Consider the following 57671-nt stretch of genomic DNA (forward strand, 5'->3'; position numbering starts at 1 on the left):
GTTGTTGTGAATTATATCATCGTAAAATGATGTCGGCTCTACGTACCCACTCGGACACTGATGACTAAAATCAATATTAATAACCCTGTATTAGATATTTTTAAATAATAAAATAATAATTAATGAACAATTGTTATTTTATTATAAAATATGATAACCTGCTCGTTTGATAAACTGTAATTATTCTATTTAGTTAATATGCAAAATATTTTTAAGACATTACGTTCAAACAGTTATTCTGTTCAATGTGAATTATGTAGTATAAGCTCTCTTTGTCTCCCCGCGTTACTTAACAATAATTTAGATAATGTATTAGAGCGTAAAATGTCTTATGCCAAAGATGAAATTATGGTTAAAGCAAACACACCATTTACTAAATTTTATATTATTCATTCTGGTGCATTAAAGACTTTTGTTACAACGCCTGATAATCATCAGCAAATTAATGGATTTTATTTACCTGGCGACATTGTTGGTTTAGATTCAATTTCAACAAAATTATATAACAACAATATCCAAGCGCTTTGCAATACACTTGTTTGCCAGCTTAATTATGATGAATTGATGTCGCTGGTTGATCACCAAAAAGATATTAGAGAAATGGTACTTAATTTACTAAGTTCTGATATTTATAATTATCAAAAATTAGTACTTTGTTATTCTCAGAAAAAAGCCGATGAGCGATTAGCAACCTTTATATATTCACTTTATCAACGTTACAAACAAAGAGGTCATTCTTCATTAAATATTAAACTTATGATGAGCCGAGCCGATATTTCTAATTATTTGGGCTTAACAGTTGAAACCGTTAGTAGAAATTTATCAAAGCTTCAAGAACAAAATATTTTATCAGTTAAAGGAAAACATATATTTATTAAAGATTTAAATGCTTTGATGGATTTAGGCAAATAAATTTATTTATGTTAAAATAATCACAATAATTTATTGTAAGGTCTTAATATATGACAAGTTTAAAGAAAACATTTATTGCAGTAACTTTGGCTCTCACCCCTATTTCTTCATTTGCTGCCCAACAGTTAACTGAACAGCAGGCTAAAGATCTGCAGTCGTTTAAAAGCATAACTATCCGAGGGGCATTTTATACTGATAATGATTATGTTTTAGCTATGTCAAAAGCGGCAGATAAAGAAGGTGCCGCTTCTTTCTTTATAACAACAACCAATATCAGCCCGTCTAATGATACTTTACGTATTGTTTACGCTAAGCTATATAAGGCAGATGCTGCTAAAGCTGAAGAAAAAGCCGAAAATTTACGTAAATTCGAAGGAGTATATGAATATCCAAAATCTAAAGCAATTCGTTTAGAACCTTTCAATATTGTACGAATTCGTGGATATTTTCCTAGTGAATATGATATAAACCAAGCAATCGCTAAAGAAGCCTCAGCAAAAGGTGCTTATGCCTATTATATCGATTCACGTAGCGAGCTTGGTAGCAATCTACAAATTGCTGCTTATTTGTTTAAGAAAGATGCACCAGAACGTAAACTTCAACCTGAAGACGCAATTCCATATGATTCTGAGGCTGGCCAACTCGCTCTTGCACAAGGCGGAGATGCGGCTATGCAAGTGGAAAAACCGGGATATTATTCTCCTTCAGCTTTTAATGAAAAATTTTATGCTGATAAATTTAATAATAAAGTAAAAGTTATTCGTGAACCAGTAAATAATACAAAAACATCTACAGTAAACAGCACATCTACATCTGAGGTTACAGCAGTGACGACGGAGCCTCAACGCATAAATCGTTACACTGTAACGTTATCAGATGGGCGGAAAATTCAAGAATTAAATGATGCAACAGCGGCTAAAATGGTTGCCTTTGATACAATCAAATTTAGAGGCTACTATGTGACTGATCAGGAAATTTCTTATCAAGCAGGTAAACGCGCTATTGATGCTGGTGCCAAATATTATCATATCTCTCGAGTAGCCCATGACTCTAATGGGCCGAACATCACTGTTTTTGTTGATCTTTATCGATAACTTATACCAATAAATGGGCGCATTTCACTGCGCCCTACTTTTCTATCAAACAAAATTACTTAGCCAACTAACCACTATAATTCAGATTTTACTTTATCGATTTGTTGCTCAATACGTTTTGCGGAAATTGGATACGGAGTACCAAGTTGCTGAGCAAATAGATTCACTCTTAGCTCTTCAATCATCCAACGGATATTTATTACTTCTTCTTGCGATTTTGAATTTTCTGGCAAACTATTCACCCACGTTACATATTGCTTTTCAACCGTTTCTATGATGTTCAGCGATTGCTTATCTTTGGTAAAATTTACCATTAGTTTTTCAATTCTTTTTTCAATTGCGGATAAATAACGATTAATATCTGGTAGCCGTTTATAACCTGATTTTGCAACAAACCCTTTATAAACAAGGTGATCAAGTTGTTTTTTGATATCAGATAAAGAAAAGGCTAATGATAAATCAATGCGACCTTTTAGTTTTTTATTGATGTTATTATATAAAACCAAAATGGACTCAACCTGTTTTGCAATATCAACCACAGTTTCATTAATATTGCCTTTGGTATAATTTAACAATGACTGATAATTATCTCGATTTTGAATGATCTGATTATTTTTTTCAATCAAATAGTCAACAGCACAAGCAATGCAATCGTCAATTAAACTAAGCACCGTGCCAAAAGCATTAAAATACAAGCTTAATTTAGATTTATTCGGCAATTTTTCATGTAAATATTTAATTGGTGATGGTATGTTAAGTATAAGTAGACGTCTTAATCCTAGTTTAGTTAGTCTTTGTTGCTCATATTGATTATCGATTAATTTAATGCTTACTGAATTTTGGTTATCAATGATTGCAGGGTAAGCTTTAATAGTGTAATTTTTATGAGTTTCTTCATACACACTTGGTAACAAATCAAAAGTCCAATCAGTTAAATCATTCTGTTCAATTTGAACTGTCTTTTGGGTTGTTAACGACGATAATGCCTGTTGAATTTCGTTTTTAAGCTGTTCTTTTAGCAAAATTAGATCTTTACTTGAAGCAATTTCTTTGTTGTTATTATCAACAATGCTAAAAGTTATTTTCAAATAGTCGGGGATTTGATCTAGTTGCCAATCTTCAGTGGTAATTTTTACTCCTGTCATTTTGTGAAATTCAGTTTCTAAACTTTCTAACAAAGATTGGCCTGTCGAAATAGCTCTACGTAAAAACGCATCAGCATAGTTCGGCGCAGGGACAAGATTTCGACGCAATGATTTCGGTAATGATTTAATTAATGCAATGATTAAATCTTTTCGGAAACCAGGTACTTGCCAATCAAACCCTCTATTTTTGATCTGATTTAATAAATTAAGAGGTATCTTAATTGTGACACCGTCACGATTATGCCCTATATCGAATTGGTAACTGAGTGCTAATTTTAGATTGCCTTGGTGCCAAAAATCAGGAAAATCATTTAAATTAACTAATTCTGCCGACTGTTTGATCAACATCTTTTTCTCAACACTAAGAAAATCAGGATCAGATTTTTGTTTTTGTTTCCACCAAGTATCAAAGTGTTTAGATGAAATAACGGATTTATCAATTCGTTTATCATAAAAATCAAAAAGTTCATCATCATCGATTAAAATATTTTGTCGGCGAGACTTATGTTCAAGATCTTCAACTTCGCTGATTAATTTTTGGTTCTTTTTATAAAACTGATGACGAGTAAACCAGTCTCCCTCAACTAAAGCATGACGAATAAATAAAGAGCGACTTAACACAGGATCAATTTTACTATAATTTACTATTCGGCTAGCAACAATAGGCAAGCCAAACAAAGTCACTTTTTCATTTGCTATAGTCGTTCCCTGCTTTTTTGACCATCTCGGCTCGTTATAACTGTATTTCACCAAATGTTTAGCTATAGGCTCAATCCATTCTGCTTCAATTTTTGCTACGACCCTTCCCCATAGTCGGCTGGTTTCTACCAGTTCACTAGCAATACACCATTTTGGCTGATTTTTGAAAAGAGCCGAATTAGGAAAAATGGCAAATTTAATATTACGCGCCCCAATATACTCATGCTTTTCAAGTTCTTTCATTCCAACATGAGATAGTAAACCACTTAGTAACGATATATGTAATGAACGATAATCTGCTGTATTGCTATTAATTGGAAACGCTAATTGTTTTATCGTTTGCCTAATTTGTGTATAGACATCTTGCCACTCTCGAATACGGAGATAATTTAAAAACTCTTTTTGACATAATCGCCTAAATTGGTTACCAGATAATATATTTTGTTGCTCTTTAATATAATTCCATAAATTAATCAAAGAAATAAAATCAGAATCCTTGTCAACAAAACGACGATGTTTTTCATCTGAGGCTTGTTGCTTATCAAAAGGTCTTTCTCTTGGATCTTGAATTGACAAAGCCGCAGTAATTATCATTATTTCTTTAGTACAGCCTAATCGCTTTGCTTCAAACAACATTCTGGCCAACCTTGGATCGATAGGAAGCTGAGCTAAAGTTTTCCCTATTTCGGTTAAATGATATCGATTATGTTTGGTATCAATTGCGCCAAGTTCTTCTAATAAACGAATGCCATCACGAATATATTTTGAATCGGGTGCTTCAACAAAAGGAAACGCTGCAATATCGCCTAAACCGAGTGAAGTCATTTGCAATATAACTGAAGCTAAATTGGTGCGTAAAATTTCAGGATCGGTAAATTCGGGGCGAGATAAGAAATCGTGCTCATCATATAAACGAATACAGATACCATCTGAAGTTCGCCCACATCGGCCTTTTCGTTGGTTAGCTGATGCTTGAGATATTGGCTCAATTGGCAATCGCTGAACTTTAGTACGATAGCTATAACGACTAATTCTAGCTAAACCAGGATCGATAACATATTTTATTCCTGGTACTGTTAACGATGTTTCCGCCACATTGGTAGCAAGAACGATTCTCCTTTTTGTGTGGGGCTGAAAAATACGATTTTGTTCTGCTGTAGATAGTCTTGCATATAATGGCAGAATATCAGTATGGCGAAGATCTAATTTATTAAGCGTATCAGCAAGATCTCGTATTTCTCTTTCACCTGTTAAAAAAACTAATATATCACCTGCGCTTTCGGTTGATAGCTCATCAATTGCATCAATAATGGGTTGAAAATCATTATTTTTATCGCTATAGCTTTCATTTTCATTTAATGCTAGAGGACGATATCTTACTTCAACAGGAAAAGTACGGCCCGATACTTCAATAATCGGCGCTTGATTAAAATGTTTAGAAAAACGTTCTACATCAATAGTTGCTGATGTTATTATGACTTTCAAATCGGGACGTTTAGGTAATAGCTGTTTTAAATATCCTAAAATAAAATCAATGTTTAAGCTGCGTTCGTGCGCTTCATCAATAATAATAGTATCATATTGCAATAAAAGTCTATCTTTTTGAATTTCTGCAAGTAATATACCATCAGTCATTAATTTAATCAGAGTCGTTTCACTAACGTGATCAGAAAATCTCACTTTGAAGCCAACTAATTGTCCGATTTCTGTCTTCAACTCTTCGGCTATACGATTAGCCACAGAACGTGCAGCTAAACGCCGTGGTTGAGTATGGCCTATAAATCCTTTGACCCCTAACCCCAATTCTAAGCAGATCTTAGGTATCTGGGTGGTTTTTCCCGAGCCTGTTTCGCCAGCAATAATAACGACTTGATGATGCTTAATTGCATCATAAATTGCTTGTTTTTTTTCAACAACTGGTAAATTAGCTGGAAAATTAATTTTTTGGGGTAACAACGCTACTCTAGCTTGGTAATGTAAAATAGCACTTTGTATATTGGCATCTATATCAGCTATAGTTTGACTTTTTTGGGCTAGTTTAATAATTTTATGCTTATCTAAAAAAGTCATTGTATCAAGATCTTTTAGTTGTTTTTGCGTTAACATAGAGACCAAATATTTTATTTAAAGTAAAACTTAACTTCAATTATAGCAAATTTAACCTATTAGTAGGAGTTCAAATGAAAAAAACGTTATTGCTAATTTCACTATTTTCTTCTTCTTTGCTTATGTATGGTTGTAATGAATCAAAGAAAATACAAGATACCGATCTTATGCATCACCGTTTTGTGCTCACTAAAGCAAATGGCCAAGATATCTCTTTAGATGATCAAGCTGACATTATATTTGGTGAAAAGATGACTATAACAGGCAAAATGTGTAATCAGTTTTCTAGCCAGGTTACTTTGGATAGCGATAACATTAAAGGTTCAGGTGTTATAATGACTAAAATACTTTGTAATGATGAACAATTAAACCAATTAGACTATATCATTGAACAGTTAATAGTTAATGGCGCAAAGATCGATTTAACCAATAATCAATTAATCTTAAAAAATGAAAAAAATGAGCTGATTTACCAACTTAAAGATTTAATGTAATTCAAACATTTTATTGGCTTGATACTGTGGCTGAAATGCATCTATCTAGTGGCTATAATTAGTTTATTTTATAAGCAAAAATATGTATGATATAAAAAACTTTATTTAAAATACTGTTAAGAATATAATAAGGGTAATTTTTAAAGGATTTAACTTATTGATGAAATTATCATACTCTTCAGATATTTTAGGTGACTTTTGTAGCTGTTTAAAGCTACAAAAAGTACTTTTAGCCTATCTTACCAATGCCTTGTCATTGGTTTTTTTTTGCATAACGTTGATTTATCGAATTTTTAAATTAAAACATTAACATTAAATAAATTACTAAGTAGATACTATTATGAAAAAGACAAAAATTGTTTGTACTATCGGACCAAAATCTGAATCAAAAGAAATGTTAGCAAAACTATTAAACGCAGGAATGAATGTTATGCGTTTAAACTTTTCTCATGGTGATTATGAGGAACATGGTAACCGTATTAAAAACTTACGAGAAGTAATGCAGGAAACTGGTTTAAAAGCAGCAATTATGTTAGATACCAAAGGACCTGAGATCCGCACCATTAAATTAGAAGGCGGTAATGATGTATCACTTGTTGCAGGCCAAACTTTCACTTTTACAACCGATAAAAGTGTCATTGGAAATGCCGAACGAGTTGCAGTGACCTATGATGGCTTTGCGCATGATCTTAAGCCTGGTAATCGTGTACTTGTTGATGACGGTTTGATTGCTATGGATGTTAAAGAAATCAAAGGTAATGAAGTTATCTGTACGGTTTTAAACAATGGTGATCTTGGTGAAAATAAAGGTATTAATTTACCCGGCGTCTCAATTAAGTTACCAGCCCTTGCAGAAAAGGATAAAAACGACCTGATTTTTGGTTGCGAGCAAGGCGTTGACTTTATTGCTGCATCATTTATTCGTAAGCGTTCGGATGTCGAAGATATTCGCGCACACTTAAAAGCCCATGGTGGCGAGGATATTAAGATCATCTCAAAAATCGAAAACCAAGAAGGTTTAGATAATTTTGATGAGATTCTTGAAGCTTCCGATGGTATTATGGTGGCTCGTGGCGATCTAGGTGTGGAAATTGCTGTTGAAGAAGTTATTTTTGCTCAAAAAATGATGATCAAAAAATGTAATAAAGCATCTAAACCTGTTATTACAGCAACACAAATGCTTGATTCAATGATTAAAAACCCTCGCCCTACTCGTGCCGAAGCTGGCGATGTGGCTAATGCAATTATTGATGGTACGGATGCTGTTATGCTTTCTGGTGAAAGTGCTAAAGGTAAATACCCTTTAGAAACAGTCAATGTCATGGCAACTATCTGTAAACGTACTGATGGCACAATTCCAGCGTCATTAGAATTAACATCAAAAGAAGAAAAATTACGTATAACAGCAGCTGTTTGCTGTGGTGCTGTAGAAATCGCTGAGCGTCTAAATGCCCCACTTATTGTTGTTGCAACCCGTAGTGGTAAATCAGCTCGAGAAGTTCGCCATTATTTCCCAAAAGCTCGTATTTTAGCATTATCATCTAGCCAAAAAACAGTTAATCAGTTAGCGGTCACCAAAGGTGTAGAGCCTATTTTAATTGATTCAATCAACTCAACTGATGATTTTTATCGCTTAGGTAAAGAGATGGCAGTAAAAGTATGCGGTTTACAACAAGGTGATATTATCGTTATGGTTTCAGGCGCTTTAGTTCCAAGCGGCACCACTAATACAACTTCTGTTCATCGTATTTAAAAATTAAATTTTAATTTTATATAAAATAAAAAAGCTAGCTACCTGCTAGCTTTTTTTTTTACTTAAGCTATTCTGTACAAGATATTATTAATCGAGTTTGAAAAACTAAAATGATTGAAGAAAAAGTATATTTACCTAAAGAACTCAGTTGGTTGTCTTTTAATCAACGTGTTTTACAAGAGGCGGCAGATAAAAGTAATCCACTTATTGAACGTGTGCGTTTTTTAGGCATATACTCAAGTAACCTTGATGAATTTTATAAAGTACAGTTTGCTAACCTAAAAAAATATGTGCTTATTGAACAAGAACAAGCACATTCTTTGCCTAATGCTAAGAATTTATTGCGCCAAGTAAATCAAAAAGTTATCCAATTGGAATTACAATTTGATCAGCTCTACAATGAATTATTATTAGAAATGGCTAGAAATCAAATCTTTTTGATTAATGAACGACAACTTTCCGCCTATCAAGAAAATTGGATAAAGAATTATTATAAACAAAATCTTAGGCAGTACATAACCCCTATTTTGCTCGATAGCCATACAGAGCTTATTCAATTTTTAAAAGATGATCATGCTTATTTGGCTGTAGAAATTATTTGTGAAGATAATATCAGTTATGCATTACTGGAACTACCAACAGATAAAGTTTCTCGTTTTGTATTATTGCCATCTGAAGTGTCCACTAAAAATAAATCCATTATCTTTTTAGACAACATACTTCGATATTGCTTAACGGATATTTTTAAAATATTTTTTGATGCCAAAGAATTAAATGCTTATTCAATTAATATCAATAGGGATGCAGAATACGAATTAAACACCGAATTAGATAGTTTACTTGAGCTTATGTCTCAAGGTTTAAAACAACGTTTAACGGCACAGCCTGTACGCTTTACTTATCAAAAAGATATGCCAAAAGCATTATTTGAATTGTTAATTAATAAATTACGATTAACTGAACAAGAGGCGATGCCTGGCGGTCGCTATCCTAATTTTAAAGATCTGGTCAAGTTTCCTGATTTTGGACAGAAGAAGCTATTAAATAAAAAAATTTCAAGCCTAAGTTATAATCGATTTAAACAATTTCGTAATGCTTTTGATACAATAAAAGATCGCGATGTTTTACTTTATTATCCTTACTATTCTTTTGGGCATGTTCTTGAAATTATGCGCCAAGCCTCATTTGATCCTTCTGTTACGCATATTCGCATGAACATATATCGAGTAGCTAAAGACTCACGTTTTATTCATACTGCGATTAATGCTGCTAATAATGGTAAAAAAGTTACTGTAGTGGTTGAGTTACAGGCAAGATTTGATGAGGAAGCAAATATAAAATGGGCAAAACGGCTAATTAGTAGCGGAATTAAAGTCATCTATTCACAACCAAAACTTAAGATCCATGCCAAGTTATTTTTAATTGATCGTAAAGAAGATGATGGAATTGTTCGTTATGCTCATATTGGTTCTGGTAATTTTAATGAAAGAACGGCGGCCATTTATACCGATTTTTCACTATTAACCGCAGATCCAGCCATTACCGATGAAGTTAGAAAAGTATTTAATTTTATTGAAAACCCGTTCAAACCTGTATCATTCAACCATTTGCTTGTTTCACCGCAAAATACACGATTACGATTTTATGAGTTTATCGAACGGGAAATAAATAATGCAAAAGTGGGGAAACCCGCTGGTATCTATTTAAAGTTAAATGCAATAACAGATCAAGATATGATAGATCAACTATATCGCGCATCATGTGCTGGAGTAAAAATTAGAATGGTAGTAAGAGGAACCTGTGTATTGGTACCGCAAATTCCTAACTTAAGTGAAAATATCACGGTCACCAGTATTGTTGATCAGTTTTTGGAGCATGCTCGTGTCTATATTTTTGAAAATGATGGAAGAAAAGATACATATATTTCTTCCGCAGACTGGATGCCTCGTAATCTCGATAACCGTATTGAAGTGGGTGTAAAAATTTTCGATCCAATAATAAAATCAACTATTCATAATATTTTTGATATACAGTGCAATGATAACGTAAAAGCTCGCATTATTGATAAAGATGCCACCAACAATTATGTGCAAAGAGGCAATAAGAAAAAAACCAGAGCCCAATATGCCATTTATGATTATTTGAAACGGTTAGAATCATTTGAATAATGAATTGAGGATTTTAAAGTGGACAAATTCAATGAATATGCCGTAGTTGATCTTGGTTCAAACAGCTTTTATATGGTTATAGTCCGTATCATTGATGGCGCGATGCAAATTATTTATAAAAATAAAAAAAACATTCATCTTGCAACGGGGCTTAATGCTAATAACCAGCTCAATGAATCAAGCATTATACGAGGAGTGCAGTGCCTTGAATTATTTGCTGAACGATTAAAAGGATTTCCAGCTGAACATGTTCGTGTTATAGCGACGCATACTTTGCGTGTTGCCCAAAATAAGCATCAATTTTTGATGGCTGCAGCCAAAGTATTTCCTTTTCCTATTGAAATTATTTCAGGTCAAGAAGAGGCTCGCCTTATTTATTTAGGTGCCATGACGACAGAATCAACATCGTCAACTGATACCAAATTTGTAGTAGATATCGGTGGTGGATCGACTGAAATAGCAATAGGAAAAGGAAATGATTTAAAACCATTGCTTGTAGCTAGCCGTCCCATGGGGTGTGTAACTTATGCTAAGCAATTCTTTCATGATCAAAAAATCGATTTTGATTCATTTCAACGAGCAAGGCTTGCCGCCGAACAACAAATTGAAAGTATGATTCATATTATTAAAAAGCAGAAAATCACTGTAGCATTTGGATCATCTGGAACGATTAAAGCTATTTATCGTATTTTATTAGACATTGGTGTCTGTGATGGAATTATTACGCCTAAAAGGCTAGATGATTTAATTCGTTATATTTTGGAATTTAAATCTTGCCAAGATATTAACTACCCTTCACTTTCTAATGAAAGAAAAAGCATATTTGTTAGTGGGCTGGCAATATTTTGTGGTATTTTTTATGCCCTAGGCTTAGAGGCTTTACGCTTTAGTCCGTGTGCATTACGTGAAGGCGTGCTTTATGAACTCATTGATGGTCCTAATTTCCGAGATATTAGACAAAATACGGCTCAATTACTTTCCGATCATTACAACGTTGATCAGCGCCATGCAAAACAAGTGGTTAAAACTGCAAAATTTTTATTTTCTCAATGGCAACAACAAACACAAATCGTTATTCCACCTAGCTTAGAATCTATATTGTATTGGGCTGCGCAGTTGCATGAAGTTGGGTTAAAAATCAACTTTACCTCGATTCATAAACATTCGAGTTATATTTTAAAGAATAGTAATTTGCCGGGGTTTAATGAAGAACAACAATTACTTTTAGCAACGCTTGTTCGTTATCATCGAAAATCAATTAATATTGATGAAATCCCTTATTTCAGCTTGTTTGAATACAAGCATATAATATCAGCCATGCAAATGCTTAGATTATCTATTCTAATAAATAATCAGCGAAATACCGATCTAAATCTTGATGCATTTAAATTAAAATTATCAAAAAATAGACCCACCCAGATAACGTTAGAAGTTAATCAAGATTTTGTCGAAAAGAATAAATTAATCTTATTGGATTTAGAGCAAGAACAAAAATATTGGAAACCGATTGATGATTGGCAATTATCAATTAAAATTTGTCGCTATAAAATTAACTCAGTATAAAAATACCGCCAGTCAATGTGGCGGTATATAATCTTTAGTGTATATAATTAGTTATTAGCTAAGACCGATTATTTTCCACCATAAAATACCCACAGTAAATAAGATAGCCAAATTTATAATGCTACAAATAAACCCGACTTTCCACCAAGTTTTTACAGGAACAAAACCTTCAGCAAATAATAGCGGATTTCTTGCATTGGCAAATTGTGTAATTGAACCAAAATAGTTAGTACAAATAACTAAAGCAAAAATTGCAATAAATGTGGGTACGCCAAGAGCAATAGCTATCGATAAGAAAACTGGAAATAAAGCGGCGATATGCGCATTACCACTGGCAAAAAGATAGTGCAAATAAACATACGCAACACATAAAACAATCAGCACTAATAACCAGCTACTTTCACCTAAATAACCTTGCACTGCACTACCTATTGTATCACCTAACCATTTTGTCACACCAAGTTTATTGACTTGCCCTGCTATCATTAATAATGCCGCAAACCAAATTAATGTATCCCAAGCTGCTTTTTCACTTTTGATGTCATCCCAACTTAATACACCCGTTAAAAGCAAAATAGTCAAACCAATAAAGGCAGTTGTTGTTGAATCAATATTGAAGTTTTTACCAAAAATCCAAAGTGCTAATAATAGAATAACTGTTCCACCCATAATGATTTCTTTAACGGCGATAGATCCCATTTTTTTCAATTCTTCAGCAGCTAATTTAGGTGCTTCTGGTGTCTTTTTTAGCTCTGGGTTAGTTAAAAAGTAGATAACTAAAGGAATAATAATAAATGAAACTAAGCATGGAACAATAGCTACAATAAACCATTGTCCCCAGCCTAATGTGATATCTAGTGATTTTGTCACTAACTTAGCAGCTAATAAATTTCCAGTAAACGCCGTTAAGAACATTGCCGAGGTAATGTCATTGATATGGCTAATAGTTAACATTAAAAATGTACCAATACGGTTTCTTGATTCATCCTTAGGGCTAGAATTAAAATTGATAGCTAATGCTTCAGCTATTGGGTAAATAACCCCACCAGCACGTGCAGTTGTACTTGGAATCGCTGGCGCTAAGGCCATATCAGTGACAGCTAAACCATAGGCAAGTCCCAATGTATTTTTACCTAAGATCTTCACAAGATAATAGGCAATACGTTTACTTAAACCTGTTTTAATAAAGCCGCGAGCAATCATAAAAGCAATAACAATTAACCAAATTAACCCACTATTTAATTCGCTTAATGATACCTCTATAGCGTTTTTAGCACTTTCGGCTCCCGTTGGTCTCAATACTGCAAATACCGTAATGGCTAATAAGCCGATTGCACCAATTGGCATAATTTCAGCAACAATACACGCAATTGTTGCAATAAAGATAATGCTTGTTTGCCAACCTTCTTGACTGATGCCTTGAGGAGGAGATATAAACAACCAAAGTATTGCTGAAATTGCCGCAATAATTATAAATGGTAGCCATTTTACTGGCGGTTTTTTTACTACGTTCATAGTATTTCCCTTTTTAATTTAAATATAATTTTATTACACCGATGTAAATTCTTTCTTTTTTAAATCTCACAAATCCACCCAGAAAAAACTTCAATAAAATCAATGGTTTTTCTGACTGTTTTTTATTAAAACTAAGCTGTTATTAAATTAAAACAGTAAAAACAAAGATCTAATATAATCGTTATTTTTATCATTTTTTGATGCTAAGCCTGTTGATTAATCGGTGATTATTTTGTACTGAGTGTCAATTAGTTGAAAAACAAAATTATCTGGGTTTATTAATGCTATTGTTTTATTTTTTAACAAAAATATAGCTGATAAGTTTTGATGCTTTTGTAAATATTTTCTGCTGTTATCAAGTCCCCATCCATAAAATACCGTTGAGTAAATATCACCTTCTAATGAAGAGTTGGATATTACTGTCACACTGTCTAGTTCATTATCTAATGGATAGCCTGTCTTGGGATCTAATATGTGATGATAGAGATGATTGTTTTGTATAAAAAAACGTTCATAAATCCCCGATGTTACAACAGACTTATTTTTAACTTTAATAACTCCTGATAACTTATCATCAGTTGCAAATGGTTTTTTTAGCCCCACATGCCAATAGCTGTTTTCATTGGTTAAAGGGCTACCTAAAGTTAATACGTTACCACCTAAATTAATAATACCTTGATAAACTTGATATTTATGTAAAATTAATTTGGCAACATCGGCAATATACCCCTTAGCAATTGCGCCTAAATCAATTTCCATGCCGAATTTTTTCAAAAAAACAGAACGATTATTTGTATCTAGCTCAATATTATTAGGATCTGTTAACAATAATCGCTGTTTAATCAATTTTGCTGGTGGAACTTGTTGCCCGTTGAAACCAATTTTCCAAAGTTTAACTAAAGGACCAATGGCAAAATTAAAGCAACTATTGAAATGCAAACTGACTTTTTGTGCTTGTTCAATCAAAGAAAATACCGAGCGACTCACAGTAACAGGGTGACTGCCCGCAGCTAAATTGATTGACATGACTTCTGATATTAACCTATTTACAGTCAACTTATCTTCAAGCAATTTAATGCTGTCAAAAACGGCCCGTGCAACGGTGTCATTAGGCTCTATAAGCGTTAATGACACCGTTGTTCCCATTAAAGTTTGAGTATATTTATAACTCGACCTTAACATACTAAATAAGCCCCAAATTGCTACAACTCAATTAACTTTTTATATAATAGGCAGCTTTTTTACCTGCTTGCATACCGAAAATAATGATATCTGCAACCGCATTACCGCCTATTCGGTTTGCTCCATGTATTCCCCCCACAACTTCGCCTGCAGCAAAAACACCTTGAATGACATTTTTATTAGCATCTAAAACTTGTGTTTGAGTATTGATAGTCACACCGCCCATAGTATGGTGAACACCAGGAGCAATTTTTATTGCATAAAAAGGTGCTTTTTCTATAGGATGACGTATGCCCGTTGTTCGGCCAAAGTCCTGATCGTGCTTAGTAATGGCAAACTGATTATAGCGCGCTACTGTGTTAGCTAATGTGCGACTATCAATTGATAACTCTTGTGCTAATTCTTCAAGAGTATTTGCTTGAGTGACCAGCTGATTTGAGACATATTCTTCCACCGCTTTATTTTCATCACGAACTTGTTGATCAAATAAGATATAAGCATAATGTTCAGGTAAATGAATAATTTCTGCTGATACTTTATCTCGGGTATCAAGCTCATTAACAAATCGTTGGCCTTTTTGCGATACGAGTATCGCCCCACCACCTCGAATAGATTCAGAAATCAAGTAAGAAGATGTTTGTTCTACTGTTGGATGAATTTGGATTTCACCCATATCAACAGTTCCAGCCCCAAGTTTTTCCAATATCATAATGCCAGAACCCGTTGCACCTTTATGATTGGTGGTAACAAAACCTTTAAGATCAGGGCGATATTTTTCAACCATGGCAGTATTAGCACTAAATCCACCTGTTGCGATAATAACGGCCTTAGTTTTTATCACGCGAGTTGAGCCATCTTCTTCAGAAATTTTAACGCCAATGACTTTATTGTTCTCAGTGACAATTTCAGTAACCGCAGTATCTAACATAACTTCAATACCACGCTTATTGATATTTTTAACTAGACCACTAATTAAAAAACCACCAACTGCCGCCCCGCTTTCTGGGCGATGGGTTCGATCAATGCTCATTCCCCCTGTGGTTGTAATACCACTTAATTCAATATCATTATTATCTAACCAATCGATAGCCTCTGGTGCATTTTCAACAAAGTATCGTAATAAGTCAGGATTATTTTTATTTTTTCCACCTGCCATAGTTTCTTTATAAAAAAGCTCTTTACTATCGACAATGCCTTTGAGTTTTTGGAATTTAGTTTCCGCAGCATTCATACCTGCCGAAGCTTTATTAGTATTACCACCAATCACCGGCATTTGCTCAACAATAACAACCTTTGCGCCATAATCATGTGCTTGAATAGCTGAGGCAAGCCCCGCGCCACCACTACCAACAACGACAACATCAAAAGAAAGATCATCAGGATCCCCCCCTTCGGCAATAATTGCGTCTTTGTTAGATTTTGCCATTGCTTTAGTTACAGCTTTCTTAAATGCTTCACATTGTGTTGTTGCTCCAGAGATAGCATCAACATGTGGACTATTTGAATCAATAATTCTATGTTTAATTTCAGTAAAATTATTTAAAACTTCACTATCAAAATTTTGCGCATTAACTAATTGTATATCTTTTATAAAATCCTTACCTAACTCAACGTTAATTAAAAATTCATAAGATTCATCATTAACTTTCTCTTGATACTGACCTGGTTTGAACTTTTTCACATTAAGGTTAGCATCACGAATCAAACTTTCAACAAGGGAAAAATGCCATAAAGGCTCAGGAATATTAAGCTCTTCCCGTTTATCACTATTGATAAATAGTTCTAACTTTTCCCCTTTTTTAATGCGACTAACCCAATCAGGATAAGCAATACAAGCACGACCGACAGCAACTAAATCATAGCCATTTTTAAAAGCTGCATCGATATCACTTTGATTAACAACATTACCGACCCCCACAACAGGAATTTTAGCTAATTGCTCAGATCGCATTGCAACATATTTATTGATTAGTGGTGTTGTATCTTCGGTATCAACGATCGAAGGTCTTAAAATCGACCCCATTGAGAAATGAACATAATCAAGCCCTTTTGCAGCCAGTTTTTCAAGCAAATACATGGTATCATCAAAACGAATACCAGGGACTTCTAGCTCTTCGGGGGAAAACCGATATCCAACAATAAACTCAGGAGTTGCATATTGTTGAATCATATTATGTGTGATATCTAAAATCGCAAGCGGGAATCGAGTACGATTATCACGACTCCCCCCCCATTTATCATTACGTTGATTTGAATTAGGTGAGTAGAATTGTTGAATTAAATAAGTATTTGCGCCATGAATTTCTACACCATCAAAACCAGCCTGAATAACACGACGCACAGCTTGACCAAACTTGTCAATCATTTCATCTACTTCTTCAGCCGTTAATTCAACGGGAGTTGGAGCATTCGGGCGTGGAGCAGCAATGGCACTCGGGCCTACTGGTGATTGGCCGCCAATTAACTTTGGCTCAACCATTCGTCCACCATGATAAACTTGAATAATAGCTTTAGAACCTTGCTCTTTGATAACTTTAGCTATTTTTGCTAATCCCTCAATTTTATCATCACTATCTAAGCCAATTGCGCCAGGAAAAGCTAATCCTTTATTATCAACAAAGCCACATTCGACTATCACTGTGCCAATATCACCAGCTCTTACCCGATAGTATTCAATCAAGTCATGCGTAACAGAACCATCATAAAAACCTGAGCAGGTTGTCATTGGCGCCATCATGATGCGATTTTTTAATTCTACCCCATTTGGTAACGTTAACGACTTAAATGTAAGTTGATTTGTCATTTGATATACCTAATTATTTTATTTGAATTCATTTATTGGCAATTATGATAGCATCCCAAACAACAATTCTCTATGTGAATTCAGTCTATCAATACATTAAGTATCAATTTTTCGACAGTATTTTTTACATATTTATTAATGAATTAGGCATGCATCGTTTTTAGAATCGACAAAATTACTTCGTTTTCATATTAAAAATCATTAAATTTAATATATCCAAGCAGAAAAAATCTAAAAAAAAACACTGTAACTATTTCATTTAGTTACACATTTTCTATTATTTTTATGTTGAACTTTAATTTTGTTTAGATAGAATGTCTTGAAACTAACACAAAGAGAATATCGTATATGTTTATAACACCGATTGAGCTTTTAACATTGAAACCCACCTTTAATTCTCTTTCTGCCCTATTTTTTAATCCTCCTTCATGGAGGATTTTTTTTGTTGCAAAAATCTTTTCTTTTTATTCTCGTTATAAATTCAAAGCCAAAAATCAATTTTACTTTAAGAAAGCGCATAATCAGGAGATAGCATGAAATCTTTAACACCTTTTTATAATCCAAGTATAAGTTATGAAGATAATTATGCTCAAGGACCCTTTGGGCTTTTTGCACAATTAGATAAATCACAACAGATTCCAACAAAACCCGCAACGTTCTTAAATATTGATGTCAATTTACCATTCGGTATGCCAGCAGGCCCATTATTAAATGCCAATTATATCAAAGCAGCATTTGCTTATGGATTTGATTTATGTGTGTATAAAACAGTTCGAACTAAGTTTCATAAATGTCATCCTTTACCCAATGTCTTGTCTGTTCATCCTAAAGGTAAACTATCGTGCAACTTAGATACAGTATTAGCAGATACTAATTATAATCAACCTCTATCAATTACCAACTCATTTGGTGTGCCTTCATTTTCACCCGACATTTGGCAACCCGATATGGCTGATGCGGTACAATCGGCTGGCCATGGGCAATGTGTAATCGGTAGTTTCCAAGGTACACAAGGGCATGGAGAAATAGAAAAAGATTATGCTCTAGCGGCAAAATTAGTGCATGAAACTAATGCACCTATTCTTGAAGCAAATTTAAGTTGCCCGAACGAAGGGGCAAGCAAGCTACTATGTTTTGATGTAGATAAAGTTGAACGAATTGTAAATGCGATAAAAACAGCAGTGCCTGATCGCCCTCTTATTTTAAAACTGGCCTATTTTCCTGATAATGAAAGAATTATTTCTTTATTAACTCGTGTGGGTACTATTATTGATGGTTTAAGCACCATCAATACGTTATCGGCAAAACCCGTTGATGCGAACGGTCACCCCGCCTTAGACGAAAACAGAAAAGAAGGCGGAATTTGTGGTGATGCCATTCGTTGGGCCGGTTTAGATATGGTGAAACGTTTAGCCAAATATCGCAAAGAGATGGATCTAAAATTTGCTATTATTGGTGTAGGCGGCGTTAGCACTAGCGAGCATTATCGTCAATTTATAGACAATGGTGCTGATGCAGTTATGAGCGCAACAGGTGCTATGTGGAACCCATTGCTAGCAATAGAGATCAAAAAAAGCCTTTAATATCAGCCAACCATAGTCTATAAAGGTTACAGTGTAACTTACTACTGTAACCTTGTTTTCACAATTCGTCTTAAATTGATAATACAAGATGATATATATAGCAATAAAGATGCCTAAATAACTAGTTGCCATTTTAACAAAATAAATGATTAAAATTGCTGTACGGGATATAGAAACCGCTAATTGTCGAATTTTAAAAAATATATTCTAATAAAATTCAAATATATTTTGACGCCATTTACTCTTTAACTAAAAAACAGTATATCAATAATATTTGCTTATCTATTACTGATTGATCATTAAAAAAAAATAATAATCGCTAATGAAATATACAATCACTTTGAAGAAAAAAGACTATCCTTACATAAATTAGAGATTTTGAATATATTTAGGAAATATTAATTGTAGAAAATCATTTTACATTACAAGAGGTGTAGCTTAAATTCTAGACATTGATTAGCGCATCGCTTACTTAGATAGCCAAGTTTGCTTAAAAAAGTTTAAATAAAATTTAGCAAATTATATATGGGCTGGGCAATGATTTTATACTAAAACTCACATCTACCTGAAATTTTTGACGGAAATAATGCGGATTTTTTATTTCTCAATATAATTGGAGGAAAGCTAACTTTAAAAATTAGAAAACACAATAAGCATGGCAACTTTTGACAAAAATTATTAGCATATTCGTAGAGGTCATTAGACTATAATGGAAAATTTGATTGGTATAACTACTGTATGGAATTGGCGGAACGGACGGGGCTCGAACCCGCGACCCCCTGCGTGACAGGCAGGTATTCTAACCAACTGAACTACCGCTCCGCTTTTTAGTCACTTAGATGAAGAACATCTAAAGTAGGCGCAATATTAAAGATTATTTTTAGTCTCGTCAATAAAAAATTTTAAATTGAAATTTAATTGAATACAAAACAATCATTGCAACGAATTCCATAATGCACCGCCACATTTTTTATCAATTTTCTTCAAAACTGCCTCATGTTCAAAAAGCTCATCTTCTGTTGCTTTAATGACTTTTAAAGGAACCCCATTACGCTCTACTCTTTTTATTGCATTAGGTTCAGATGAAGATAAATTATTGTCTTCTGAACTAAATGATAACGTCGTTTGTCCCCCTGTCATAGCTAAATAAACTTCAGCTAGAATTTCGGCATCTAATAAAGCACCATGCAACGTTCGATGAGAATTATCGATCTGATAGCGTTCACATAATACATCTAGGTTGTTACGTTTACCTGGAAATAGGCGCCTTGCCATAGACAGGGTATCAGTAACAAGACAATGATCAGCAGTTTTAAAATCTAGCCCACAAAGACGAAATTCATAATCCATAAAGCCTACATCAAACGAGGCATTGTGAATGACTAATTCGGCACCATCAATAAATTTAATAAAATCGTGGGCAATATTTTTAAAAATAGGTTTATCTTTAACAAATTCATCACTTATACCGTGGACTTTAAAAGCTTCCTGATCAATCAAACGTTCTGGGTTAATATAAACATGGAAATGATTACCCGTTAATCGGCGATTTATGACTTCAACAGCACCTATTTCGATAATCTTATGACCTTCATAATGATTATTACCCTCTTGATTCATACCTGTTGTTTCTGTATCTAATACGATTTGGCGTGTAGGATTATGTATCACTTTCTTCTCTTTTATATCAGTAATTGGGGAAAAACGTTTTTAATGGTATAGTCTAACACCAAAACCCTTTAATGTTGATACCTGATACCTATAGATGAAATAAGGTCAAATGGTTAAATTTGTGGGAGGAAATCAACAAACAAAATAAAGCCCAATTATTGCATGCTTTCAATTGTAATAAAAAATTTAACTAAAACAACAAACTTGATCAACAATATTGAGAAAAGAAATCAGAACATGCTAAAAAAGATAGAAATATATACAGATGGTTCTTGCCTTGGTAATCCAGGTCCTGGTGGTTATGCGGCTATTTTAAAATATAAAGAAACTGAAAAAATATTATCAGAAGGTTTTTTTAAAACAACGAATAATCGCATGGAATTATTAGCTGCGATTGTTGCTTTAGAAAAATTAAAACATCCCTGTCAAATTGAACTATATTCTGATAGCCAATATTTGCGTAATGGGATTATCAATTGGATAAATGGCTGGAAAAAAAATGGCTGGAAAACAGCCAACAAAAAACCCGTAAAGAATGTCGACTTATGGAAAAGGCTTGATGAATTAGTGCAACCTCATAAAATTGAGTGGATTTGGGTCAAAGGTCATGCAGGGCATATTGAAAATGAACGTTGTGACATTATAGCTAAAACACAAGCTCAATCCCCTACTTTACAAGATATGATATTTGAACAATCTGTAGATAATTAACTTATAAAATAGTGTTATTCAACAAATATAAATTAACTTGCTTTAGAAAAATAACTAATGGTATAAACGTAATATGTATCAATTACATAGTATTAAATCCTTAAAAGACAATTATATTTGGATTCTAACTAATCCTAATAATCAAGCTGTGATTATAGATCCTGGCGAAGCTGAACCTGTGATTAATTATATTAATAAACATCAATTATTACCCCTTGGAATTTTAATTACTCATCACCATATCGATCACACTGGGGGGGTATATGAATTAAAAAATCAATATCAAAATATTGAAATATACGGCCCTAGCGAAATTGATTTACCAATTAATTATCTTGTTAATCAAAATAGCGTTTGTATTGGTGATTTTAATTTTACTGTCATTGCTGTACCAGGGCATACGCTTGGTCATTTAGTATATTACTGTAAGCCTTTTTTGTTTTCTGGAGATACTTTATTTTCAGCGGGTTGCGGTAGAATTTTTGAAGGTACTTATCAGCAAATGTTAGATTCGCTAAATCATTTAAAAAAACTACCTAATGATACTTTAGTTTGTGCAGGGCATGAATATACTCTATCCAATTTAGCATTTGCCTCTCAAATGCTACCCGATGATGAAAACATCAAAAGCTACTTAAATTCGATCTCAAAACAATCGCAAACATTACCGTCTATTTTGTCTAAAGAAAAACAAATTAATTTATTTTTGCGATGCCATGAAAATCAATTGCAAAATAAATTCAATTTTAACAATGAATTAGATTTGTTTGTTTTTTTTAGGAGCCAAAAAGACATTTTTTAGGTATAATACCGAACTCAATTTAGATGAAAACTTACGAACCAATGAAAAAGTTATTAATATTTACAGCGTTATGTTTGTTTTTAATCGCATGTCAACATAATGGACCGCGATATAATCCTATAGTTAAAATAAAGTATTCCAGAAACACAGCTAATAATATAAATAGTTCTCGTAATTATGCATCTATCACGCAAAATCCATGGCAATATATGCTTAATCAAATTGACGCATATATTCCAGAAAATAGTCGCGTTAATGCAGAGAGAGAACGATTATTACGTAATCCTAAAGGATTTGAAACGATTGCTTCACGTTCAGAGCCTTATGTCTATTACATAATAAATCAACTTCGTAAAAATAATCTACCTGCTGAACTAGCTTTAATTCCTCTTATTGAAAGTGCTTATGATCCACTTGCAACATCATCAGCACAAGCAGCGGGATTATGGCAATTTGTTCCAATTACAGCTAAAGAATACGGACTACAACAAAGTAGTTCATTTGATGCTCGTCGGGATCTTATTGCATCCACTAACTCGGCTATTTCTTTGTTACAAAATTTAAATAACCGTTTTAACGGCGATTGGTTATTAACTTTGGCGGCTTATAATGCTGGTGAAGGTCGAATAAGAAGAGCCATTGAAAAAAATCAGGCTAAAGGTTTACCAACTAATTATTGGGCACTAGAATTGCCGACAGAAACTATGCATTATGTCCCTAAAATTTTAGCAATTATTGATATTGTTAAGAATAATAAACGATATGGAATTAAGTTACCTGATTGTAATTATGAAAACTCACTTGTTAGAATTGATATATCTAAAAATATTTCGTTAGCTAAAATTGCTAAATACTCTAAGTTATCACTTGATGAGTTAACAACATATAATGCAGGGTATGTGCAACAAACAGTAAATGGTCCTTTCCATTTGCTTGTTCCTTATGCTCATGCGGCAGATTTATTTAAAAAATTACAAGCAGATAACCTTGTTGTCAATGAGGTTACAGAACTTCTACAAGATACTCCTCGTACTAATATGCCATTTGAATTTAGATCTGGCTTTATGCAAAACAATAGTATTGCACGTAAAGAGAGTTTTTCTAGAAATGTGAAAAAGATTGCCTATCTTGTCAAAGCAGGTGATAGCCTTTACTCTATCGCTCAAAGTTATCGTGTAAAGATTACCGATATATTGCAGTGGAATAATCTTAAGAATTCTAAAGTACAAGAAGGCGATATCTTAACAATCAATCTTGCTAATGCAAATCCAATCTAAAATTGACTAATAGAGGATTATGATCTGAAGCTGTTGTACTAATGATTTCAGCAGCATTAAGTTGTAATCCTCGATAAAAAACAAAATCAAGTGGTTTTCCCATAAATGTTTTTCGAATATCCACAGGAAAATTAACAGGCTTAAGCTCAATTGAGCGCACAAGATGATACAACAAATTTAGTCGCTGTTTGCTCCATGCATTAAAATCCCCTGCTAAAATAACTGGACCGTTATGCTCTTTTATTCGAATTAATAGCATACGTATTTGTTGGCGGTAGGCTTTTACACCAATACTGAAATTTACAGCATGAATATTCGCAACTAATAATTGTTTTTTAGAATTGTTGATAGGATAAATAGTAATTAAAGCAGATTTAGGGACACGAATTAGTGGCTCTCTTTCTCTGAAAGAAAAAAGAGAAGCTGGTAATACATCTGAAATTGTCATTACGCCAGCATAAATATCATTAAAACAATATGCTGGAACATGATCGGCAATTTTATTATGTTGTGAAATAAAATTAAGTAACGGTGATGTGGTTTGAGCTTCTTGTAATAAAATCAGTTTAGTTTTATCAGCATGTTGTTTAAGAATATCGATACAATCAGCTTTTTTTTGTTTAAAAATATTCCAAACTAAAACCGAAAAGGAAGTTTGATCGATTAACGGCTTATTTACTATAATTGGTTGATTAGGCAAGATTAACTCAACTTCATTACTTGCCTGATATCGTAATGTATAATGTCGTTTTTTAAACATCTTTTCCGTTCAACTTATTCTTCAAATATTCATCAAAAGATAAAGTATCACTCTGCTCTTTTTTGTTCTGTTTTTCAATAGATAAATTACGTTGTTGAACAAAATCACCATCAGTTAATAATGCTAAAGGCTCAGCAATAAGCTGTTTTCTATATTGACTTGCTAAAGCTAAACCAAATTTTTCCGTACCTAAATCACTTATTGCTTGCAATGTTCTTGCTGATAAAGTTAATTCAGGTTGATCAAACATTAAGTCTAAATGCTCGCAGACAGTGCGATAGTTTTTTTCATCGTCTTGATGATCTAAAACATCAGCAACACGTAATAAGTCTTTAAATAATTCATGCCCAACTTTAGCCAAAGGCTCTCGATAGCTATCACAACCCATACCGATTTCAAGTCCTGGTTTTCGACCCTCCATAATGACTCTATTCCAATTTAGTTTAGCACATTCAAGCTCTTGGCTACTCATTTCAGGAGCAGGTGCTAATGCACACCAAATTAAAAAAAGATCAATAAAGCGTATTTGCTCTTCGGTAATACCCACCGGTGAAAAAGGATTAACATCTAATGCTCGCACTTCAATATACTCAATACCACCACGCAAAAGAGCATCTGACGGTGACTCCCCTGCCATTGGTACTCGTTTAGGTCTAATTGGTGCATAAAACTCATTTTCAATTTGTAAAACATTGTCATTTAATTGGCGATAGTGGCCATCAACCTTAATACCTAACTTAGCAAATTCTGCTGACTTGGTATGAGTTGCACGTTTTAGGCCTTCAACATAGGTATCTAAATGATTAAACGTAATACCAAGCTGTTTTTGTGCATTATTTGTATACCCAATGTCACTTAATCTTAATGAGGTTGCATAAGGTAAATAACAGTTTCCATTAGTCTGCTCAATAAATGCTTTAGCTTTTTGTAGATCTTGAATAAATGAAGAACACATCGATGGCGATGCACCAAATAAATAAGGAATAACCCAACCGAAACGATAATAATTGCGAATTAGCGTAAAATAGCCCTCCGAAATGACCGCTTTACCTTCTTCGGTATTTTTTACTCCATCTCTTGCTTGCCAAAATGCAGTGGGCAATGAAAAATTATAATGAACCCCCGAAATTGTCTGCATCATTGCGCCATAACGGTTTTTTAACCCTTCTCGGTAAACTGTTTTAAAGCGCCCTTCATTTGAAGTACCATATTGTGCAAGGATAATATCTTCTTCATTAGCAACAAAACAAGGCATGCTTAAAGGCCATATCATTTCATCACCAATATTTACACTAGCATAACGATGCAAATCACGCAAAAATGTCAACATATAGTCAATATTGCTATTAACGGGGGTAATAAACTCTAACATTGATTCGGCAAAATCAGTCGTTATCCACGGATGAGTTAATGCTGCCCCAATTTTTGGCGGAAATGACGTTTTTGACAATGACCCATCAGGCAAAATGCGTAAAGTTTCACGTTCAAGACCTCGTTGAATACCTTGTAAAATGGTATAGTGTTTTTCTAACCAACTAAGTGCTTTTGAGACATCAGGAATCATAATCTTGCTTTTCCTACATTAAGTTTTTATAAGGTTAATATTATCATAATTTACTCGTTACTATAGATCATTTTGGCATTTTGTGAATGGCTAAAATAAATAACGCGTGTTGTAGAAATAAAATAAAAAATAATGCTACCTATTATCAATAGTTAAAACTATCGAGATAAATTTTTATCTATTGCATAGATAGTATTTACTAATCATAATTGAAATCATGATCAATAGAGTAAACATTATGCCTACTTTGATGCAATTCCCTTGTGGTTATGTACTTAAGGGTTTGAGGATAATTACATGAACACATTGTTTTCGACATATAGCCACTGTTTTGGCATTAACATTAAGAGAAATAAAGCAATAGAAATTAGAAAAGCCATAATTCATAATTTTAGAAAGCCTTTTATAAAAAAAGATATAAAAACGCATGGTCCTTTATGGAGTCAATATATTGCGCCTCAAGGGGCAATTGATATTAATAATCTTGATATAGATAAAAACATATCGGGTTATGTGTTAATTGATGGAAAAGGCAACAATCTACATCTATTTTTATCTTCTTTAGAAAAGTTTTTATCCTATCTTGAAAATAGAAATGATGGGATATTTCCGCCCATTTATTTTGTAAATAAAGATTTTACTTTTTGCCTTGCTGAAAATGGAGAACGTGGTTCAATGAGGCCAGTTTATGTTTATAAAGGTAAGATAATCTAAAATTAATAAAAAATAATTATCAATTTGGGCATTAAGGCACAGCTACTATTACCTATATATCAATATAGGAATCAAATGTATTATGTGGCAATGAACCAAGAAATATCCGATTTGAATCATTCCACAATGATTAATTGATAGTAATAGACTTGCTCGTTTGCTTCTCAATCATTTGCCGTGCAAATACGATACCACCTACCCCAACGTCTTGTTAAAGCAATCAGTGCTCCATAGGTGGTTCAATAAATTAGAGGCAATTTCATGAACTAGGGCTATCGCTGTTTTATATTTAAATTTACGATTAGGTTATCGCTTTACTACATAAAACTGGCGATTTAAAAAACTTGTTGGCTATGCTTTTTAAAACCAAAATTTAGATGATGCCAATAGTTACACCTAGCATTTATTCAACAACTCTAGCGCTGAACTTATGGAAAAATTAAAGCTTTTTATTTTCATGTGCACTCTTTTTTTTCAACAAAATTAAAACTTCCATATGAGCAGTATGTGGGAACATATCAAATAATTGCGATTTAGTAATTTGATAATTATTTAACCATTTTAAATCTTCAACAAGTGAAGATAAGTTACAACTTGAATACATAATATAATTAGGCGACATTTGTTCTAAATACTGTGAAAGCATTTTGCCAGCTCCCCGCCTTGGCGGATTTAGCAATACTAAATCAGGAATCTTTTGTTCAGCAATAGCATACTGGGTAGCATCAAGCGATTTAAAAATTAACTGTTTAAATCCCAGATTATTAGCAGATTTTGTTGCGCACTCAATTGCATCTGGGCTAATTTCAATCCCTGTTAATTGAATATTTTTCTTTATTCCTTGGCTGACACAACTTAATCCAAAACCACCTACGCCACAAAACAGATCCCAAATAGAATAGATAGGTAAATTTGCAATCCAGTCACTTGCTGTTTTATAAAGATTGCTAGCAACATCAGTATTAGTTTGAAAAAAGCTTTTAGGTTTAATAAAAAGAGGAACACCATTTAAGGTCATGGGTAGGAATGGGCTCTTTGTTAAAACTAACTCTTCGTCGCCTTCTAATATTGCCGCATGATTAGATTGTATATTTATTGATACCACCAATAAGTTTTGAATTTTTTCTTGTAATTGTTTGAAAGAATTATTTATTCTATCAACAAACTTGTGCGATTTTAAAATAAATCGGATCATAAAACAGATTTTATCATCTATTTTACTTTCGGTAATGATAACAAATTTTAACTCCCCTTTCCGCTTATTGATGTTATAAGGCACAAGCTCTTGTTTACGGATGAAAGTTCGAACCAGTTTTAAAATATTTTGCATACTATTTGAGTAAAGAGGACAATCACATAAATCGACCATCTCATTTTCCGTTTGTATACCCAAAATAGGTTTTTCAACAGTACCTAGCACCGCCATTTTTGCTTTATTACGAAAAGCGGTTTCATGGCTAGCAAATGGCTCTTTGACGTCGGTTGGTTTAAACTGATTTAATTGTTGTAACAGCTTATTTTGTTTTTCGGCTAATTGTATGTGATATGGGCGGTCTAACCACTGGCAAGAAAAACATTTTTTTTGCTGATAAAAACGACATTGCATTAATATAAAAACCTTTTTTATAATGAATTATTATGGATTGAATTCACTCTAATAAATAAGTATTGTTTTTTATTTTATACTAAAACATATAGCTTCCTGAAACTTTTTTACAAAAATATTAAGTAAAATACCCATTTAATCCGCTAGTATGATTTGACGAAATAGCGGTGTATGATAGGATATTGTCATTACTATTACAGGAAGAATTTAATGTCTATTAAGTTAAAAACCCCCGCAGAAATCGAAAAAATGCGCATAGCTGGTAAGCTGGCGGCTGAAGTTTTAGAAATGATTGAAGCCTATGTAAAACCAGGCATTAGTACAGGTGAATTAGATAAAATTTGTTACGATTATATTATCAACGTACAAAAAGCCATACCTGCTAATATTGGTTACCATGGTTATCAACATACGAGCTGTATTTCAATTAATGATGTTGTTTGCCATGGCATCCCGAGTTTTGATAAAAAGCTGAAAGATGGTGATATTTTAAATATCGATGTGACTGTTATCAAAGATGGTTTTCATGGCGATACCTCTAGAATGTATATTGCAGGAAAGCCAACAATTACAGGTGAAAAGCTATGCCAAGTTACACAAGAAAGTCTCTACGAAGCAATTAAAATCATAAAACCAGGTATTCGTTTAAAAGAAATTGGTAAAACGATACAAAAGTATGTAGATAAGTTCGGTTTCTCATCGGTACGTGAATATTGTGGCCATGGTATTGGTGAAGTCTATCATGACGAACCACAAGTTTTGCATTATGATGCAGATGATGGCGGTGTCATTTTAAAACCAGGTATGACCTTTACGATTGAACCTATGGTAAATACTGGTGACTGGCGCACTCGAACCATGAAAGATGGTTGGACTGTCAAAACGAAAGATCATGGTCTTTCTGCGCAATATGAACATACCATTTTAGTGACAGACAACGGTGTTGAAGTGTTGACGCTACGTAGCAACGAAGATTTTCCTCGTATTATTGAACACTAAGTAAAAAAAGATTCAACAATATGTTATTGTTGAATCTCCCCATTTTATAAATCTCTATCTATAATATTTATATTAGCGTTTTTTTGCGCTAACTTTTTATTTAACTCATCTATTTTACTTCTATGTATATCTTTTTTCAGAGATTTAATATAAGCAGCACAGGAAATTGCAGTCCCCTGATTTGTACTTAACAACATTATCAGCAATCTCTTAAAAATTCGTTCTAATTTAAATTTCATAGCGCTTAGTTTTTAATACAATAATGTGTATAACTTGCGTCGATAACCGCTTGCTAGTGGATTACTTGTACCTAGTGCTGCAAGTAAATCAAGTAACGCTTTTTTTAACTGTCCGTCACCAGCATTAAGATCTTTAGTTAATGGGTTAAAAAGCAATTCAAGTGCTTCCTCATGGCGACCTACCGACATTAATTGCGAAGCTAATTGAATCATAAGTTCAGTATTGCCTGGTTGCTTGGCTAGTTGATTTTGTAACTGCTGAAGCTCTGGCGAATTAGCCGCTTGTTCAAGTAATTCGATCTCTGCTTGCAAACTATGATAATCAGCACCTTGATCTTGCAAAGGAATGGTTGCAAGTACTTCTTTTGCTTCGCTCAATTGTTTTAATTGTATATACGCTTTTATCAACAGTAATGCAATATCAGTTCTTGGCTTACCTAGATGGTCAGTTAACGATTTCCACGTCTCTTTTAATAAAGGCAAAGCTTCTTGATATTTTTCTTCATTAAATAGATTGTGTGCTTCAACTAACTTAAGTTCATCCTCATTCGGCAGCACTTTTTTTAGAAAATCGTTGATTGTTTCCTCAGGTTGTGGTCCCTGAAATCCATCAACAGGTTGCCCATTTTGAAATAAGTAAACGGTTGGGATCGCTCGTAATCCAAATTGAGCTGCGAGCATTTGTTGCTCATCACAGTTAACACTCGCTAAAATAAATTGCCCATGATGTTGATTAGCTAATTTAGTTAATATTTGAGTCATCGCCTCATAATTTGGACTTCTTGCTGACCAAAAATAAAACAACACGGGAGATTGAGATGATCGTTCAATCACCTCTTGAATATTTTGCTCATTAACATCAAAAATAAATTGATTTTGCATATTATGTCCTAGGGATATGATCGGTTATTACTTGTTGTTTAGAATTTTATCCATTAATCTATCAGGAAGCAAACGTTTAGCAATAGCTGCTATCTTAGTTATTTTTGTTACCCTGTAACGGATTTTTGGCTTAGCGTGCTCTAACGCATGATATAAATAAGGTAAAATGGCTTCAGGCGGTAAAGTGAACCGTTTAGCTATAGGCGGATTTTTTACAATTTTTTCCTTTTCAACCTGATTAACATTATTCGAAAAGTAAGTTTTTAATGGTCCTGGCTCAATTAAACTAACCTTGATATTGGTCTTAGCCAATTCCAGCCTTAATACATCAGACCACGCTTCTAATGCATATTTACTCGCTGAATAAGCTCCTCGCCCAGGCGTTGCAACTATTCCAACAATAGAACTTGTTTGAATAATACGCCCTTCATTTTGTGCCAGCATGGCAGGAAGTAATAATTGCGTCAACTGATGTACACCAAAAAAATTCGTAGAGAATTGAGATTCCAACTGTTCACGGCTGATCGTGTTTAATCGTCCATAAACACCAAAACCGGCATTATTAAATAACGCATATAATTTACCTTCTGTTAAGGCTATAACCGTTTGGGCAGCTTGTTTAACTGATTCTGGATTATCAAGATCAAGCAACACTGTTTCAAACCCTTGCTCGATAAGTTTTTGCTGATCTGATAATTTTCGACACGACGCTATAACACGATAACCGCGTTTTTTTAATGCAATTGCCGAAATAAGCCCTATTCCACTTGAGCACCCTGTGATAAAAATTGTTCGCAATTTCAGCTCCGATTGATTCATATATTGTCAAATTTATCTTCTCAAATTATGATAGCATATCTAAATTAAAGTTACCCAAACAAAGCCCAGAGGATCGTATGAAAATCGCCATTATTGCAGCCATGGAAGAAGAAGTCGCCATTTTAAAAAGTAAAATCACCAATTATCATGTTGAACACTATTTAGGTTGTGATTTTCACTGTGGGCAAATTGCGGGCTGTGACATTGTGTTACTGCAATCAGGTATTGGTAAAGTCGCTGCAGCATCAGGAACAACATTATTATTAAACAATTATAAAGTTGATGCCGTTATCAATACAGGGTCGGCAGGTGGGCTATCTTCTAGCCTCAATATTGGTGATATTATTGTTTCAAAAGATGTTTTTTATCATGATGTTGATTTAACCGCTTTTGGTTACAAATCAGGGCAAATGTCTGGTTGCCCTGTGGCATTTGCCGCAGAGCCTAAATACCAATCATTAGCTAAAAATTGTATCGAAAAACACGGCGTTAATGCAATTGAAGGCTCTATTGGTAGTGGCGATGCATTTATCAATGGTAAAAGCAATTTGGCAAGAATAAAACAAACTTTCCCTCATGCCATTGCTGTTGAAATGGAAGCAGCTGCCATTGGGCATGTTTGTTGGCTATTTAAAGTGCCATTTGTCGTTGTTCGAGCTATTTCAGATAATGGAGATAGTGAATCTGCTGTTGATTTTCAAGCCTTTTTAAAATTAGCCGCAAAACAATCGTCGTTGATAGTTGAAGCAATGCTAAGTGAGCTTGCGTGAATTATCTTTTCTGGTTTGACATATTAGGGACTATTGTATTTGCTATTTCTGGCGTATTATTAGCAGCCAAAAAAGAAATGGATCCCATTGGCGCTTTAGTTTTAGCTGTCATCACCGCCATTTGTGGTGGCACCATTCGCGATATAGTTTTAAATCATGGACCAATCTTTTGGATCTCTGATTCGACTGATTTGTATGTTGCTATCGTTACCTCGTTAGTGACAATGCTTTTATTACGTTATTCACCTTCAATCACGATACCTAAATGGTTATTTTTTGTATTAGATGCTATCGGGCTTGCAGTATTTGTAGGCATTGGTGTGAATAAAGCCATTGACTCTAATGTAAACAGCTTAGTAGCCGTGTGTATGGGAGTAATGACGGGTGTTGGTGGCGGTATTCTTAGAGATGTGCTAGCTCGAGATATTCCAATGGTATTTAAAACCGACATTTATGCTACGGCTTGCTTAATTGGCGGTGCAACTCATGTTATCGCCTATAATGCACTCAAACTCCCATTGGAATATTCAACATTGATTGGTATTATTACCACGCTTATTATTCGATTATTGGCTATTTATCGTAAACTCACTTTACCTATTATTGGATTAAAAAATACTTAAACCTCAAAATTAAACCTACACGCAACCAATCATTAAGAGCAATATGGTTTAAATAAAGATTTACGCCAGCCTGTTAATAATTCTGGCTCATTGCCCTTTTTATCTACTTTCCATTTTACATACTGATTAATTAAGCGCCGTGAAAGCAATAAATCCTCACTAAGCTTTGTTTTTAAAGAAATAGCCTGTGCTGCTTGTTTTAGTTCTTCGGTAATTTTTTTATAATCAGGGTAACTATTCACTCGGCAGATAGTTGAAATGTCGGGTGTAGGGGCAGCTAAAATATCTAAAATTGCTTGCCCATATAACCGAATTTCCTTCCCCTTTACACCTAACTTGTCAAGTTCAGCTAATGAAGTGGGCAAGTAACGAGCTATTTTCCATAATACTTCTTCACGAATCACAAAATTTAAAGCAATATCTTGCTCTTTGGCCAGCTTGTATCGCCAACTCGCTAATTTATACAATTGCCCTAAACTTTTACCTTTCAGTTGCCAACTATTTTTAATGTTTAAATAAGCATCGTTTGGATCTATTATTTCACATTTCCGATCTACTGTCATTTGGCACTCTTGATAAGCTGCTTGTAAATAATGATTAGTAGTTAATTTTTCCTTTAAAATGTTGATTAATGGAAAAAGATATAATACATCGTTAATAGCATAGTTACACTGCTTTTCAGTTAAGGGTCGTTTTAACCAATCTGTTCGAGTTTCACTCTTATCAAGCTCAACTTCTAAATATTTTTTTACCAAGCTAGCATAACCACTACTTAAAGGATTATCTAAAAAAGAAGCTAATATTTGGCTATCGATAATTGGAGTTGGCACAATACCAAAATGATGAAGAAAAACTTCGATATCCTCACTGCACGAATGAAAATATTTTTCAATTTTAGGATCATTTAACATCACTAAAAAAGGTTGCCAATTAGTAATATTAATAGGATCAATTAACGCAGCACATTTACCATCAAACACTTGTAATAGTCCTAAGTGAGGATAAAAAGTTCGAGTCCGAACAAATTCAGTATCTAAAGCAATTGCTGAGCTATTTTCAATTTTTGAACAATAATCAGCTAACTGATCATTAGTTACAATAAGTTGATAAGACAAAATCAAACTCCTATTAAAATATGTTTATTCTTTGTGTATGCTTTTTTCAAATTCTATATCAATTACTACAATCTCAGAACGTGTCATTAGCCGAATTGGTGGTCCCCAAAAACCATACCCGCTACTGACAATACTAGTAAAATGATGATCTTGATTTTGGTACAAACCATAAGTATTTTTATACATTAATTTTTCAACGAGATTGATCGGAAATATTTGTCCTGCATGGGTATGGCCAGAAATCATCAAATCAACACCTAATTCTGCTGGTTCATTAAGATCTTTGGGTTGATGATCGAGTAAAATAATTGGTGTATTGGTATCAGTAAACATAATCAAATCGGACAATGATGCCCGTTTCACATCATAGAGAAATGAAGAAAAATCATCTCGGCCAACTATCGTGATACCTAAATCATCAAAAGAAATAATATCATCCTTTAAGACTTTCATACCTGCTTGCCTAAAAGCGCTAATAATATCTTCTTCTCGGTTATTTACTTCATTTGTCGCTAAATACTCATGATTACCGAATATGACATAAGTACCATATTTAGCTTTTAATTGTCGAAATTGCAGATCAAAATCATTTTGGATAAAAGGTTTTAAGCGTTTATCCAATGTATCTCCAGTAATAACAATAAAATCAGCATTAAGCTTATTGACATCATCAACCATTTGTTGAACAAATTGGTGTGTAGTTAACTCATTAATATGAATATCAGAAAGCTGTACAATACGTAAATGCTCGGTATTAGCTGGTTTATTTATCTTAACCTGATAATAAACAATCTTGGGGTTAATTGCCATTTCATGACCAAAGCAAAATAATAATACTACTATAACGATATATGCAATTTTAAGCCATAGATTAGGTTTTACTTGTTTTTTACTTAGCCAACGTACAGTATCAAAAATAAGCAATACAAAAAAGCAACAAATTATTAAGCCAGTAATAGTATTACAAAACAAAGGTAACCAATAAGTTGAAATACCATTCACTATTTTTAAAAAAATGAGCGATAGTCCCGCTATAAAAACAACAATCCAATAAATAAACCGACAACAACCTGTGACATAAAAATCAAACCAAAACAGCCATCGTTTTCCCAGATAGATGGTTGCTAAAACACTAACCACAAATACTATAAAAATAGTAATAAAATTGACAAACCCCATAATTATCCGAGCAGTTGAATATAAAAAAATGCTATAATAGCAAAATTAATTTCTATAGTACCAATTAGTTTTATGAATATTAAAAAAGACCAATTGTTCTCAACACCGATTGATAAACTAGGCGATTGGACGTTTGATGATAAAGTTGCCGAAGTTTTTCCTGATATGGTGCAACGTTCTGTTCCTGGTTATTCTAATATCATATCAATGATCGGTATGTTAGCTGAACGATTTGTACAACCCAATTCAACAATTTATGATTTAGGTTGCTCATTAGGCGCTGCTACATTATCTATTCGTCGTCATATTACTCAAGAAAATTGCCAGATTATCGCAGTCGATAACTCCCAATCTATGGTTGAACGCTGTAAAAGGCATATTGAGTCTTATAAATCCAATACACCTGTGGATATAATATGTGATGATATTTGCAACATCAATATGCAAAATGCATCAATGGTGGTGCTCAATTTCACTTTACAGTTTTTAACCCCAAAAAAACGCCAACGTGTTTTGAATAATATCTATAACGCACTGAAACCTAATGGCATTTTAGTGCTCTCGGAAAAATTTAGCTTTAGCGATACAACAGTCGATGAATTGTTATTTAATATGCATCATGATTTTAAACGTGCTAATGGCTATAGTGAACTTGAAATCAGTCAAAAACGTAATATGTTAGAAAACGTCATGCTAACAGATACAATCCAAACGCATAAACAGCGACTATCTGAAGCAGGTTTTAGACATATTGATACATGGTTTCAATGTTTTAATTTTGGATCTATTATTGCCATAAAATAGCCAATTAATTTCAGCGCAACTGATAAGGATGAAAAAATGATTGATTTTGGTGATTTTTACCAAATTATTGCAAAAAATAAACTTAGCCACTGGCTAGAAGTGTTGCCAGCTCAGCTCGCAAATTGGCAAAGACAAAATAACGATAACCGCTTCAATCAATGGCTAAATAGTATTAAACACTTACCATCTAAAACCCCTTTTCAAATTGATTTACTACATAGTGTAACTGTCAATAGTGAATACCCTATATCTTCAGGCGAGCAACAACGAATTACCCAACTACTGAAAACCATGATGCCATGGCGTAAAGGCCCTTTTCACTTATATGGTATCGATATTGATACTGAATGGCGTTCTGATTGGAAATGGGAGCGCCTAATTAATCATATCGATAGCCTAGAAGGAAAAATTGTTTTAGATGTAGGTTGCAATAGTGGTTATCATTTATGGCGAATGATTGGTGCAGGGGCAGAACTAGCTGTTGGAATTGATCCAATGGCACTTTATCTATGCCAATTTGAAGCTATTCGCAAACTTTTGGGTAACGATCAAAGAGCGCATTTATTGCCTTTAGGCATTGAGCAACTCCCTAAACTTAATGCTTTTGATACGGTATTTTCAATGGGGGTGTTATACCATCGTAGGTCTCCACTTGATCATTTATTCCAATTAAAAGATCAGCTAGTTGAAGGAGGTCAGTTAATTCTGGAAACTTTAATCATCGATGGAGATGAACATCAAGCATTAATGCCAGGTGATCGCTATGCACAAATGCGTAATGTCTACTTTATTCCATCGGTTCCAACCATGATTAATTGGCTCAATAAATGTGGTTTTTCGGATATAAAAGTGATCGACATTTCACAAACTAGCTTAGATGAACAACGCAAAACTGAATGGATGGAATCGGATTCGCTTGCTGATTTTTTAGATCCTGATGATCCAACCAAAACCATTGAAGGATACCCTGCGCCAATGCGGGCTGTTTTTATCGCTAAAAAATAAGACAAATCAGTATATAGGTAGCCACAGCTGTAATATAACATTACAGTTAAATGTGTAAAAATAACCTAAAACAAGAGTGGCTAGCTTATTACATTTTGATGAAGAATATACAGTTATCCAATGCAAAACACTTTGTAAAATCCTCTAACATATTATTAAATTAAAAGCATATTATTAAATTAAAAGAAAGTTGGTTAGCAACCGACCAGCTTGATGATAGCAATATGTTATCTTATTACCTAAGATAAGATTATCATATTTTAAATGTATGACTTACTTACGAGCATATCTAATGTCTATAATCATCTAACTCAATTATTGTTCTATTAAAATTCCTCTGATCACTTATTCATTTAAATTAGCTTAAAATTTCAGTTTAAATGGTTTGTAAAAATAAAAAGTTAACTAATGTTCGCTGGATATTTATATTCAACTCAAACAATTAGGTATATTACAAGTAGATTTTTTATCCATATAATTATACTATACAAAGATTTTCTGGAAATTATCACTCATTATAAAAAATAAGCTGTCAGAAAATTTATAAAAGCTTTCAGAAAAATAAATGTTTAAACATAATAAATTAATTTCAAAAATTACATATTAAAAATAGGGAATAAACAATGGGATTGCTTAAATTAATCTTGCAGCTACCTTTTTATATTTTGCAAAAAATTGAGGAAATAATTAGCTATTTTATCATTTTTTTATTGGTTTTAATAAAAGGTATTTTTTGGTTATTTAGCCCAATTATTGGCGATATAAAATGGTCAACACCTAGCTGGTTACCTAATGCAAAAGCATTTTATAATAGAATTGGTTCAGCATTAAATAAAATAAAAACCTTAATTGGTGCAAGTATTATTTTTGGTTTCATTGCTTATTTTTCTGGTAATTATACTTATCATTGGTATTTAAACCGTCCTAAACCAATTGAGCCAGCTTCTATTGTTGTTAGTACCTATTATCCTAAATTGAGTGCTCCGACTACAAATCAAGACAGTTTATCGATTAAATTTATTACTGACTCACTTCGTTCTCCTGTTCCGCTAGAATCACTTAATAAAGAAGAAATAACTGAAGGTATTTCTATTTCGCCAAATATTGAGGGACGATGGAAATGGCAGAACGATTCAACCTTAATTTTTATACCCCAAAATACAACATGGCCACTTGGCATTAAATATACCGTTGAATTAGATCAGGAAAAACTATTAGCTGAAAATAGTAAGCTTGAAGAGAGTCATATAACTTTTTATTCACCTAACTTTAGCTATAGATTTAAAAATCATGGTGAACTTTATTCAGATCCTACACAACTTAATATTAGAAATGTTGTTAATACAATCAAATTTAGCCATCCTGTCGATAGAGAAAGTTTTGAAAAAAACATCATTTTATCGCTTTATGAATATGAAAATGATATCTTTTTAAAAAATATCAATTTTACTGTTACCTATGGAAATAATGACAAAATTGCCTATGTAAAAAGTGCACCTATTCCTTTGCTCGATAAGGAGGGTTATTTAAAAATAACAATTAATAAAGGTGTGACTTCAACGTTAGAAGGAAATCCAATAAATTCTGATATAACTAGCACAATAAATATCCCCGATAAATATCATTTAAGCGTTACCAAAACTGAGCTTACCTTAGTTGAAAAAAGTAATGAAAAAATACAACAAGTATTAATTTTATCATTAAGCCATGCGGTTAAATCAGAGGATGTATCGAAAGTCATTAAAGTCTGGAAATTACCTGAAAATCAAGGGCGCTCATATAAGGAACGATATTACAACGACAATTCTTACCGTTATGAAACAAAATTCAATGTAACACCAGAAATACTCAAAAAAGCCATTCCTTTATCAATAAAGCCAATTGACACTGAACTTACTTATCAAAACCAAATTAGTTTTGAATTTAAAACAGAACAAAATTCTGAGTTATATATTGAAGTTAATCAACCTTTATCGTCTCAAGATGGTTACTTTCTAAAAGAACAGTATCACCAAGTATTAACCGTGCCTAACTACCCAACCTATCTTGATTTTGCGGCAAAAGGATCGCTGTTATCCCTATCAGGTGAGAAGAAACTACCTATCGTTTCGCGCAACGTAGAAAATATGAAGCTAGAAATAGATCGCGTTATACCATCGCAACTTCAACATTTGGTGGCATTTAATACAAACTATGAATTTACAGATATGGATTTTGGAGAGCTTAATAATGATCATTTTGTGGAAAAATACACAGTGACTGAAAATTTTAAAGGTGCTCCAGAAGAAGTTAAATACACAAATGTCGACTTAACTCGTTACTTAACAGCCGACACAAATGGCAATAAAAATCGTGGTGTTTTCTTATTAAGGCTTTATGGAAAAGATAAAAAGGACGCTAAATATGAGTTTATGGCTTCTCGCTTTATTGTTGTTACCGATTTAGGTATTATAGCCAAAAAGTCGCTCGATCAATCTAATGATCTCTTTATTCAATCAATAAGCTCTGGCAAACCAATTAATGGTGCGAAAGTTTCTGTACTTGGAATGAATGGGGTCACAATTACGTCTAAAATGACTGATAGCGATGGACATGTCCGTTTTGCTCCATTGTCTGAATATTATCGAGGTATCAAACCACTTTTATACGTTGTTGAAAAAGGTCGTGACCTATCATTTTTACCAATTAAAAGTTATGAAAGGAATTTAAATCTATCTCGTTTTGATATCGGCGGTATTCGTGAAACTATCGAAGGAGGAGAATTACGAGCTCATATCTTTTCAGATCGAGGAGTTTATCGCCCTGGTGACACACTTCATATCGGTACTATCGTAAGGGCACAAAAATGGACTAATTCATTGGCGGGAGTTTCTGTAGAAGCGGAAATTTACGATCCAAAATCCAATTTAGTACTAAAAAAACCAATTGTACTGGACAAATCAGGATTTAATGAACTTAGCTATAAAACCAGTTATGAATCGCCTACTGGTAATTGGTATATTAATTTATACTTAAAAAATGACAATGACGGGGATGATGAAGATTCTCGTATACTATTAGGTTCTAGCTCCATTGTCATTCGTGAGTTTGAGCCAGATAAAACAACCGTATCGCTTAAGTTGTTACCAGAAATAAAAGATGGTTGGTTAAAACCTGAAAATATCCAAGCTGAAATTAAAGCCAAAAATCTAATTGGTACAGATGCAGCTAATCGTCGAGTAACAAATACATTAATTCTAGAACCATCTTCTCCTTATTTTAAAAAATATGAAGATTACTATTTTTATCAAAATATTTCTAGCCAGAGGACTAGTTTTAAAGTTGAGTTAGATGAAGAAAAAACAGACGAAAATGGCCTAGTCAAAATTAACCTCAATGATAATATGGAAAGCTTTGAGGGTAACTATACACTAAGAATGTTAACGGATGTCTTTGAACCAGAAAGTGGCCGCAGCGTTGCTGCTACTGCAAGTGCTTTTATATCTGCGAGTGATTATTTAGTCGGAGCCAAAGCTGACGGTAATTTAAGATACATTAACAAAGATTCTGTTCGCCATATTGATTTTATCGCAATTAATCCAGCTTTAGATAAAATAGAACTAGCAGACTTAAAACTGGTTTTACTTGAAGAAACTTATTTATCGATTTTAGTCAAACAAGCTTCTGGTCTTTATAAATATGAGTCCCGTCGTAAAGAATCAGTCATCTCAGAACAATCATTTAAGATCAATCAAGATAAAACCCGTTATCAATTAGATAGCAAAAATCCAGGCAATTATATTATTCAAATCAAAGATAAAGAGGATAATTTACTTTACCAAGGAAAATATGCAATTGTTGGTACAGCTAATGTTACTCACAATTTAGATCGTAATGCCGAACTAGCGCTAAAAATTAAAGAAGCTGAATATAAGCCAGGTGATGAAATAGAAGTGTCAATCACTGCACCATATGTAGGCAGCGGTATTATTACTATTGAGCGTGACAAAGTTTACACTTGGAAGTGGTTCCATACTGACACAACAAGCTCGGTACAAAAAATAAAACTCCCTAAAAATATTGGTGGTAACGGGTATATTAATGTCCAATTTATTCGTGATCCAAATTCAGATGAAATTTTTATGAGTCCACTTAGTTACGGTGTTATACCTTTCAAAATTTCAAATGATCAATTTAACGATAAAATCGTATTACAAGCACCATCACTAATAAAACCAGGAGATACACTATCAATTACAATACACACAAATACGCCACAAAAAGCAGTTGTATTTGCCGTAGACGAAGGGATTTTGCAAGTTTCAAATTATAAACTGAAAGATCCATTAAATAGCTTCTTACGCAAAAAAGCACTATCTGTAAGAACTTCGCAAATTCTAGATCTTATATTGCCAGAATTTCGACATTTAATAACAGTTTCAGCACCCGGTGGTGATGGTGATAATGATGATGTCTTATCAAATCATTTAAATCCATTTAAACGGAAAATAGATGAACCAATAGCTTATTGGTCAGGTATTATCGATGTCGATGGAGATAAAACCGTTGAATATAAAGTGCCTGATTATTTTAATGGAAAAATTCGTATCATGGCAGTATCGGTTGGTGACAAAACAATGGGACATACTCAAATGTCAACAACAGTACATAATGATATTGTTTTGCAACCTAACGCTCCATATTTTGCTGCACCAAATGATGAGTTTGAAGTTTCCCTAAACGTAACTAATCTTATTGAAAATATTGGTGATAAAACAATTCCTATTAATGTTAAAGTTTCAACCACTCCTAACCTATTAATCACGAGTGATAATAAAAAAACCATTGAATTGGCTAGTGGCAGAGATGGGGTTTTAAAATTTAACTTTAAAGCAACAGATAAACTTGGTAATGGCGATCTTCACTTTTCCGCCAACTATAATGATATAACAATTACTCGTGATATTAGCCTTTCAATAAGACCATTAACTGAATACAGATTAATTACCAAAATGGGAAGAATGGCAGATCATAAACAAACGTTTACTGATTTTAGAAACATGTATAGTAACTTAAGTAAACGTGAAGCTGCTGCATCTTATTCACCATTTATACTAAGTAAAGGCCTAAGTACCTATTTGCAGGATTACCCACACTACTGTTCTGAACAGATTGTAAGCCGTGCAATTCCTGTTTTAATAGCGAGTAAATATCGTGATTTTGATCTGGCTTCAAAAGAAGGAATAGCTCCATTATCAGAATTATTCCAAGTGCTGCAATCTCGCCAAAATAGTGAAGGTGCAATTGGTTTATGGTACTCAACTTATAATGTTGATCCATTTATTACATTATATGCAGTAAACTTTATGCTTGAAGCAAAAGAAATGGGCTATCAAGTTCCCCCAAAAATGCTTGATAATGCTAATAAATATTTGCAAACAATTGCTGAATCTAGTGATACTAGTACTTATGGTTTAAGAGTCCGTGCTTATGCCATCTACTTATTAACAAGGCAAAATCAAGTTACAACAAGCTATTTAGCCTCTACCATTAGCAATCTTAATCGAAAAGATGATTCATGGAAAAAAGGTATAACAGCAATGTATTTAGCTTCATCTTATAAAATGTTAAAGATGGATAAAGAAGCAAATAAATTAATCAAACCTATTTGGCAACAATTAGAAGCTGCATATGATCGTGCTTGGTGGCTAAACAACTATTATGATCCATTAGTCGTTAATGCAGGAAAAATCTATTTAATTAGCAAACATTTCCCTGAAAAAGCAAAAGATATTCCTGCACAAGCATTAGAAAATATGGTTATCATGCTGAATAAACAAAAATATACTACTCAATCAGCTGCAATGACAATATTGGCTTTAAGTAGTTATTCGCAGAGCATTGAACAATCAAATTTATCTAAAGATACTCTTGAAATTAATGCAATATCAAAAGATGGAGAAAAACAAAGAATTATTGCAAATTTAAGTGGAATTTTAGCTAAAGGTAAGTTTAATGATCAAGATGCACAATTAAGCCTAACTAATAAATCAAGCTTACCTGTTTGGTATATGTTGTTTGAACAAGGTTATGACAAAGATATCCCTAAAGAGCCAATTAAACGGGGGCTTGAAGTATATCGTGAATTTACTGATCTTGATGGCAAACCTCTTGAACAAGTCAAACTTGGCGATAAAATTAACGTAACAGTTAGAATCCGAGCACTAGCAGATGAAGGTGCAACTAATATTGCCATCGTTGATTTACTACCAGGTGGTTTTGAAGTAGTACAACAACCAATAAATTCTCAGGAAAAAGATTATGACGAATATATTCAAGATAATGAAGAATATGATGACTATGAAGAAGATGATTATGATGAAAATTATGGCTGGGTTTCACCAATTAGTATAAAAACAGGAAAACACACTTGGTATCCTGAATATACAGATGTACGTGAAGATCGTGTTATTATTTATGGTTCAACTTATAATAATAAAATACAAGAATTCACTTATCAAATAAAAGCAACTAATGTAGGAATCTATAGCATTCCACCTGCATTTGGTGAAGCAATGTATGATCGTGATATTCAAGCCGTATCAAAAGGTGGGCAAAAAATAAGTATCATTCCGTAGAATAGTTTTACAACTACTTATCCATTTTCCAAACGGGCTTAAGCCCGTTTTTTCAATATATATTGAATATATAAAAAAAGCTATGTTTTGAAACATAGCTTTTTAGCCTAGCTAAAATTTTTTCCTTTTTCGATAATTAAATTTAGTTTTTCTTTAATATACTACCTTGCAATAGCTGATACTCATCATCAGTAATCGCCCCCTTTTCTTTCAAGTTTTCCAGCTATTAGAATAAAGCTAGTTTTTAATTAAACTCTCAACTCTTTAACATACTCCAAATCCAACCCAAGGGCTTCGGTTAAAAAGCGGCGTGGGCTGTATGCTTTTTCTGCATATTCAATATAAGATTCCAAGCAGTCTGTTTTAAATGTACGTTCATCGTTGCTGTCAAAACAGTAACCAGAAAAATAAACTTCGTTATATGAGTTTATTTGCACTTTATCTAATAATAACTCTCTTTTGCCATCGGAATATTCAAATGAAATTGAAAATAAGCCTGAACTCCAAATTGTGGTTAAGCTATTTTTAAATTTTTCAAAATCTTGTTCTTTCTGTTCGTATTCATTATTATCGGTATAGTTTGAATAGTTATGTGAAGCAGTTTGAACTGAAGCTTTTTTAGTACAACAACAAGCCCTACATTTTTCAATTCGTCCATTTCTGTTGCCTTGTCCGAAGATTGCTCGGCCTAACAAAATTAAACCACAAATAGCAAGTGAACAAAGAGAAACACCACCTAAAGTAACCATAATTGAATTAGGTGGTGAATCGTCTTTAGGAAAAGTAATGATATAGGTGGCAAAAATTATTAAACTAAAAATAAAAACCTTTTTCACTGTGATCTTAGATTTTTTTGTAGACATTATTTATTTCCTATCAAATCAATTTAGTCTTTAATACATTAGATTCTTTATCAATAATAGCACCACGGCTTTTTCGTGTTGCAATACGTTCTAATTTTTCTAATGCTTCATTTGTAACACCAATTGATTTTTTCTATTTGATGCGGTCAATGTCGGAGCGCTCTCGCCCGTACAAAGCCATTGCGGATTTATTCCTGTATCCACAATACAACTCAAGACAAGATCATGTGGAAACGCACTCCTGTGGATCCTGTTCCCTATTACGCTCGCTGAGGCATTCATTAGATCTGCAATTCCTTTTATTGTTTTTTCATAAGCAATCATGATGCGTTCAATAATATTTCGAATATTTGAATCATATTCCATTTATAACCTCAAAAATATTAACAAATTGTTATTGAAACACAACAATGTGCTATGGCAATCCAAAAAACATAACAAATCGGACGTAAAGCAAGCACCAATAAACATCAATAAGTTTAAATATAGGATTATTAACCATAATTCCAAAAATTGCAATAGCACCACAAGTCCCTTTTGTTACTACACAAAAATTTGCTGAACTGACGGGTATACCTATAGCGTCAGTTAAAAACAAAATTCAAAGAGACGAGTTCCCGATCCGCAAAAAAAACAGTAAAGTGGGTAAAACAAGCAGAGAAACGTTTTTGAGTAATATGGTCGCTCTCACTATTGAGGGTTGCCGTGGTTTTAACGGCAATCTAACAAATGACATTAAAGGAGTGGAATAATGAGCTACGCAGTCTATTTAAGTTCGAAATACGCCGGCGTTTCGAAAATAATTTATATTCAAATCAATCAACCCCCCCGAGGGTCTGGGTTAAGAAGTCGAACAGTAAAATAATTAAGTTGCATCAACCATTAATAGGTGATGAAGATGAATGTAACACAAAGCACTCAAGCAATTAATCCACTCAGTCTATTGCGTAAGTTTCACCAAATATTAAGCAGTAAGCGCAGTTTAGCCAGATCAACGTTTAACAATTTAAAACTAAATCAAAACGGTTGTTACTTATTGATTAGAGCATCGAACAGTGCACAACAACGATTTATAACGTAGATAGTCAATTTACCCACACGTGGGATATGAATTACGACAATTTGACCGATAGAGAAATGGGTGATCTAAAAAAAGGTTGCAACAATTGCAACCAATTATTGATGCTTTCGCACTATGTGAAGAGCTGGATTTAAAAAAGAAACTAACTCCAAAAGGTGACACAGATGAACATGGCGACATTATCAGACGATGAATTACTTCAAGCATAAAATCAAGTAAAAAAAGAAACAAAAAGCGGGCTATATGATTGTATTTACAGAAAAAATTGCATAAATACCCTAAACATAGTACACAACTCATGTAGAAAATCATGCTGCTTGTTTTAGTGTTTTATACTCAATCGGTGTCATGTTATTTAATGCCTCATGCGGTCTTTCGGTGTTATAAATGGTTAGCCATTCTTCGGTTACCTTTCTTACTTGTTCTAGATTATTAAATAGATATAAATCGAGCACTTCAGTGCGATAGGTACGATTAAATCGTTCAATATAGCCATTTTGATAAAGGCTACCTGACTCTATATAATCAATGACTATATCATGTGATTTAGCCTAGTTTATAAAAGTTTTTCCTGTAAATTCTGCCCCATTATCGGCCCGTATTTTTAATGAAACCCCATGATGTTCGGCTAGCTTATCTAAGTAACGGGTAATGCTTCTTGCCGGCAAACTCACTAGCAGTGTAATATTTTATTTATATGCCTTAACATCTGGTTGCCAAATAATAGATGGGAGAAATCCATCAAAATCCGTTTCATCAATATCAGCATAACTAGATAAATCTCCTAGTTGGGGTATGGGCATTGTGCCAGTTGAAATTAATTGATCTTTATCAATAAACTCTATACTCCATACATACTATTTATGTATTAATTTTATCAACAAACTCATTTAAAAAATCACCATATATTGGGGCTCGCCCGCAATTATCCGTTTCCTCTTCACACAATTCCACATTTACTGCTTGATATCTTTTTAAATTATTAGAGATGATGATAGGTATTACAGTTTCATTTTTTGTATCAACAAAAAGTGAAAAACTGAATTGATCATTAAGTTGTGTTTTATATTCAATAAATCGCCCATTACTATCTTCAACGATATTTTTTTAAAATGAATATTTACTTGTAGTTGCACTAGACGTATTGCATAAAAAAGTAAATAATAAAATTGAATAAATAAACTTCTTCATAGTATTTTTATCCTATAATAATTAATTAAAAGTACGATTGATGACCTTGTTGATGCCTCCACCTATAACGATAGATGTTATAAAACCTGCTAATACCCTACTTTCTGTTTTGATAGATTTAAGATCTTCATCTTTTTCACATTCTTCTGCAATTTTATCTTGTGCTTTATATATGGCTACTGTGGTTAATAAAAGTCCAGTTCCTACACTAATTAATTTAAAAATTGGCATATTTAGCTCCTTATTATTTCGTTTTATTGGTAAATAACTATTTCTGTTTAAAAAAACATAAAAAGGTTTATTAAAAGCTTTTTCCCATAAACTTTTTAATATTTCCACCATTTCTTAATAGTTGATCAATTATGTTGGAGTCGTTATGTTTTTTTCTTAATACCGCTACATATAAACAAGCGGGAATTGTTACACGATAAGCAGGGCCAGCAATATCAGACAGTAACCATAAATTACTTATTGCTAAACCAATAGGTCCTGTTAATGCCGCCAATATTGGATGAAGCCTAGGAATAATTGTAAACATCGTTGCCATTATATTTCCTATTTTAAAGCCTAAGTTTCCTAACATGCTAAAAATCAAGCTATTCCATATTAATGGGTTAGACATTATTGATTTTTGAATACTTAGCATTAGCACAGCTGGTGGAAGGTGAAGATTGATATGGCCTAGTTCAGCTGCTAGTTTTTTAAGCTCATGCTGTTCCATATTTTCTAATGATTGCTTGAGAAGTGAATTTAATAAAACATTTTCAATTTTTTCAATAAAAAACGACGGTGGCTCATTTAAATTGATTTTAGTTTTATCACATACATCAATTAATATTTCACGATAGCATACCCCTTTCCCTTGCCTTAATAGGGTCATTCCAGAATTGGCACCAAATGTTTGAAGCTCGGCTGCAATAGATTTCCAATATAATTGATGATTAGGGTAATAGCGTTTATAGCTTGTATCGCTTGTTAATGTTTCAGTAAACCGAGAGGTGTTATCATTAGGATCAATTGTTAATATAGAAACTAATAATTCTAAATCCTCATTACTGCATTTTTTTAAAAACGTTAAATCCGAATCTTCCCTATAAACAGCCATTAATATTTTCCTCACTTATTTATAATGATAAACACTATATCAATAACAAATTCCTTCATACGGAATTTGAAAATATTTTCTCGCTTCATTTAACTATAAATTAGTTTAGCTACCCCTTTGAATTTAATACTTTGCACGCAATCATATTCATTTCGACAAACTCTACCCAACTATATTTATCTTTATAATTGAGTTGGTATTGTTTATCTACACGGCAAATTTCTGGTCTGTCTTCGTAAATAGTACATAATTTGGTTTGATGGTCGTAATAGAAACAAGTCCCATTACCATTATCAAGATGTTGGGTTTCTTGCGCCCGATTAACATTGCAACAACATGTCCCACATTGATAACAAGGAAATGGTGCCGCATTCATAATGATTCCAACCATGAAACTACTGATGCCATATTTGCTGCCTCAAAAGGCAATTCAATTTTTCTTCGTTCTATTTCTTCTTTTAGAATGAAACTTCGTTCTAGCTCATTATTAGTCGCGGTGAGATGTAATGTAAATGTCTCCAATTGTTGTGTATTTAAATTGAACTCTAGCTCTGCAAATTTTTTTAAGTAAGCATCTAATTCTGCATTTGCCTCTCTAAAAAAACATAATGTTTTTTGATAGTTATCTTTAAATCTATCGAGAAATGCCCAGATTTTTTTAAATAAATCCCCCTGTTCAAGATAATGATTAAATGCTAATGTTAAAATACCAGTAGCCACAGCGCTACAAAATGCGGATAATTCAGCGCCAAATGGGAAGGAAAATAATTGTGCGCATGAACTATAAATCAATGTACCGCAAATAATAGAAATTCCTGAACTTATAATTTTGCATGTTTCTTTGACTAATTCACCTAAAGATAATGAATTTGGGTTAAAAAAGATTAATTTAATAGCTTGAGTTATATGTCCCCACATTTCACGAATCATTTTTCCCAGCGTTTTTTGGGTTGTGAAGAAAATATTTGTAATAGTTGTTGTCACACTGGATAGTGCACCACTAATAGCGCCATCTTTAAAAGAATTTAAAAAATCACAAAATTTAATTTTTATACGATCCCATATAGCTTTAAAAACATCGCAAACATCAACTAGAAAATTTGAAATCGAAAATTTATTTTTATTATTTTCATAAATTGCTGGGAACTGATCTCGTAGTTCAAACCACGCTTCGGCAAGAATAAGCCCGAGCATCTGCCTAGTACCCATTTTAAAACCAGATATTACTGACTGACCAGCGACATTTATAGCAAATTTACTACTAGTGTAATAGGCAATATTGACAGTCCTTTCATATTTGGCCCGAGCCTTTTTATCTATCTCAAGCATTTTGTCAAAGTTTGCTTTTTCTCTATTTTCTAATTTTTTAAGCCTATTTTTTTCTTGATCAGTTAACAAAGGTTTCTGTTTTAATTCAGCTATTTCTTGTATAGTTTGAGCTTGTTCATTTTTTAACTTATCAACAAACTCAGTCATTGAGCTTGCTTTTTTAGATTTATTTAATGTTTCATTGGTGAAATATAAATTACTACTGTCATTAGCAAGATCAGTTCCTGATAATCCGGCTAAAACTCGACCTTTATCGTGGTGAATTTCATTTGCAGCAATAACATGATCTAGGTTTTTTTTATCATTTTGACCAAATATTTCGCCTGTATAGGCATCTTTTAAGATATTTGCTTGATGATCTTTTTTTCCTTGCCTATTTGCCTTAATATAATTTTCATGAGAATGATATGCATGTGAATCATACTGCTCAAGGTTTTCATACTTTTGTTTTTCTTTATCTGTGGCATAAATATTTTTGCGTGCATTATGAATAGTATCGACATCACCACCAACCCTGTCTTTGAATAACAAAAAATCTAAACCAAATGAAGTAACTAACGATTTGACAACGGTATTATGTAACGCTTCACACCAATCCATTTTTGTTTTGGTCATTGTTTTATCTCTCATCATTAATCTCTTTTAAAAAGATTTATTAAAATTTTTATACAGCCGGCTGTTTTTGAGCTACCCATTACTTTTCCAACAGTAACTTGATTATCTTTCATTTTTAATTCACTTTTTAAGCGTTGAAAAACTCTCCCACTGGGAGAGTTTTTTAAACTTATTTAATGTTTCATTGATAAAATATAAGTTACTACTGTCATTAATAATGAGCAGAGCAGATCATAATAATTTAGCTAAACCCAACCTATATCGTTATAAATCTCATCTGCAACCACAACATAAATCTAAATTTTACAAAATCATAAAATCTGTTTCGTCATTCTCATTTTTGAAGTTGCTATATTCATCATATTTATCACATAAAACACTATCTAAACCTTCTTGATTGATAACATTGAACCCGTTTTCATCAACTTCTATCTCTATAGCGCCATCTGAAGATGCTTCTTTAAGAACAAAAAGAGGAGTACTAATAATATCTGTCATAAGCGCTGCTAATAAATAACCGTTATGAATAATCCTAAGACTTTTTTCAGACAAGGCATTTGCTACCTTTTCACCACCATTTATTACTATTTTTTCATGCAGTTTTTTTAATTTACAAAAATACACGTTAAACGTTTTATTAATTGTGTCTAATAAAGAATGGATTTTTTCAACATAACCATTTGTACTTTGCAAATAGTTTTCACTTAAATCCATTTTTTTAATTGCTTCATCAACTTCTTTTCTAGCTTTTTTTGCATTTTCTAATGCTTTTTCAGCATGGCTTGCATAAGCCCAACCAGCAATAAGCAGAGCTGGAGCTGCTGCTGCCGCACCTAAAATCATAGCTCCACCAGCCATTCCCAAACCACCAGCAGAAAGCGCACCACCACCAATAGCAGCCATTGTTGCGTTATAAGCAGCGGCGCCTGATAAAGCAGCAATTGGAGTGCCTGTCGATGCTGCAGCAAAAGCCATTACACCACTATAAACGGCAAAACTTGCTGCAGCACCAGCTGCGCCTGATGCAACAGCCGTACCTAAAAAGTCCATAGCAGATAAAGCTAATTGTTCAATTTTTTTCAATTTATATTCTGGAATTGATAGTTGTATATCCTTATCACTGTCTTGATTCAATTTATTTAATAATTCTTGGGATATCGTCTTAAATTCGCCAAAAGATTCACCGATCTTTAGCTCTAATTCACCTAAATTTTGTAATTTTTCTTCTGTAGATTCAGAGACATTTTTTAGTTGTTTTTCTCTAACCGCATATCTACTTTTGGCTCGTTCAATAATGTCATCGGCCTCTGATTTTGTTTGATATCCATCGTATGCTTTTTTTCCACCCACAGCAGCGGCAACTGCGGCTGCACCAGCAATAATAAAAGGTATTGGCATTTTATTTCCTCATTTAAAAGTTATGTTTATTAAAAGGTATTTCATTATTTGTATTACTGTAAAAAATTAATTTGTAATTATCGTCGCTTTTTTGCCAAAACTGCGAACCCAAGCTTTCAATTCTGGTTCACTCGAAGTGGTGACGGTAAGAATGATTTCACCATTATCAATTTGTTCAATCTTTTGCCCATGACACCAAATTCGTTCTTTAACATAATTAGCTGCATCTTTTGTAAATTTAATAGAAAAAGTTCGGGGCTCGTGCCATGGCAAACCGAATGTGTTTATATTGAGCGATGATATTGAAATAGATGTAGTTTGCTTAATTAGATCTAATTTTTTTATTCGATGAATAGCTAAACAAATTGTGTGTACTAATTCTGTCGCGATATTATTTGTAATTGCACCATAAACATATAGCGCATTATTCATTGCAATTAATTTTTGGGGTACAAAATAATAGCTTTTACCTTCTTTACTATCACTAGCGATATAATGAATATGACAAAAGAATTGTTTTTCAATACAGTTTAATATGTTTTCAATTAGATCAAGTTTTTCTGTATAATCAATTTGACCTTTACTCAAAAAAACAATCGATTTGCTCATTGGTGAGCATTTGGCTGAATCAGACTCTAATAACAGCATAGAAAATTGTAGTAATATTTTATCAATACGTTTTATCACTTCTTCTGGAAGAAATGGTTTTGATAGCTCTTGACATATACTAAGATATTGCAACTCTTGATAATCTAACCCAAGTGTATTTTTATGCCTAGCCTGCAGGCGATACCAGCGACGATTTTTTTCTGTACCAGTTTGAAAACATTCTGGATTAGCTTGTTCTATTTCAAACGCTAACCGAATAACTGTTTGAGGAGAACAATTAAGAGCTTTCACCAAATCTGATTGGTAATGAGGCTTATTTTCTGATAGTAAAATGTGATACATTTTCAACAACTTTTGTCCTGCACTAACATTTGGATCTTTTTTTCGTGCCATTTTCTATTTACCTATCGTGATCCCTTATCAAATCGCAATATTGTGCTTTTTCTTTTAACAGTTAATTTTTATAAGGCAATATACACCTTCATTAAATATAGTATTAAATTAACAAATTGTTTTTCCAAACTACGGAATAAAAAAAGAATTTTTTAAAAAAGGAATCATTACTTTTAAATCGATTATTAGTGAATTACGGGAAAATGTCATATTGTTTATTTCGATCAATTTTTGGTTATTGATCGCTATCACCGATCAATTCTTGATCAATGCTAATAGGCAAATCTAAACATATTTTAAAACGCGATTGTTCTTTTAGGATAATAACAATCGCTGCTTAAGATAATTTAGAAGTTTTTTGATCAGCTTCATGACTACGACATAACCCACATTAGTGAGGTTAGTTAGCAGAGGTTAATTGGGTTGACAAGCTAGAATTGTCTAATTCTGTCTTGAGCCAGCATTAGACGTAAAAAAACCAGCTTTTAGCTGGTGCTCTTTCTAGAAAATTGGTGCCAGTGGTCGGACTCGAACCGACACGCTTTTAAGGGCGGCGGATTTTGAATCCGCTGCGTCTACCAATTTCGCCACACTGGCACTAAACGTGAAAACAAGTAAACGTTGGCATTATACTGAGCTTTACTATATCTGCCAACAGATATTAGCTGTAAGGCATTTCATTTGCCTAAAAAACAAGCTACCACTTACGTTTCCAAGCAGGTAATTTTTTAAGAATGATATAAGCTGTTTGTTTAGCTACGGCTTTATCTACATTGTGATTATTGGCATATTGTAATGCAACTTCATACCATTTTTCGTCAAATGTTTTCATTGTGCCGTCTTTATGAGCACAATGCTTACAATAACTTTTCGACATATCAAGTAGCGGATAGTCACTAATTGCGGTCATTGGCATGCCACAGGCAATACACATTTTCATGTTTTAGATTCCAATTAGATTAAAAAGGTAGTTAAATAATTGCCTGCCTTATCTTGCTAAAAATCCTACTCCTAGTTAAACAAAATTACAAGATAGCATTAAAAATAGATACGTTTATCTTAAAAATTGAGCTCAATTTGTGATGTAACTGGATTTAATTGCTGATGCTGGTGTTGCTGTTGTGATAATAGATAACGTCGTCTTAACGCCCGTTGTTTGCACAAGCGTAAGATTTCTTGTTTTTGCCTATCATTAAAGGTTAACCATTTAAATCTTTCTTCTCTGGAACGATAACAGGTAATACAATAACCTTGTTTATCTGTTTGACAAACACGCTTACAAGGACTTGGAATATCAAAAAATTCTATTTGATCCAACTTATCATTTCCCCTTTAGGCGACACCAAAATTGACTAATGTTCTTTTAACCCTAAACCTTTACTTAGCACTTTAAAACAGCCATCGCAATCGTGTCTCGCAGCATGGAGTAATGTTTGCGTTGGTGCATGAATTAATTTATTGGTTAAACGATGTGAAAACTCAGCAAAAACATCATCAATATTGGCACCTTGTTTGATCGCATTTAAAGCTTTTATTTGTAGCTCACGTTTAATACTTTCAGCATTACTACGATACTGCTTAACATAAGCAACCGCATGTCTAGCCTTAAGCCAACTTATAAAATGTTCTGCTTGCTCTTGAATAAGGTATTGCGCCTCTTTAGCGGCAATGGCTCGTTGCTCTAAATTACTTTCAACTGTTTTTTGTAAATCATCAATAGTATAGAGGTGTACATTATCAAGTTGATTAACCTCTTCTTCAACATCACGGGGAACCGCTAAGTCAATAAATAACATTTGACGATAATTTCTAGCCTTCAAGGTTCGTTCAACCATACCTTTACCAATAATAGGTAGGGGGCTCGCTGTTGAACTAATCACAATATCAACATCCTTAAGTCGGTTAGCAATATCAGGCAATGAAATGATTTCTGCATCAATATCAGAAGCCAGTTTCAATGCTTTTTCGCGAGTTCGATTGGCAATAATAACTTGATTAAATCCATGTGGCTTTAAGTAACGAGAGATAAGCTCTATCGTTTCCCCTGCCCCAACAAGCATAATATTTAAACTTGAGGTATCAACAAAAAGATGGCGAGCAACTAAACAAGAAGCATAAGCGACAGATGCAGTATTTGCACCAATATTGGTTTCACTACGAACCATTTTGGCTACATGAAATGTAGTTTGAAAAAGCTTTTTTAATTGAACAGACAAACAAGCTTGTTGTTGAGCAAAACGATATGCTTGTTTAACTTGCCCTAAAATTTGTGGCTCACCAATGATCATAGAGTCTAAACCACTTGCCACTGCCATTAAATGTTCAACAGCACCTTGTCCATCATGCCAATAAAGTGAATCTCGATAAAGATTAATATCAATATGATGAAATTGCCCTAACCAACTTTCGACAGATTGTTTTAATCTTAGATAGTCAGTTGGATGTTCATAACTAAGATAAATTTCTGTTCGATTACAGGTAGATAAAATAGCACACCCTTCAACCAAAGGGTGCTGGTATAGGCTGTATAGCGCTTTATCGACAATCTCAGTAGGAAAAGCAAGCTTTTCTCTTAAAGCGACTGGCGCAGTTTTATGATTAACACCAAAAATTGTAATTGACATTGCATCGCTTCTTTTTGTAGGTTCTGTTAGGTATAATTATTTTATTAAGCGTTTCTTTAAAATCTGTATTATACATAAAAAACCACAAAGGTTCTTTTTCTTATTCGGACAATTATCAGTTATAATATTGCAATCTTTGAAACTAACAACTAAAGAGTTATTTCATGTCTAAAATTAAATATGCTTTTATTATCATGCTGCTTTTACTTATCACCGCATGCCAAGCAACTAAATCACAAAATACGGCATCAGTTGAACAACAATGGCAAGCACATCAACAAAATCTCAAGCAAATAAATGCATTCCAAGTTAAAGGCAGTATAGCTCATATAAGCGATAAATCTCGAAATTATGGTCGATTTTTAATTACCCAACAGTCAACAGATAATTACGAAGTCAAATTAACTACACCTGTTGGTACCAACATTTTGACGTTAAGAGTGGAGCCTGACAATGTTCTATTGGTTGATCAAAATGGTGGAAGCTATCAAGATGTCAATATTAAAAATCTTATGAAAAAAATATCTAATGTAAACATCCCGCTGAATTCTTTACATAATTGGTTAAAAGGATTTTCAGACAACGTAAATACAGACAAAATAGATAATGCTGGGCGATTAACTTCAACTGTATTTATGCAAAATAATAACAAATGGACATTAAAAATTCCAAGTTATGCGACTTACACCTATAAAAATAAAAAGATTGACTTACCTGCAGCGATTGAGCTTACACATGATGATGAAGTTATCCGCTTAAAAATTAGTAACTGGGTTTTGCGATAACGGGTAATAATTATGAAACAATGGTTATCGCCAGCTAAATTAAATTTATTTTTGTATATTACTGGTCGTCGTGCTGATAATTACCATAATTTACAGACATTATTTCAATTTATTGATTACTGTGATAACTTATCATTTACCCTCCGCCAAGATGATCAAGTTAACCTATTGACATCATTTGCAAATATTCCAGACGATAAAAATCTAATCATAATTGCCGCAGAACGATTAAAATCTTATGTCAAACTAACAAAACTAGGAGTAGACATTGTCATTGATAAAAAGATTCCAATGGGTGGTGGTCTTGGCGGTGCCTCATCTAATGCCGCAACGGTATTAGTTGCGCTTAATCAGTTATGGCAATTAAATTTATCACTGGATGAATTAATTGAAATTGGCCGCACAATTGGCGCTGATGTGCCCATTTTTATTTATGGACATGCTGCGTTTGCTGAGGGGATTGGCGATCAATTTTCCCCTATAGATATTCCTGAATATTGGTATCTAGTTGCTTATCCTAATATTGAAATATCTACAGTTAAGGTATTTAATGATCCTGAATTAACCCGTGATACGCCTATCCAGAATATAACTGATTTGCTTTCTTTACCGTTTAGCGAATTTAAAAATGATTGTGAAAATGTCGTTCGAAAACGTTATCCAAAGGTAGATAATATTATTACTTATCTTTCACAATATGGCACAACTCGATTAACTGGCACTGGAGCATGTGTTTTTACACAATGCGAATCTAAACAACAAGCTTTAGCGATTCAATCAAAGCTTAAAGCACTATCAGTTCATAGTTTTGTGACTAAATCATTAAACGTTTCGCCTTTATATGAAAGTTAAACAAACACTTTAATCAACAAATATCATTAACTGGTAAATTGAAAGAGCTTACAAAGCATTTTTTACTATATATATTAACTTAACTATTGATGGCTTACATACTTATGATATTAATATATTAAGTTATAAGTATGGCTAGATTTCAGTATGATATTATGGTTTCGTTATTGCAACAAAAAAGATTGCAGGTATATAATGAAACATTGGCAACTCTTATAGAAAAGACTTAGAGAGCATTTAAATGAATCAGTTACAACAAAAACTTTCATTAATTAAAGACAGTATTCTTACCATTCCCAATTACCCAAAAGAAGGGGTATTATTTCGCGATATCACCAGTTTACTTGCTGATCCTATTGCATTTAAAACTACTGTTGAGTTATTAATTGATCATTATCGTAATAAAAAAATTGATAAAGTCGTTGGCACAGAAGCTCGAGGCTTTATTTTTGCAGCACCAATTGCGCTAGCACTGGGGGTTGGCTTTATTCCCGTTCGTAAGCCTAACAAATTACCTCGTCACGTATTTAAAGAAGAATATCAACTTGAGTATGGTACAGATACTTTAGAAATCCACACTGATGCCATTAAACCCGGTGAGCGTGTACTCATTGTTGATGATTTACTGGCTACAGGTGGAACAATAGCTGCAACGGCTAATTTAATTCGTAAGGCAGGGGGTATTGCTGAAAATGCCGCATTTGTAATAAATCTACCTGATCTAGGGGGTGAAACAAAATTAGCTGATATGGGGATTGATTGCTTTACTTTAGTTAATTTTGATGGTGAATAAGAATTATCATTAAGGGCACATTTGGTGCCCTTTTTTCATTTTAAATGCCGTTACCTCTTGTTCTTTCTTAAATAAAAGTAATTAGTTAATTTTACCGCATACAAAATAATAAATATGCATTTCTTCCTTTCATTTCATTTAAATTCAAATATTTAATTAAAATAAGACATTAACAATAAATATTTAAAAAATGAATATAAATACACTTTTCTACTTGATAAGGTTTTAAAAGTGAATTATTATTCAACAATAAAGCATAATTAATCAATTAATTTAAAGAGGGATGAAATGAAAAAATTTAACCATATTATTGCAAGAACACCTGCCAAATCTCTTATTAATGGTTTAACCTTATCAAATTTAGGTAAGCCTGATTATAAAAAAGCTCTAGAACAGCATAACAATTATATTCGTGCATTACAGCATTGTGATGTAGATATTACCATTTTACCTCCCGATGAACGCTTTCCTGATTCGGTATTTGTTGAAGATACGGTGCTTTGCACGCCACATTGCGCCATTATTACAAGACCAGGTGCTGAAAGTCGCCGAGCAGAAACTGAAATTATATCAAGTACAATTGAGCGGTTTTATCCTAATAAAGTTGAACAAATTACCGCACCAGGTACCGTTGAAGCAGGTGATATTATGATGGTGGAAGACCACTATTACATTGGTTTATCAGCAAGAACCAATCAAGCTGGCGCTAATCAAATGATCGCTATTTTAGAAAAATACGGATTAACTGGCTCGGTTGTTGAACTCGAAAAAGTGCTCCACCTAAAAACAGGTTTAGCTTATTTAGAAAATAATAACTTGCTAGCCGCAGGCGAATTTATCACTAAACCTGAATTTCAGA

46 protein-coding genes and 2 tRNA genes (1 of these 48 running past the window's edge) are annotated in these 57671 nt (G+C 33.3%); 21 read left to right on the forward strand and 27 right to left on the reverse strand.

Annotated elements, in window-relative coordinates; all coding sequences use genetic code 11:
- The first annotated feature begins 198 nt into the window (after positions 1–198).
- The gene (locus A9G41_RS09615) at positions 199–912 is read left to right on the forward strand and encodes a helix-turn-helix domain-containing protein (RefSeq protein ID WP_065582669.1); all 714 of its coding nucleotides are present in this window, start codon (positions 199–201) and stop codon (positions 910–912) included.
- A 50-nt stretch (positions 913–962) separates the two neighbouring features.
- Positions 963–2006, forward strand: a complete 1044-nt coding sequence (locus A9G41_RS09620; RefSeq protein ID WP_065567211.1) for a YdgH/BhsA/McbA-like domain containing protein — start codon at positions 963–965, stop codon at positions 2004–2006.
- Positions 2007–2080: 74 nt separating this feature from the next.
- On the opposite strand, the gene hrpA is transcribed toward A9G41_RS09620, so the two are convergent.
- Positions 2081–5956 (reverse strand): ATP-dependent RNA helicase HrpA, encoded by a 3876-nt coding sequence (gene hrpA / locus A9G41_RS09625; protein ID WP_065582668.1) that lies wholly within the window; start codon positions 5954–5956, stop codon positions 2081–2083.
- A 74-nt stretch (positions 5957–6030) separates the two neighbouring features.
- On the opposite strand from hrpA, the gene A9G41_RS09630 reads away from it, so the two are divergent.
- The 4 genes from A9G41_RS09630 to A9G41_RS09645 all read left to right on the forward strand — a co-directional run bounded on the left by A9G41_RS09630 (position 6031) and on the right by A9G41_RS09645 (position 11934).
- Entirely contained in the window at positions 6031–6450 is a 420-nt protein-coding gene (locus A9G41_RS09630; RefSeq protein WP_075539596.1) for an META domain-containing protein, read from the forward strand.
- 340 nt (positions 6451–6790) lie between these two features.
- A complete protein-coding gene (gene pykF, locus A9G41_RS09635; protein WP_065579392.1) occupies positions 6791–8203 on the forward strand; it encodes a pyruvate kinase PykF in 1413 nt (470 codons plus the stop codon).
- Between the two features lie 110 nt (positions 8204–8313).
- On the forward strand, positions 8314–10371 hold the full coding sequence (ppk1, locus tag A9G41_RS09640; protein WP_065567215.1) for a polyphosphate kinase 1: 2058 nt from the start codon (positions 8314–8316) through the stop codon (positions 10369–10371).
- 72 nt (positions 10372–10443) lie between these two features.
- Positions 10444–11934: a Ppx/GppA phosphatase family protein gene (locus A9G41_RS09645; protein ID WP_081302204.1), complete on the forward strand. Its 1491-nt coding sequence runs from the start codon at positions 10444–10446 to the stop codon at positions 11932–11934.
- Positions 11935–11988: 54 nt separating this feature from the next.
- Here A9G41_RS09645 and A9G41_RS09650 read toward each other — a convergent pair whose 3' ends face one another.
- The 3 genes from A9G41_RS09650 to A9G41_RS09660 form a co-directional block, all read right to left on the reverse strand.
- Positions 11989–13449, reverse strand: coding sequence for a DASS family sodium-coupled anion symporter (locus A9G41_RS09650; protein ID WP_075539597.1), 1461 nt, complete (start codon positions 13447–13449; stop codon positions 11989–11991).
- A 216-nt stretch (positions 13450–13665) separates the two neighbouring features.
- Positions 13666–14631, reverse strand: coding sequence for an FAD:protein FMN transferase (locus tag A9G41_RS09655; protein WP_065582664.1), 966 nt, complete (start codon positions 14629–14631; stop codon positions 13666–13668).
- A 31-nt stretch (positions 14632–14662) separates the two neighbouring features.
- Entirely contained in the window at positions 14663–17434 is a 2772-nt protein-coding gene (locus A9G41_RS09660) for a flavocytochrome c (protein WP_075539598.1), read from the reverse strand.
- Positions 17435–17967: 533 nt separating this feature from the next.
- Here A9G41_RS09660 and A9G41_RS09670 point away from each other — a divergent pair.
- Positions 17968–19017 (forward strand): dihydroorotate oxidase, encoded by a 1050-nt coding sequence (locus A9G41_RS09670; RefSeq protein ID WP_075539599.1) that lies wholly within the window; start codon positions 17968–17970, stop codon positions 19015–19017.
- Between the two features lie 745 nt (positions 19018–19762).
- Here A9G41_RS09670 and A9G41_RS09675 read toward each other — a convergent pair.
- Positions 19763–19839, reverse strand: a tRNA-Asp gene (locus A9G41_RS09675).
- 111 nt (positions 19840–19950) lie between these two features.
- Positions 19951–20688, reverse strand: a complete 738-nt coding sequence (dnaQ, locus tag A9G41_RS09680) for a DNA polymerase III subunit epsilon (protein WP_082259649.1) — start codon at positions 20686–20688, stop codon at positions 19951–19953.
- A gap of 237 nt (positions 20689–20925) precedes the next feature.
- Here dnaQ and rnhA point away from each other — a divergent pair, with 237 nt between their 5' ends.
- From rnhA to A9G41_RS09695, 3 genes are all read left to right on the forward strand, one after another.
- Positions 20926–21399: a ribonuclease HI gene (rnhA, locus tag A9G41_RS09685; protein ID WP_065588811.1), complete on the forward strand. Its 474-nt coding sequence runs from the start codon at positions 20926–20928 to the stop codon at positions 21397–21399.
- Between the two features lie 73 nt (positions 21400–21472).
- Positions 21473–22201 carry a hydroxyacylglutathione hydrolase gene (gloB, locus tag A9G41_RS09690; RefSeq protein ID WP_075539600.1) on the forward strand — a complete coding sequence of 243 codons (729 nt, stop codon included), beginning with the start codon at positions 21473–21475 and terminating at the stop codon, positions 22199–22201.
- 209 nt (positions 22202–22410) lie between these two features.
- Positions 22411–23478 (forward strand): transglycosylase SLT domain-containing protein, encoded by a 1068-nt coding sequence (locus A9G41_RS09695; RefSeq protein ID WP_176700628.1) that lies wholly within the window; start codon positions 22411–22413, stop codon positions 23476–23478.
- Here A9G41_RS09695 and A9G41_RS09700 read toward each other — a convergent pair.
- On the reverse strand, positions 23459–24238 hold the full coding sequence (locus A9G41_RS09700) for an endonuclease/exonuclease/phosphatase family protein (RefSeq protein ID WP_075539601.1): 780 nt from the start codon (positions 24236–24238) through the stop codon (positions 23459–23461). The genes A9G41_RS09695 and A9G41_RS09700 overlap by 20 nt on opposite strands.
- Positions 24231–25802 (reverse strand): glutamate--cysteine ligase, encoded by a 1572-nt coding sequence (gene gshA / locus A9G41_RS09705; RefSeq protein WP_075539602.1) that lies wholly within the window; start codon positions 25800–25802, stop codon positions 24231–24233. Before gshA ends, A9G41_RS09700 begins: the two co-directional genes overlap by 8 nt.
- Positions 25803–26099: 297 nt before the next feature.
- On the opposite strand from gshA, the gene A9G41_RS09710 reads away from it, so the two are divergent.
- Complete coding sequence (locus A9G41_RS09710) at positions 26100–26516, forward strand: hypothetical protein (RefSeq protein WP_065653048.1); 417 nt, start codon at positions 26100–26102, stop codon at positions 26514–26516.
- Positions 26517–26955: 439 nt separating this feature from the next.
- On the opposite strand, the gene rlmC is transcribed toward A9G41_RS09710, so the two are convergent.
- Positions 26956–28122, reverse strand: a complete 1167-nt coding sequence (gene rlmC / locus A9G41_RS09715; RefSeq protein ID WP_075539603.1) for a 23S rRNA (uracil(747)-C(5))-methyltransferase RlmC — start codon at positions 28120–28122, stop codon at positions 26956–26958.
- A gap of 210 nt (positions 28123–28332) precedes the next feature.
- Between rlmC and map the strand changes: the two genes are divergently transcribed.
- Positions 28333–29121, forward strand: coding sequence for a type I methionyl aminopeptidase (gene map / locus A9G41_RS09720; RefSeq protein ID WP_065566973.1), 789 nt, complete (start codon positions 28333–28335; stop codon positions 29119–29121).
- Between the two features lie 44 nt (positions 29122–29165).
- Here the strand turns inward: map and A9G41_RS09725 are convergent, their stop codons facing one another.
- Genes A9G41_RS09725 through A9G41_RS09735 form a run of 3 tightly spaced genes read right to left on the reverse strand, consistent with a single transcriptional unit; the run spans position 29166 to position 31061 of the window.
- Positions 29166–29360, reverse strand: coding sequence for a hypothetical protein (locus A9G41_RS09725; RefSeq protein WP_075538717.1), 195 nt, complete (start codon positions 29358–29360; stop codon positions 29166–29168).
- 12 nt (positions 29361–29372) lie between these two features.
- Positions 29373–30242: a co-chaperone YbbN gene (locus A9G41_RS09730; protein ID WP_065588765.1), complete on the reverse strand. Its 870-nt coding sequence runs from the start codon at positions 30240–30242 to the stop codon at positions 29373–29375.
- 27 nt (positions 30243–30269) lie between these two features.
- Positions 30270–31061 (reverse strand): SDR family oxidoreductase, encoded by a 792-nt coding sequence (locus A9G41_RS09735; RefSeq protein WP_065588766.1) that lies wholly within the window; start codon positions 31059–31061, stop codon positions 30270–30272.
- 77 nt (positions 31062–31138) lie between these two features.
- On the opposite strand from A9G41_RS09735, the gene mtnN reads away from it, so the two are divergent.
- Together mtnN and A9G41_RS09745 are read left to right on the forward strand one after the other, a co-directional pair.
- Positions 31139–31831 carry a 5'-methylthioadenosine/S-adenosylhomocysteine nucleosidase gene (mtnN, locus tag A9G41_RS09740; protein ID WP_075539604.1) on the forward strand — a complete coding sequence of 231 codons (693 nt, stop codon included), beginning with the start codon at positions 31139–31141 and terminating at the stop codon, positions 31829–31831.
- Positions 31828–32454: a TRIC cation channel family protein gene (locus A9G41_RS09745; RefSeq protein ID WP_065653039.1), complete on the forward strand. Its 627-nt coding sequence runs from the start codon at positions 31828–31830 to the stop codon at positions 32452–32454. The genes mtnN and A9G41_RS09745 overlap by 4 nt, the downstream gene beginning before the upstream one ends.
- Before the next feature lie 32 nt (positions 32455–32486).
- On the opposite strand, the gene rnd is transcribed toward A9G41_RS09745, so the two are convergent.
- Together rnd and A9G41_RS09755 are read right to left on the reverse strand one after the other, a co-directional pair.
- Entirely contained in the window at positions 32487–33569 is a 1083-nt protein-coding gene (rnd, locus tag A9G41_RS09750; RefSeq protein WP_065588768.1) for a ribonuclease D, read from the reverse strand.
- Between the two features lie 24 nt (positions 33570–33593).
- Positions 33594–34748 (reverse strand): metallophosphoesterase, encoded by a 1155-nt coding sequence (locus A9G41_RS09755; RefSeq protein ID WP_065653038.1) that lies wholly within the window; start codon positions 34746–34748, stop codon positions 33594–33596.
- Between the two features lie 72 nt (positions 34749–34820).
- On the opposite strand from A9G41_RS09755, the gene cmoA reads away from it, so the two are divergent.
- The 3 genes from cmoA (at position 34821) to A9G41_RS09770 (ending at position 43174) form a co-directional block, all read left to right on the forward strand.
- Positions 34821–35552, forward strand: a complete 732-nt coding sequence (gene cmoA, locus A9G41_RS09760; protein WP_075539605.1) for a carboxy-S-adenosyl-L-methionine synthase CmoA — start codon at positions 34821–34823, stop codon at positions 35550–35552.
- A gap of 36 nt (positions 35553–35588) precedes the next feature.
- A complete protein-coding gene (gene cmoB, locus A9G41_RS09765; RefSeq protein ID WP_065653036.1) occupies positions 35589–36557 on the forward strand; it encodes a tRNA 5-methoxyuridine(34)/uridine 5-oxyacetic acid(34) synthase CmoB in 969 nt (322 codons plus the stop codon).
- 623 nt (positions 36558–37180) lie between these two features.
- Positions 37181–43174: an alpha-2-macroglobulin family protein gene (locus A9G41_RS09770; RefSeq protein ID WP_075539606.1), complete on the forward strand. Its 5994-nt coding sequence runs from the start codon at positions 37181–37183 to the stop codon at positions 43172–43174.
- 248 nt (positions 43175–43422) lie between these two features.
- On the opposite strand, the gene A9G41_RS09775 is transcribed toward A9G41_RS09770, so the two are convergent.
- From A9G41_RS09775 to hemA, 13 genes are all read right to left on the reverse strand, one after another.
- Positions 43423–44037, reverse strand: coding sequence for a hypothetical protein (locus A9G41_RS09775; RefSeq protein ID WP_065582645.1), 615 nt, complete (start codon positions 44035–44037; stop codon positions 43423–43425).
- Between the two features lie 99 nt (positions 44038–44136).
- Positions 44137–44403 carry a helix-turn-helix domain-containing protein gene (locus A9G41_RS09780; RefSeq protein ID WP_065582644.1) on the reverse strand — a complete coding sequence of 89 codons (267 nt, stop codon included), beginning with the start codon at positions 44401–44403 and terminating at the stop codon, positions 44137–44139.
- A 1023-nt stretch (positions 44404–45426) separates the two neighbouring features.
- A complete protein-coding gene (locus A9G41_RS13625; RefSeq protein WP_081302203.1) occupies positions 45427–45654 on the reverse strand; it encodes an integrase core domain-containing protein in 228 nt (75 codons plus the stop codon).
- Between the two features lie 676 nt (positions 45655–46330).
- Complete coding sequence (locus A9G41_RS09790; RefSeq protein ID WP_065582642.1) at positions 46331–46540, reverse strand: hypothetical protein; 210 nt, start codon at positions 46538–46540, stop codon at positions 46331–46333.
- A 70-nt stretch (positions 46541–46610) separates the two neighbouring features.
- Positions 46611–47414 (reverse strand): DUF3944 domain-containing protein, encoded by an 804-nt coding sequence (locus A9G41_RS09795; protein ID WP_065582641.1) that lies wholly within the window; start codon positions 47412–47414, stop codon positions 46611–46613.
- A 109-nt stretch (positions 47415–47523) separates the two neighbouring features.
- On the reverse strand, positions 47524–47805 hold the full coding sequence (locus A9G41_RS09800; protein ID WP_218057985.1) for a YkgJ family cysteine cluster protein: 282 nt from the start codon (positions 47803–47805) through the stop codon (positions 47524–47526).
- Complete coding sequence (locus tag A9G41_RS09805) at positions 47787–49358, reverse strand: cobalamin adenosyltransferase (RefSeq protein ID WP_065582676.1); 1572 nt, start codon at positions 49356–49358, stop codon at positions 47787–47789. The genes A9G41_RS09800 and A9G41_RS09805 overlap by 19 nt, the downstream gene beginning before the upstream one ends.
- Positions 49359–49661: 303 nt before the next feature.
- Entirely contained in the window at positions 49662–50756 is a 1095-nt protein-coding gene (locus A9G41_RS09810; protein WP_075539607.1) for a chemotaxis protein, read from the reverse strand.
- Positions 50757–50822: 66 nt separating this feature from the next.
- Positions 50823–51758, reverse strand: coding sequence for a WYL domain-containing protein (locus A9G41_RS09815; protein ID WP_065582638.1), 936 nt, complete (start codon positions 51756–51758; stop codon positions 50823–50825).
- Positions 51759–52268: 510 nt separating this feature from the next.
- Positions 52269–52355 (reverse strand) — tRNA-Leu (locus A9G41_RS09820).
- Between the two features lie 100 nt (positions 52356–52455).
- A complete protein-coding gene (locus tag A9G41_RS09825; protein ID WP_065567530.1) occupies positions 52456–52698 on the reverse strand; it encodes a zinc ribbon domain-containing protein in 243 nt (80 codons plus the stop codon).
- 119 nt (positions 52699–52817) lie between these two features.
- On the reverse strand, positions 52818–53075 hold the full coding sequence (locus A9G41_RS09830; RefSeq protein WP_065567531.1) for a DUF1289 domain-containing protein: 258 nt from the start codon (positions 53073–53075) through the stop codon (positions 52818–52820).
- Between the two features lie 35 nt (positions 53076–53110).
- Entirely contained in the window at positions 53111–54382 is a 1272-nt protein-coding gene (gene hemA / locus A9G41_RS09835) for a glutamyl-tRNA reductase (protein ID WP_065582637.1), read from the reverse strand.
- A gap of 164 nt (positions 54383–54546) precedes the next feature.
- On the opposite strand from hemA, the gene lolB reads away from it, so the two are divergent.
- The 4 genes from lolB to ddaH all read left to right on the forward strand — a co-directional run.
- Positions 54547–55167, forward strand: coding sequence for a lipoprotein insertase outer membrane protein LolB (lolB, locus tag A9G41_RS09840; RefSeq protein WP_065582636.1), 621 nt, complete (start codon positions 54547–54549; stop codon positions 55165–55167).
- A 9-nt stretch (positions 55168–55176) separates the two neighbouring features.
- Positions 55177–56019 carry a 4-(cytidine 5'-diphospho)-2-C-methyl-D-erythritol kinase gene (gene ispE, locus A9G41_RS09845; protein WP_176700465.1) on the forward strand — a complete coding sequence of 281 codons (843 nt, stop codon included), beginning with the start codon at positions 55177–55179 and terminating at the stop codon, positions 56017–56019.
- Between the two features lie 241 nt (positions 56020–56260).
- Positions 56261–56812, forward strand: a complete 552-nt coding sequence (apt, locus tag A9G41_RS09850; protein WP_065582634.1) for an adenine phosphoribosyltransferase — start codon at positions 56261–56263, stop codon at positions 56810–56812.
- Between the two features lie 288 nt (positions 56813–57100).
- Positions 57101–57671, forward strand: the 5' portion of a protein-coding gene (ddaH, locus tag A9G41_RS09855) for a dimethylargininase (RefSeq protein ID WP_065582633.1). 200 nt of this gene lie beyond the right edge of the window; only the first 571 of its 771 coding nucleotides appear in the window; it begins with the start codon at positions 57101–57103; its stop codon lies off the right edge, out of view.

The organism is Gilliamella sp. Nev5-1, from assembly GCF_001690895.1.
Taxonomy (GTDB): domain Bacteria; phylum Pseudomonadota; class Gammaproteobacteria; order Enterobacterales; family Orbaceae; genus Gilliamella; species Gilliamella apicola_C.

What these genes read in the sequence shown, in the direction of transcription:
- A9G41_RS09615 (WP_065582669.1), top strand. Translation starts at nt 199, where the DNA reads ATGCAAAATATTTTTAAGACATTACGTTCAAACAGTTATTCTGTTCAA.
- A9G41_RS09620 (WP_065567211.1), top strand. Translation starts at nt 963, where the DNA reads ATGACAAGTTTAAAGAAAACATTTATTGCAGTAACTTTGGCTCTCACC.
- hrpA (WP_065582668.1), bottom strand. Translation starts at nt 5,956, where the DNA reads ATGTTAACGCAAAAACAACTAAAAGATCTTGATACAATGACTTTTTTA.
- A9G41_RS09630 (WP_075539596.1), top strand. Translation starts at nt 6,031, where the DNA reads ATGAAAAAAACGTTATTGCTAATTTCACTATTTTCTTCTTCTTTGCTT.
- pykF (WP_065579392.1), top strand. Translation starts at nt 6,791, where the DNA reads ATGAAAAAGACAAAAATTGTTTGTACTATCGGACCAAAATCTGAATCA.
- ppk1 (WP_065567215.1), top strand. Translation starts at nt 8,314, where the DNA reads ATGATTGAAGAAAAAGTATATTTACCTAAAGAACTCAGTTGGTTGTCT.
- A9G41_RS09645 (WP_081302204.1), top strand. Translation starts at nt 10,444, where the DNA reads ATGGTTATAGTCCGTATCATTGATGGCGCGATGCAAATTATTTATAAA.
- A9G41_RS09650 (WP_075539597.1), bottom strand. Translation starts at nt 13,449, where the DNA reads ATGAACGTAGTAAAAAAACCGCCAGTAAAATGGCTACCATTTATAATT.
- A9G41_RS09655 (WP_065582664.1), bottom strand. Translation starts at nt 14,631, where the DNA reads ATGTTAAGGTCGAGTTATAAATATACTCAAACTTTAATGGGAACAACG.
- A9G41_RS09660 (WP_075539598.1), bottom strand. Translation starts at nt 17,434, where the DNA reads ATGACAAATCAACTTACATTTAAGTCGTTAACGTTACCAAATGGGGTA.
- A9G41_RS09670 (WP_075539599.1), top strand. Translation starts at nt 17,968, where the DNA reads ATGAAATCTTTAACACCTTTTTATAATCCAAGTATAAGTTATGAAGAT.
- rnhA (WP_065588811.1), top strand. Translation starts at nt 20,926, where the DNA reads ATGCTAAAAAAGATAGAAATATATACAGATGGTTCTTGCCTTGGTAAT.
- gloB (WP_075539600.1), top strand. Translation starts at nt 21,473, where the DNA reads ATGTATCAATTACATAGTATTAAATCCTTAAAAGACAATTATATTTGG.
- A9G41_RS09695 (WP_176700628.1), top strand. Translation starts at nt 22,411, where the DNA reads ATGCTTAATCAAATTGACGCATATATTCCAGAAAATAGTCGCGTTAAT.
- A9G41_RS09700 (WP_075539601.1), bottom strand. Translation starts at nt 24,238, where the DNA reads ATGTTTAAAAAACGACATTATACATTACGATATCAGGCAAGTAATGAA.
- gshA (WP_075539602.1), bottom strand. Translation starts at nt 25,802, where the DNA reads ATGATTCCTGATGTCTCAAAAGCACTTAGTTGGTTAGAAAAACACTAT.
- A9G41_RS09710 (WP_065653048.1), top strand. Translation starts at nt 26,100, where the DNA reads ATGAACACATTGTTTTCGACATATAGCCACTGTTTTGGCATTAACATT.
- rlmC (WP_075539603.1), bottom strand. Translation starts at nt 28,122, where the DNA reads ATGCAATGTCGTTTTTATCAGCAAAAAAAATGTTTTTCTTGCCAGTGG.
- map (WP_065566973.1), top strand. Translation starts at nt 28,333, where the DNA reads ATGTCTATTAAGTTAAAAACCCCCGCAGAAATCGAAAAAATGCGCATA.
- A9G41_RS09725 (WP_075538717.1), bottom strand. Translation starts at nt 29,360, where the DNA reads ATGAAATTTAAATTAGAACGAATTTTTAAGAGATTGCTGATAATGTTG.
- A9G41_RS09730 (WP_065588765.1), bottom strand. Translation starts at nt 30,242, where the DNA reads ATGCAAAATCAATTTATTTTTGATGTTAATGAGCAAAATATTCAAGAG.
- A9G41_RS09735 (WP_065588766.1), bottom strand. Translation starts at nt 31,061, where the DNA reads ATGAATCAATCGGAGCTGAAATTGCGAACAATTTTTATCACAGGGTGC.
- mtnN (WP_075539604.1), top strand. Translation starts at nt 31,139, where the DNA reads ATGAAAATCGCCATTATTGCAGCCATGGAAGAAGAAGTCGCCATTTTA.
- A9G41_RS09755 (WP_065653038.1), bottom strand. Translation starts at nt 34,748, where the DNA reads ATGGGGTTTGTCAATTTTATTACTATTTTTATAGTATTTGTGGTTAGT.
- cmoA (WP_075539605.1), top strand. Translation starts at nt 34,821, where the DNA reads ATGAATATTAAAAAAGACCAATTGTTCTCAACACCGATTGATAAACTA.
- cmoB (WP_065653036.1), top strand. Translation starts at nt 35,589, where the DNA reads ATGATTGATTTTGGTGATTTTTACCAAATTATTGCAAAAAATAAACTT.
- A9G41_RS09770 (WP_075539606.1), top strand. Translation starts at nt 37,181, where the DNA reads ATGGGATTGCTTAAATTAATCTTGCAGCTACCTTTTTATATTTTGCAA.
- A9G41_RS09775 (WP_065582645.1), bottom strand. Translation starts at nt 44,037, where the DNA reads ATGTCTACAAAAAAATCTAAGATCACAGTGAAAAAGGTTTTTATTTTT.
- A9G41_RS09780 (WP_065582644.1), bottom strand. Translation starts at nt 44,403, where the DNA reads ATGGAATATGATTCAAATATTCGAAATATTATTGAACGCATCATGATT.
- A9G41_RS09790 (WP_065582642.1), bottom strand. Translation starts at nt 46,540, where the DNA reads ATGCCAATTTTTAAATTAATTAGTGTAGGAACTGGACTTTTATTAACC.
- A9G41_RS09795 (WP_065582641.1), bottom strand. Translation starts at nt 47,414, where the DNA reads ATGGCTGTTTATAGGGAAGATTCGGATTTAACGTTTTTAAAAAAATGC.
- A9G41_RS09800 (WP_218057985.1), bottom strand. Translation starts at nt 47,805, where the DNA reads ATGGTTGGAATCATTATGAATGCGGCACCATTTCCTTGTTATCAATGT.
- A9G41_RS09805 (WP_065582676.1), bottom strand. Translation starts at nt 49,358, where the DNA reads ATGACCAAAACAAAAATGGATTGGTGTGAAGCGTTACATAATACCGTT.
- A9G41_RS09810 (WP_075539607.1), bottom strand. Translation starts at nt 50,756, where the DNA reads ATGCCAATACCTTTTATTATTGCTGGTGCAGCCGCAGTTGCCGCTGCT.
- A9G41_RS09815 (WP_065582638.1), bottom strand. Translation starts at nt 51,758, where the DNA reads ATGGCACGAAAAAAAGATCCAAATGTTAGTGCAGGACAAAAGTTGTTG.
- A9G41_RS09825 (WP_065567530.1), bottom strand. Translation starts at nt 52,698, where the DNA reads ATGAAAATGTGTATTGCCTGTGGCATGCCAATGACCGCAATTAGTGAC.
- hemA (WP_065582637.1), bottom strand. Translation starts at nt 54,382, where the DNA reads ATGTCAATTACAATTTTTGGTGTTAATCATAAAACTGCGCCAGTCGCT.
- lolB (WP_065582636.1), top strand. Translation starts at nt 54,547, where the DNA reads ATGTCTAAAATTAAATATGCTTTTATTATCATGCTGCTTTTACTTATC.
- apt (WP_065582634.1), top strand. Translation starts at nt 56,261, where the DNA reads ATGAATCAGTTACAACAAAAACTTTCATTAATTAAAGACAGTATTCTT.